Source organism: Allobosea sp. 10N428, from assembly GCF_056394545.1.
On record NZ_JBFTIC010000002.1, the window covers coordinates 57,537 to 113,642 of the forward strand.

Below are 56,106 nucleotides of genomic sequence, written 5' to 3' on the forward strand. Positions count from 1 at the left end.
TTGAGCTTGGCGACCGCCTGGTCGACGCTGACGCGCAGAGTGCCGCCGCGGCGCGGCGTCTGCGCGAAGGCCGGGATGCCGCTCATGGCGAGGCCGCTGAGAGCGGCGGAGGCGGCGAGGAAATCGCGACGATGGATGCTCGGCATGGGACGCTCCTTCAGCTCTGTGATGTCGGCAGATCGGGGTTGATGTCTGGCCTGAAATCGGCGGCGAGATAGGCGAGCACGGCTTTGGCCAGCGCGACGATGTCGGGCACGGTCGTGTACTCACCGGGCGAATGGATGTTGCGGTCGGGCCGGCCGAGCCCGCCGAGCAGGACCTCGCTTCGGCCGGTAGCTCGCTGGACCCAACCGAAATCGGAGCAACTCGCAGCTCCCCATTTGCGGAACTCTCCCGGCGCATAGCCGAAGCCCTCGCCCATGGCCGTCTGCCAGCGCGGCCAATGCGGCCCGGCGGGGTCCGCGGTCGGCATGAGATGGCCCACCAGAGCCGTCTCGACCGTCAGCTCCGGCACAGCGGCAGCGCAACGGCGGATCACGTCCTCGATCTCGGCCTGCGCATCCTCGAAGCGTTCCTCGGGGGCGTAGCGCCGGTTGATGGTCAGTTCGAGCAGCGCGGGAACCTGCCCACCGGCCGTGCCGCCCCGGATCGCGGCGAGGTTGAGCTGGGCGGCAAGCGGCGGCTTGCCCGGCGGCGGCGGCAAGGCCGAGACGCGGGTCGCGACCCTGGCCTTCAGCGCCGCCAGAGCATTGAGCAGCGGCAACGCGGCCTCGATCGCATTGAGGCCGCCACCCCGACGATTACCCTCGCCGGCATGGACGGTCTGGCCGTGAATGCGGACGAGCAGGTTGAACAGGCCGAAGCAGCCGGCCCAGACCCGCGCCTCGGCGCTGCCGTTGAAGTTGAGGATGTGCCCCGGCAGCCGATCCTGTTCGGCGAGATAGCGGATGCCCGGATAGAGGCCACCCTCCTCGTCCGTGCAGAACAGCAGCACTGGATCATAAGCCAGTTCGACCCCGCAGGCTTTGGCCGCCCGCAGAGCCAGCAGGATCGCGGCGATGGAGCCCTTCATATCGGCCGCGCCGAGGCCGATCAGGCGGTCACCGTCGCGTTCCATCCGCAGCGGGTCGGTTTCCCAGCCTGCCGCGGCGGGCACGGTATCGACATGAAAATAGAGGCCGCAGTTCGGGCGCCCGCTCTCGCGCCGGGCGATCAGATTCGTGCGCGGGCCGGCGGCGGGGCCGTGCGGGACATGCCAAAGCGCCTCGGGAACCGCCACGCGCTCGCTCGCAAAGCCGAGCGGAGTGACGAGCTCCTCCAACAGCCCCGCAAAATCGTCATAGCCGAGGCCCGGCGGGAAGGAGGTATCGACTGCGATCATCCGGTCGAGCTCGGCGACCGCGCCGTCGACATGACCGGCAATCCAGCCGCCGGCCTGCGCCAGCACGGTTTCCTGATATCGAGGCGAGGAAGCTTCCGACATCGCTCAGCCCGCAAAGGCCGCGCTTGTCCGGCGCCGGCCCGATCTGCGATGGAGCACTTGAACTGCCGCAACTGGCAACACCATTTGCGGACCTCCTTCTTTCATATAAACTATATAGAAATAGGACAGACTGGCATGCCCCCTGTCAATGCCAAAAAAGCGTCGAGCGCTGCCGCCGGAACAGGCAATGGCGCCGGCGCGTCCGCGCCGGTCCTGCCGAATTTCGGCGCCGGCGAGGCGGCGCCGCTCTATGAGCGCGTGAAGCGGCATATGTCGGAGGCCATCCTGGTTGGCGAGTGGCCGCCCGGCATGGTGCTGCCCAGCGAAACGGCTTTGGCCCAGGGCTTCGGCATCGCCGTCGGCACAGTGCGCCGGGCGATGAGCGATCTCGTCGCGGAGGGCTTGCTCTCCCGCCGCCGCAAGACCGGCACCGTCGTGACCGGGCGGACCCCGCATCACAGCTTGCGCTTCTTCTTCCAGTATTTCCGCTTGCACCGCGCCGATGGCAGCCTGGTGAAATCCACCAGCCAGTTCCTGAGCGTCACGGCGCGACCGGCCACGGCGGAAGAGATCGAGCGCCTGCAGATTACCGCGGGTGGTATCATCGCCATCCATCGCATCAGGCATGCCGACGGCCGCCCCGTCATGCACGACAAGCTGCTGCTCGCCGAGGAAAGGGTGCCGGACCTGCCGCGCGAGCCGGAGGCGCTCCCGGCCCTGCTCTACCTGCATCTCCTGGAGCAATACGGGATTCGGATCTCGGCCGTCCGCGAGCAAATCACGGCCGATCTCGCGAGCGATGAGGACATGGCGCTACTCGACCTGCCTGAGCGTCAGGCCGTCCTCACGATCGACGAGGTCGCGTACGATCAGGCCGGCGTTCCCACAATCCTCGGATGGCACCGTGCGACGACCGCCTCACATGCCTATGTGAATGAAGTCCGGTAAGAACGCGCCAGGTGTGGACGGTTCTCCTTTGGCAAGGGCTATTGAGCGTTCTGTAGGGCTAGTCGGTGCGGCCATGTGTTCGATCTGCGTGGCAGCGGTCGGCTTCGCGGGGCAGCCGCCCTCTGCGGCACGCTACGACGTGGATTTCTAGGCCGAGCGCCTCGCCCGGGCGAAACGCCTCACCTTCGCTCTAGACCGCGGGGACGCATCCATTGAAGCGGCAGCAGGTATCAGCGGTACGGGTTTCGACATCGGAATGACTTAGATGCTCGGTACCCGGCGAAGCCAAACCAAGCCGCCAGCACGTTAGGAATTGCTGTGAATGTTCCCGTAACAGGGCGCTTCGTCTTCAGGCGTGCCGAGCTTTGGGCTGACGGCGTGATCCATGCCCTGGGCGTTACCTTGGGGCTGGCTGCCGTCGCAGCTTTGATCGTTCAGGTCGCGAACAGTGCTCCGTTGTTCGATTTGATCCCCGTATCAATCTACAGTGCGGCCCTTCTGACGGTTCTCATCGTCTCGGCAACCTACAACATGTGGCCGATCTCGCCCCGCAAGTGGTTCATCAGGCGCTTCGACCATTCGGCGATCTACGTCCTCATCGCCGGCACCTACACGCCGTTCCTGATGAAGCTGAGCGGGAGCATTTTCGCCCAGGCTCTCCTGATAATCGTATGGATCGCGGCGGCGACCGGCGTCGTCATCAAGGTGGCTTTGCCGGGTCGGTTTGATCGCCTGTCGATAGCGCTCTATCTCCTGATCGGGTGGAGCGGTCTTCTGATCTGGGAAAGCGTCAGCCTCCTCCCGGCGACTACCGTATGGCTGATCGTTGCAGGCGGTCTTCTGTATTCGATTGGTGTCGTTTTCCACGTCTGGCATAGCCTGCCGTTCCAGAATGCGATCTGGCACGGCTTCGTTCTTATTGCTTCCGGCTGTTTCTATGGGGCTGTGTTTCGGGCGTATGCGATAGCGCCGACGGCGTGAGCCATGGCCGCCATCGGCAACCGCTCGGCCTCACCTCTCCATTTCCACGATTTGGTTGAACTCTTCAGGCGTAAGCTCGCGAGGCCCAGCCTCCAGATAGCCGGGTCGCTTAAACTGCGATGCCGTGATTGGCAGACGAGTGGCGCTGCGGGCCAACACCGCAAGTTGGATCGATGCCGAAAAGCAGTCGTTAGCTGATATCCAGACGGGAGCTCGGCAAGAAGGTCGTGGCGGCTGTCACAGTTGCAGGCCGCCATCCACCGCGATCTCGGCGCCGTTGATATAGCTGCCCTCGGGCGAGCAGAGCAGCAGGGCGATGCCCGCGCAATCCTCGGGGTTGCCGATCCGGCCCAGCGGAATGCGCGCGAGCACCTGCTCCTCCCGCCCGGGCTGGGCGAGGACGGCGCGGTTTCGGTCCGTCAGGATCGCACCGGGCTTGACGATGTTGAAGGTGACGTCCGGTGCCTGCGTCGTCCGGGCGAGGTTCAGGATCATGTTGGTCTGCGCGGCCTTGGTGGCCGCATAATAGAAATGCGTCGGATTGGGGCGCGCCTCCTGCACGCTGCCGATCGCTATTACCCGGCCGAAGCCGCGTGCGAGCATGGCGGGCAGGAAGGCCTGTAGCAGCCGCACCGTGGCGTGGAGATTGATCTCGGTCTGGGCGCTCATCGCCGCTTCCGAGACCGCGTCCCAGGTCTCCAGCATTTCGACGGAGGCACAGAGCACGAGGATGTCGGGCTCGGTCCCCCGCGCCTTCAGCTCATTCGCCATGGCTGGCGGGACTGCGGGCTCCGCAAGGTCGGCAATCAGGGGCGAGGCCAGGAGGTTTCGCGCCTGCAGGTCGGCCACCGCAGCGGCGGCAGCGCCGGCATCCCGGTCATGGATGATCGCATGGGCGCCGGCCTCGGCGAGGCGCGTCGCGATCGCAAGGCCGATGCCGCGTGCCGCGCCGGTGACAAGCGCCACGCGGTCTGAAAGTGCTCCAGCCATCAGCCGAGCAACGGCTTCACGCGCGCGGTGGCATCATCCATCGCCTGCTGCGCCGGCTTGCGGCCGAGCACGGCGGCCTGCGTTTCCTCGATGAAGATGTCGTGGGCGCGGGCCTGCTCGTCGAAGGCTGGCAGATGGATGCGCGAGGCCTTGAGCGCGGCGGCCTCGTCGGCGGCATAGGGCATCGCCGCCTTCAGCTTCTCGTCTGCATAGGTCGAGATGCGCACCGGGCCATTGCCGTTCAGCGCCATGGCGGTCGTGCCGGTTTTCGAGGAGAGCGCGCGAATGAACTCCCAGCTCAGCGGCTTCTGCTTAGCGCTCTTCGGGATCACCAGCGACCAGAACTCGACCGTCGGCGCGTATGCGACCTTGCCGGCGAGGTCGGCGGCCATTGGCGGCAGCAGCGACTTGAAGCGGCCGCCATATTTGCCCTTCGACGGGTCGTTATAGGTGACGAGGCGGGCGAAGGGATTGATCGTCATCGCCGCCCTGCCCTGCTGCATCCAGGTGGTTATCTCTTCGTTGTTCACCGTCGCGAAGTTCCGCGGCAGCACGCCGGCCTTGTAGAAATCGGCGAGCAGGGTGAGCGCCTTCACCATCGGCGGCTCGGTCGCGACGATCTTGCCGTCTGATGTCATGTAATCGCCGCCGAGGCAGCGGGCGAGCGTCAGGAAGTTCGAGGCGAAGACGGCGGTGAAGGCCAAGCCATAGACCTGCGTGCCGTCCTCGCGCTTGAAGGTGAGCTTGCGGGCAAGCTCGGTCAGCTCCTCGAATGTCGTCGGCAGCTTGGTGACGCCGCGCTCTTCCAGCAGGGCCTCGTTATAGATCAGGGCATTGGTCGCGTGGCGGACGGGGATGCCGTGCAGGGCTTCGCCGACCTTGAGCGGGGCGAGCAGGCCCGGAGCGAAATCATCGAAAGCCTCGATCGGCGCCTGCTTCATCAAGCTGTCGAGCGGCTCGAAGAGCTGGAGATTGCGCGGCACAGCGCGTCCGTTGACGAGATAGGCGACGTCGATCGAGGTCTCCGACAGCGAGGCCTCGCGCAGCAGCCGCTCATGCACGGCGTTGACGTCGCCGAAGGTGACCCAGTTCACATCGGCTCCAGCAGCCTTGCGGAAGCTTTCGGTCGCGTCGCCGCCGGGCCCGGTCGTCGCGGCGGTCTGGTGGACGCGGTGGCCGAGCGCCGTCAGCGTCTTCGCCTGGGCGAGGACGCCTTTCGGTATAAGGGCGGCGGTCGCGGCGGCACTGGCAAGCGCACCGAATCTGCGGCGCGAGATGCTGGATGTCATCGATTGTCCTCCCGGATATGTCCCCGGCGGCGCTTTGGTCGCGCCGCTTTCTCGACCGTTCAGGCCGGCAGCAGCGGCTGCACGCGCTTGACCAGCGACCCCATCGCCTCCTCCGGCGTCTTCATGCCGAGCACGGCGGCTTCCGCCTCTTCCTTGAACAGGTCGCCGGCACGCGCCGCCTCGTCGAAGGCCGGCATCGGCACGCGCGCGACCTTCAGCACCTTCAATTCCTCGGCGGCGTAAGGCACTGTTCCCGCAAAACCCTGGTCCGCATAGGTCGAGGCGCGGACCGGGCCGTTGCCATTGAGCGCGGCATTCAGCGTCGCATCCTTGGAGGCCATCGCCTTGATGAAGCTCCAGGCGAGGTCCTTGCGCTTCGCGTTCTTCGGGATGACCATGCCCCAGAACTCGACCTTGGCCGGGGCGGCGTCATACTTGCCGGCCAGTGTCTTCGAAGCGGGAACCGCGATCGTCTTGATCTTGCCGGGGAATTTCGATTTCTGCGGGTCGTTGTAGATGCGATTGCGGCCCATGCTCTGCAGGCTCATCGCAGCGCGGCCCTGCTGCATCCAGACATTGACGTCCTCGGGCGAAAGCGTCGCGAAATTGCGCGGGAAGGCATTGGCCTGGAAGAGCGCGCGCAGCGTATGGATCGCGTTCAGCATCGGCGGTTGGTCGGCGACGCATTTGAAGTCGGGCGTGATGAACTCGCCGTCCCAGGCGCGCGCGAGGTCGATCACGTTGGGATAGGTCACGCCCGGCGTGCACAAGCCCACGACCTGCGTGCCGTCGCTGCGGCGATAGCTACAGGCCTTGGCGATCTCGATCATCTCCTCGATCGTCGCCGGCGGCTTGGAGAAGCCCTTTTCAGCCAGGATTTCCTCATTGTAATGCAGGCCGGAAGAGGCGTGACGGAACGGGATGGCGAGTTGCTTGCCGCCAACCTTCATGCCTTCCATCAGGCCGGGGAAGATGTCGGGGATGTCCTCGACTGGGTCTTTGCCGAGGTAGCCGTCGAGCGGCTCGAACAGCGTCGCGGCGCGCGGCACGACCTGGGTGTTGACCACGAAGCCGACATCGACCGAGGTCTCGCCGAGGCTCGCCTCGCGGAACAGCCGTTCCTGCAGCGGGCCGGTGTCGAAGGTCGTCCACTGGACGGTGACGCCGTTCTTCTGCGCCCAGTCCTTGGTGATGTCGCCGCCCTGCGCGCCGGTCGCCACCGTCTGCATGACGCGGTGGGTGAAGACGTTGAACGGGCCGCTCTGTGCCAGCGCGGCCCCGCCGAGCCCGGCGAAGCTCACCCCAAGGATGCCGGCCCCGAACTGTCTACGATCGAGCGTCGTCCTCTGGCTCATGCTGATCCTCCCTGTGGTTCGCGAGTTCCGCGATGGCGGCTTCTGCCGCTTCGAAATGCTTGTTCATGGCGGCAAAGGCCGCAGCCGGATCGCTCGCCCGGATCGCCTCGACGACGCGGACATGCCGTTCGAAGGTGCGCCGCCAGTCCTCAGGCCCCCTCGCCTCGCGCGAGTTGAAGATCTCCATGACCTCGCGGATCACCGGCCTGAGGCCCCGGATCTGGAAATCGAGCAGGCGGTTGCCGGATGAGGCGGCGACGGCCTCGTGGAAATCGAGATCGGCCTCGATCCAGCGCGGCACATTGCCCAGCGCATCTTCCATCCGGGCGAGAATGAGATCGAGCTTCTCGATATCCTCGGCCGAGCGCCGCTCGGCACTATGGGCCGCGATCGGTGGCTCGAGGATGCGGCGCAATTCGACAGCCTCGGTCAGGCCGTTGGCGCGGCCGCGTACGGCAAAACGATAGAAGCGGTCGAGCGGGGCGGCGTCGAGCGCCTGCACCCGCGTCGGTTTGCCCTGCTGGATATGGACGACGCCCATGGCCGCGAGCTGGCGGATGGCTTCGCGCGCGATCGGCTTGCTGACGCCGAAGGAGGCCGCGATGCGCGCCTCCGATGGCAGGGAGTCCCCGGGCTTCAGGCGCCCCTCATGAATCGCCTGCGTGATGCGCTGGATCACCGCATCGCCAAGGCGCATGGGCACGACATCGCCACCCGCGAACGGGTCGTCTGCATCCAGAACGGAACGGGCGAGATCGCTCATCAATGTCCTCCGGCGGTGATCATTGACAGGTGCCGCGTTCCTTGGCAACTGTTCAACTTATCTGATAAGTGGATGCCGCTCAGCGGCACGTCTCGGGAGGGCCATGCCGCATGTCGGCCAGCCGCATCGCCAGAATTGATGTCCATCCGCTGCGGGCGACCCTGCCCAAGGTCCAGCGGACCTCGCAGGGCGATTATCCGGCGATCGAGATCGTCGTCGTCGAAGTCGAGGCCGAGGATGGAACGATCGGCTTTGGTGAAGGTCTGTGCCGGCGCGGCGCGGCCGGCTATGCGCGCTTCATCGAGGAGGCGCTGGTGCCGCGCCTGATCGGGCGCGATGGTGCCGACCGGCGCGCGCTCTGGAAGGCGATGCGCGCGGCGCTCTCGGGCCGCCCCGGCGGGCAGATCGTCGAGGCGATCGCGGCGGTCGATATCGCGCTCTGGGACATCGCCGGAAAGCAGGCGGGGCTGCCGATTCACAAGCTGCTCGGCGGCATGGGGCGCAAGGAGGTCGCGGCTTACGCCTCCTCGATCAACTGGCTCGACGATGCGACTGTCGAGGCCGAGGTGGCGGCGGCGATGAAGGCCGGCTTCCGCGAGATCAAGGTCAAGCTCGGCCATCCGCTGCGCGATGCGGTGACGCGGGCGAAGCTCGTCCGCCGGCTCGCCGGTGACGACATCGCGCTCTATGTCGATGCGAACTGGGCCTATGACGTCGACGACGCGCTGATCGTCGGGCGGGCGCTGGCCGATCTCGGCTACGGCTTCTTCGAGGAGCCGATCGCGCCGCATGACCGCGAGGGCTATCGGCGCCTGGCGCAGCATCTGCCGATCCGGCTCGCGGCCGGCGAGAGCGACTATGTCGCCGGCGAAGCGCTGATCTCGTTGCAGGATCGCTCGCTCGGGCTGATCCAGCCGGACGTGACGCGCTCCGGCGGCATCACCGAGACCTGGCGCATCGCCGAGCTCGCCGCGAGCTTCAACACGGCCTATGCGCCGCATGTCGGCTGGTCCGGCGCGATCTGCGTTGCCGCCAGTTTGCAGCTCGCCGCGGCGGCGGAGAGCTTCCGCACCTTCGAATGCATGGTCTACGAGAACCCGCTGCGCGACGCCTTCACTAAGCCGCTCGTCGGCGAGGGTTCGCAGCTCGTCGACGGCAAGCTCGCGATCCCGCAAGGGCCGGGGCTGGGCATCGAGATCGACCGCGAGGCGCTGAAGCGCTTCGGGATCGCGTGAGGCGGCGATGGATTCGAGCGCTTCCCTTCCATCCAAGCTCCGCCGTCATCCCGGACAAGCGGCGCAGCCGCGCCGATCCGGGATCCATCGAAAGGTGTCGAACTCTACGATGGATCCCGGGTCTGCGCTTCGCTTGCCCGGGATGACGGAGCGGTTTGGAAGCGCGGGATGGGTGAAATCTGAAGCGCGAGTGCTCTCATGACCACCCGCACGCCCATTTCCGCCATCGCACTGGTCACGCCGGTCCAGCTCATGATCGGCGGGATCATTTTCCTGCCGGCGATCTATGTCTTCTGGCTCAGCCTCCACCAGTCCTCCTTCGGTCAGGCGGCGACATTCGTCGGCCTCGCCAACTACGCGAAGGTGCTGGCCGATCCGTATTTCTGGAAGGCGCTGCTCAACACCGTCATCGTCGTCGCCATCGTCGTGCATGTCGAGTTGCTGATCGGGCTTGGCATGGCGCTGTTCTTCGCCTCGGGCGTGCCGTTTCGCCCTCTCCTGCTCGCCATCGTGCTCGCGCCCTATGCGGTGAGCGAGGTCTCGGCGGTGGTGATGTGGCGCTATTTGTTCGAGCCCGATGTCGGCATGATGAGCCGCTTGCTGGCCACCATCGGCCTGCCGCCGATCGAATGGGCGGTCAATCCGAGCCATGGCCTCGCCATGGTCAGCCTGCTCTCGATCTGGCTGCACCTGCCCTTCTCGTTCATCATTCTCTATGCCGCGCGGCTCTCGATCCCCGGCGATCTTTATGAAGCGGCCTCGATCGACGGCGCCTCGCCCTGGACCTCGTTCCGCCGGATCACGCTGCCGCTGCTGATGCCGGCACTGCTGATTGCCGCGCTGTTCCGCTACATCTTCGCCTTCCGGCTGTTCTCCGAGGTCTGGCTGATGACCGGCGGCGGCCCGGCACGCTCGACCGAGGTGATGGCGGTCTATCTCTATCTCGAAGCCTTCCGCTACAACGCCTTCGGCTCGGCCGCCGCCACCGGCTGGCTCCTGGTGCTCGCCTCGCTCCTGCTCGCGCTGTTCTATCTGCGCCGGCTCTACCGGGAGATGTTCGCGCGTGCCTAAGATTCTGCGCCATCTCCCGAAATTCATCGGCGTGCTCGCGGTCGTCGCCTGGTCGCTCGTGCCGATCGGGTTGATCGCAATGTCGTCCTTCAAGGCCGACCGCGACATCTTCTCGACCACCGGCACCTTCTCCTTCGCGCCGACGCTGGCGAACTACCACGCGCTCTGGAGCCGCTGGGGCGATTTCTTCTTCGGCCTGTGGAACAGCTTCCTCGTCACGGTCGGAGCGACTGTGCTGGCAGTCGGAGTCTCGCTGCTGGCCGGCTTCGCCTATTCGCGCTTCGCCTCGCGCGGCTTGCAGGCCTCGGCCTTCTTCCTGATCTTCATCCGCCTGATCCCGCCGATCGTGATCACGCTCCCGCTCTTCCCGGTGGTGAACTGGCTGGGCTTGAACGACACGCATTTCATCCTGATCGTGCTTTACGCCACCTTCTTCGTTTCGCTGGGCACGGTGGTGATGCGCACCTTCATCGACCAGATCCCGCGCGAGCTCGACGAAGCCGCGATGATGGACGGCGCCTCCCAGTTCCAGATCATCATGCGGATCATCCTGCCGATGGCGGCGCAGGGCATGCTGGCGGTCTCGGTCTTCGTCATCGTCTATGCCTGGAACGAGTTCCTCTTCGCCTTCATCTTCACCACCACCAAGGCCAAGACCGCGCCGCTGGTGATCTCCGAGATGATCGGCGCCGTCGAAGGCGTCGAATGGGGCGTGCTCTTCGCGGCCTCCACCGTGCAGCTCGTGCCCGTGCTCGCCTTCGTCATCCTCATGCAGAAACACCTCGTCGCGGGCCTGACCGCCGGCGCGGTGAAGGGGTAACCGCCATGAACCCATCGGATTCCCGGCTCGACGACATGAGGCGCGCGCTCCGCGAGAGTGACCCGCAACTCAGCCGCTTCGATCCGCTGCCACGCATCATCTGCCTCGACGATTTCGACCGCGGCATGTGCGGCTGGACCCAGCTCGTCGGCAATTACGAGGACACGCTCGACGCGATGCTGCCGGGCTATGCCCAGCACAGCCACGCCATGCTCTCGACGCTGCCGAGCTGGGATTTCGGCTCGCATGGCGGCGTCGACGGCTCCTATGCGCTGAAGATCGCGACACGCCCGAGGAAGGGCGCGCAGAATGTCGCAATCAAGCGCCTGACCTTCCGCAAGGYCGGGCCGATCCGGCTCGAGGCCTATTTCACCTTCAAGCCCGAGGCGACGGAGCTCGCGCTCTCGGAGACCGACATCCGCTCCTTCGGCTTCCTCTACGATCTCCAGATCGGCGATACCTCAGGGCCGGGTGACCGGGTGATGCCGCATCTGCGCTTTCTCAACGCGCAGGACGGGCAGCACATCCAGAAATGGCAGTTCAAGCGCCGGACGACGCCGATCAAGCCGATTGGCACCGCCGGCAAGACGATCACGCACTACCACCTCGCGCCCGAGGACTGGGAGGATCTGCCGGGCGGAGAGCAGCGGCTCTGCTACAACGAGATTCCGACCAAGGTGAACTGGCACTATCTGCGCTTCGATTTCGACCTCGCCGCGATGCAGGCGACGCGCTTCCAGGTCAATGACCGCATCTTCGCCATGGACGGCTTCGACTGCATCCGCATCCCCGCGATGAAGAACCTGTGRTGCATGCTGAACCTCGCCTTCTTCGCTGAGACGGATACCGACAAGCGCGCCTTCGCCTATCTCGACTCCGTCTGCCTGTCGGGGGATTTCTGATGCTGCCCGAAAACCTGACCGCCGTCGTCGCCCGCAACGAAACCTGGACGGGGACCAGTGCGACAGAGCCCTACGAGGCCGGCTGGGCGAAGGAGGCGATCGTCTTCGTCAGAGCGCTGAAGGACCCCGAAGGACCTCTGCCGAAGGCGCGGATCGAGATCTCCGCGGACGGCATGCACTGGTGCCATGAAGGCTCGGAGTTCGCGCTGCCGGCGGCGAAGGATGCCGTTACTTTCCAGCGCCTGTCGCATTTCGGCAATTTCCTGCGCGTCGCAGCAACGCTACCCGATGGCGCCGCAGTGACCGTCCTGGTTACGCTTCATCTTAAAGCTTGACCGCGTGCGCGCCCCAAACGCCACCTCCGGACGTTGGGTGTTCGCCCCAAACCCGACATAGCGCGCCAGCAGTCACGAAATAGCATCGCTCGGCCTCGGTCTGTGTCGCGCTAAAGCTCCTGGCGCGGCTCCACGACCTGCCGAACTGCATCGCGCAATTCGGCGCGCGATTTGTCCCGGGAGTAGAACATATGTCCCCCCTCAAACAGCGATAGCTTAACCCGTCTGGGATCGCCGAGAGCGGGAAGTTGGTCGAGCAGGAGCTTGCTTTCGAGGTACGGCGTGACGAGGTCGGCGTAACCATGGGCGACGAGCACGCGGATATGAGGGTCCAGCGCCAGAAGCTTCCGCAGTTCCGAGATCGACTCCCGATCGCCTCGCCCCGGGCCRTAACTCCAACGATTGCTGACTTCGCTGTTGAGCAGCATGTATCGGCCGTCAGGGCTCCATTTCAGATCGTTGGCATAGTGCATCAGCATCGCGCTCGTCAGCGGTGCGGTCGCCGCCTCCAGGACGGCATCCGGCGCCCGGCTACGAGCGGCATCCGGCTCGGGATCCATCGCGGCAACCGCTCCGTCATAAGGGCTGCCGACGACAAAGTCCTTTCGCCCTGCCTCACGCAAAAAGGTGCCATTATCGATCTTGCCGCCGCGGCGCTCGACAAGATCCCGATCGAGCCCCGTGAATCCCGCGACGCGTTCAACGATGCGAGCGCGAGCCTGGGCGTCGCGCGGCCCCTTCAAGAGATCGATAACGTATTCGCCGGTGGCATAAGCCTCGACCTCCGCGAGCCGCTCGGGCGAGAATTTGCCTCTTGCCTCCAAGTGGGTTGCTGCCAGGGAGGGCAAAGAAACCGCCCATTTCAGCGGCGTGTCGCGCGCGTCCCGCTGGAAGGTGAAGTCCAGAACCGGCGAGATCAGGATCAGGCCGGAAACGCCGATGCCGTCCGAGGTCTGTAATTCGCCGGCGATTTTGGGAGCCCGGAATCCACCGTAGCTCTCGCCAACCAGATAGACGGGCGAGCCGATCCTGTCGTTCGCCCTCAACCAATTGACGATGAAGCGCGAGAGCGAGCGATAGTCACCCTCGACGGACCAGAGCATGCCCCGCGCGTCGTCCGCGCCAGATGAGAACCGGCTGAACCCGGTTCCAACCGGATCGATGAAGACGAGATCGGCGAAACTGAGCCAGGTCTCTCGATTGTCTACCAGGGTTGGCGGAGCAGACGGCGCATCGCCCGGTCGCCCGAACGCAACGCGTTTGGGTCCGAATGCCCCGACATTGAGAAAGGCTGAAGCGGCACCCGGTCCGCCATTGAAGGCGAAGATCACCGGACGGCGACGCTGATCGGCCTTTTCGCCGGCGAGCGAGCGCTGATAGGCAATATACGCGATCTCTCCCAGAACTCGGCCGGAGGCTTCGCGCACCGGAAGTGCGCCCGCAATGGCGGTGTATCGCAGAAGGCCTTCATCCAGAGCGAGTTCATGCTGTGTGATCGACGCGGGCGGCAGACTGGACGCCGTGACCACTCGCCGTTCCGCGACCTCGGCCGAGGGCTTGGCTCCAGCGGCCGGACTGTTGGCCGCCCCCTCCTGTGCGTAAGCAATTGCCGCGCTGAACAGGGCGACAAGCAAAGCGATCGTCGCGGACCAACAACTCGGACGCCCGGCCGTTTTCCTTGGATGCGTCACTCGACCGACCCCTGCTTCAAGATTGCGGCGAATGTGCTCACCGCCCAATGACCATAGCCCGCCCCAAGCTCCGGTCTGCAGGCAAAGGCTTCACAAATCCGGGACCTGCCCCGACCGCCTGCCCCCCGCGTTGCTGAAGCTCGCCGCCCGCGCCGAGCTCTCAGCTCCGATCGCGATCTCGCTCGGATCCGCCCTACCGAGCATCGAGCGATCGAAAATGCATTCCGCGTGCTTCGCTCGTTGCGCGAGCGAGGCCCCCCGAGAAAGCCGGCTTTGCTGGGCGGTGTGTCCTTCGGCCGATGCAACTGGAGGCTGGCTCCCGCTTGGCAGCGAGCATGCGCGGAGCGCCCGGAGTGTCGTCGATCCAAGCGAACTACCCCGTTTGTGCTCGTTGTGGGCTTGGGCATATCAGCCTAATATCGCAACGGGCGCTGGGGTAACTCAGTGGGAGCATGACCATGTCTCACCGCGTGCCATTTACCCCGGGTGATCTGACCGATCATCAATTGGGCGCTGATGACACTCTTGCCGGCGATCCGACCAACACTGTTTTGATTGGCGACGCCGGCGGCAACCTGCGCGATCATTCCCGGGGCGGCAACGACACGTTCAGCGGCGGCGCCCCTGCTAGCTACACCTTCTACGGTGACGCGGTCGGCAACGTGCTCGACCATGCTCAGGGCGGCAACGACTCTTTCAGGGGTGCGCTCAGCTCCACCAACACGGCCTACGGTGACGTGGGTGGCGACATGCTCGACCAAGGCAAGGGCGGCAATGACGCCTTCACGGGTGGAGGCCTCTCCACCAACACTTTTTTCGGCGATGCGGGCGGCCGGATGTCCGGCCAGGCTCAGGGCGGCGATGATCGCTTCGTAGGCGCTGCCCTGTCCAACAACATTTTCATCGGAGATGCGGGCGGCGATATGTCCGGCCATGCTCGGGGCGGCAGCGACAACTTCATCGGCGCCAGCAACCAGGCCAACAACACCTTCTATGGCGACACGGTCGGCAGCATGCTCGACCATGCTCGAGGCGGCAACGACAGCTTCACTGGCGGCGGCCAAGATGCCGACAACAGTTTCTACGGTGATGCGCTCCGCGACATGTCGGATTTCGCCCAAGGCGGCAACGATGATTTCACGGGTGGCGGCGCCTTCAGCAACAACGTTTTCGCCGGCGATGCCGGGCGCAGCATGTCCGGTCATGCGCGGGGCGGCGACGACAGTTTCACAAATAATGGCGCCTTTTCCACCAACTTTTTCTACGGTGACGCGTTCGACATGGTCGACTTTGCCAAGGGCGGCAACGACACCTTCACCAGCGGTCCCGGCTCCAGCAACACTTTCTTCGGTGATGCCGGCCACAACATGTTCGGCCGGGCTCAGGGCGGCGATGACGTCGCGTTCTTTGCCGGCAATGAGGGACTATCCGCGCAGTTCACGAATGCGGCCTATGGCGACGCGCAGACGATGTTCGGCGATGCTGCCGGCGGCAATGACCGCCTGTCGGGCGGCGTCGGTTCCGGGGATGTCGTCAACCAGTTCTATGGCGACGCGCAATCCATGCGCGACGCGGCGAGAGGCGGCAACGATACGCTGACCGGTGGCAGCAACAGCGGCGCAGGCACGGTGACGAACAGCCTCTTCGGTGACGCCGCAACCCTGTCAGGCTTCGCCAGGGGCGGCAATGATACCTTGATCGCCGGGACAGCTGCATCCGGATCCGCGGTCAGCAACGACATGTGGGGCGACGGACAGCTGAGCGACCACGCGCGTGGCGGCGCCGATCTGTTCCTGTTCAAGGATTCTGGGTCAATGACGGTCGGGACCAATAACACCATCGAAGATTTCAGTCAGGCCCAGCATGACAAGATCGGGTTCAGCGGTGTGGCGGGCGTACATTCCTTCGCTGATCTGACTATCGCGCAAAGCGGCTCCGACACCGTCATTACCGCCGGGGCGGACCAGGTTACGCTGCACAATTTCACGCACATGCTGACGCATAGTGATTTTTTGTTCGCCTGAAAGCAAAGCGGGGTTTGCCGCGGCTCGTTCAGCGGAGCGCAGCTGTCGGAAGTTCCGGAAAATCTTGCCTGCCGTTGGCCGAAGGCGGATCTCCGGTGAGATCCGCCGGGGCCATAGGGTGGGCCCTGTCTGACCCGTTCACATCTGCTTAGGGATGGCTGCCTTGCTTCCCAAGCCCTCTTCCAATGCTGCCAGCGAGGCGTTGGCATCCTGCCGCTCCGCCTTCCTGGCGGTCGCGCTGTTCTCTGCCCTGGTCAACGTGCTGATGCTGACCGGGTCGATCTACATGCTGCAGGTCTATGACCGGGTGCTGCCCTCGCGAAGCGTGCCGACGCTGGTCGCGCTCTCGATCATTGTCGCAGCCCTCTACATTCTGCTCGGCCTGTTCGATTGGCTGCGCCAGCGCATCATGATCCGGATCGGGATCGTGCTCGACCGCCAACTCAGCGCGCCGGTGGTCGGCGCAATCCTCGGTACGCACCTGCGCGGCGGGCCGGGCGGCATTCAGCTCTCACGCGACCTCGACAGCGTGCGCGGCTTTTTCTCGGGGCTCGGGCCGACGACGCTGTTCGACCTGCCCTGGATCCCACTCTATGGCGGCCTGTGCTTCCTGCTGCACCCTTCTCTCGGCTGGACCCTGGTCGCCGGCGCGGCGATCCTCATCTTCATCGCCTTGCTGACCGAAGTGCTGACGCGTGGCCCCGCGCGCGAGTCGTCTCGCGCGGGTGCCGAGCGCTCGGCCCTGCTCGAGGCCGCCAGGCGCAATGCCGAAGTGATCGGCGCGCTCGGCATGGAGCGGCGCGTCGCCACTCTGTTCGACCGCATCAACGACCGTTACGTCGTGACCAATCTTGGCTCGTCCGATCTCGTCAGCACGCTCGGCACGATGTCGAAGACCATCCGCTTCATGCTGCAGTCGGCCATGCTCGGCCTCGGCGCCTGGCTGGTGATGAAGAACGAGGCCTCCTCGGGCGTGATGATCGCCGCCTCGATCCTGAGCGGCCGGGCGCTGGCGCCGATCGAACTCGCCATCGGCAGCTGGCGGCCCTTCATCGGTGCCCGCCAGGCCTGGCAGCGGCTGAAGGCGGCGCTGGCGGAGCCGCGCGCCCATCCCTCCATCGCGCCGGACCGGCCGACGCAGCGGCTGGTGCTGGAACATGTCTTCGTCGCGGCACCGGGCGCCCAGAGCCCGATCGTGAAGGATGCAGCCTTTGCGCTGAATGCGGGGCAAGGGCTTGCGATCATCGGCCCCTCCGCCTCCGGCAAGTCGACGCTGGCGCGGGCGGTGGTCGGGGTCTGGCCGCTCATGCGCGGCAGCCTGCGCCTCGACGGCGCGACGCTCGACCAATGGGCCCCGGAGCAGCGCGGCGGAATCATCGGCTACATGCCGCAGGACGTGCAGCTCTTCGCCGGCACGGTGGCGGAGAACATCGCCCGCTTCGACCCGGATATCAGCGAGGAGGCCGTTCTCGCCGCAGCCAAGGCAGCCGGCGCCTACGCCATGATCCTCGGCCTGCCCAGGGGCTTCGAGACGCCGATCGGCGAAGCCGGCAGCCTTCTTTCCGGCGGCCAGCGGCAGCATATCGCGCTCGCCCGGGCGCTCTACCGCGACCCATTCCTGGTTGTGCTCGACGAGCCGAACGCTAGCCTCGATGCAGCGGGCGATGCGGCGCTCACCGCCGCCGTCGGCAGCGTGCGCGAGCGCGGCGGCATCGTGATCGTCATCGCCCACCGCCCCTCGGCGCTCGCTGGCACCGACCTCGTCCTGATCCTGGCCGAGGGCCAAGTCCAGGCGTTCGGGCCGAAGGAGGAGATCCTGCGCAAGAGTCTGGCGGCTGCCCCGGCAGCGGCGGGCGCCGGCTTCCAGGCTTCGAAGAGGATCGTGACAACCGATGCGCACGGCTAACGAGAACGTGGTGGGTGGGCACCTGTCAGGTGCGAGCCGGAAGATCGCGCGCCGCCTCGATCCCCGCCGCGATATCCGCCGGGCGGCTATCGCCGGCCTCGCCACCATCGCCGTGCTCTGCGGCACGGTCGGGCTCTGGGCCGCGACGGCACCGCTGGCGGGCGCGGTCATCGCCTCCGGGAAGATCGTTGTCGAGAGCAATGTCCGCCGCATCCAGCATGCAGCCGGCGGCATCGTAGCGGAGATCCGGGTCAAGGACGGCGACCACGTCAAGGCCGGTGACGTCCTGGTCAGGCTCGACGAGACCCATGCCAGGGCAAGCCTGGCACTGATCGAGATCGAACTGCGCAGGTTCCAGGCCCGCAAGGCCCGCCTCGAGGCCGAGCGCGACGGCAAGGCCGAGGTCGTCGTCCCAACGGAGCTGGCGGAGCGGGCGAGAGCGCCGACGGTGATCCAGGCCCTGGACAGCGAGCAGACCCTGTTCCGCACGCGACGCAGCGCGGCCGAGCTGCAGCGCTCGCAGTTCCGCGAGCGCATCGTCCAGTCGCGCGAGGAGATCAGGGGGATCGCGGCCCAGATCGAGGCGAAGCAGGCGCAGGCCGGCCTGATCAAGCAGGAGCTCGACGCCGTACAGAAGCTCTACGACCAGAACCTCGTCGCGCTGTCGCGGCTGACGGCGCTGCAGCGCGAGGCCTCGCGACTCGCCGGCGAGCAGGGCAGCCTCATTGCCGACACGGCCCGGGTGAAGGGGCGCATCGCCGAGATCGAGCTGCAGATCCTGCAGATCGACGAGGACCTGCGCCGCGAGGTCACGACCGAGCTGCGCGATGTCGACGGCAAGATCGCCGATCTCTCCGAGCGGCGCATCGCAGCGGTCGACCAGCTCGACCGGACCGAGATGCGCGCGCCGCAGGACGGCATCGTTCACCAGAGCACGGTGCACACGATCGGCGGCGTCATTTCGCCGGCGGAGCAGATCATGCTGATCGTGCCCGAGACGGACGGGCTCGTCATCGAGACGCGCATCGAGCCGGCCATGATCGACCGGTTGCGCATCGGCCAGGCTGTCGTATTGCGGTTTCCTGCTTTCGACAGTCGCACGACCCCCGACCTGGAGGGGCGCCTGATCCGGATCTCGGCCGACGCCTCCACCGACGAGAAGACAGGCGTCTCCTTCTACACCGCCCGCATAGGCCTGGGGCTGAACGAAGTGAAGCGGCTCGATGGCAAGGTGCTGCTTCCGGGCATGCCAGTCGAGGCCTTCATCCAGACCGGCCTGCGCACCGCCTTCGTCTATCTCGTGAAGCCGATCGAGGATCAGATCGCGCGATCGTTCCGATACGATTGATGCCGAGTTTGCCTCCGGCCGGCGATCCTGCAAATGGCCCCGGATCAGTGGAATGATGTCGCCGTTCGGGCGCGAGGTCTTGCACCGACGACCGTGAAGTACCGGCCCGTCGCTCCGCCGATCGAGGCACCGCCCGGCGGCGTTCCGCGGCGGCCTGCCCAGCCGGCCGCTCAGAACGGCCGGGCGCGGCGGCGCATGGCGGCGCCGGCAGCGCGGGGCTTTCCCCTGCCGGCGCTGGCACGCATGGCCAGCGGCTTCAGCAGCTCGGCGAGGACGAGATAGAAGGCCGCGATGGCCAGAATGGACAGTAGGATCGGCACCGGCAGCCCTATGAAACCGAGCGGGCGTCCGACCGGCGTCAGCGCCAGGATCAACGCGATCGCCAGCGCGCCCAGCGAGGTTGCGACAAGGAAGCGGTGCGGCCGGCTGCGCCAGCAGGGAGCCGCCGTGCGGATGACGAAGATCACCAGGATCTGTGTCAGGATCGACTCGACGAACCATGCGGTCCTGAACATCTCCACACCGGCGCCGAAAACGCCGAGCAGAACGGCGAATGTCGCGGCGTCGAACAGTGAGGAGAGCGGGCCCATGACGAGCGTGAAACGCAGGACGGCGTTCATGTCCCAGCGTCGCGGTCGCTCGAGGTCGGCGGGATCGGCCTCGTCGAAGGGGATGCCGACCTCGGAGAGGTCGTAGAGGATATTGTTGACCAGGATCTGCAGCGGGTTGAGGGGAAGGAACGGCAGCACCATCGAGGCCAGCGCCATCGACAGCATGTTGCCGAAATTCGAGCTCGTGCCCATACGGACATACTTCATGATGTTCGCATAGGTGCGCCGCCCCTCGGCGATGCCCTGCGCGAGCACGCCGAGATCGGGCGCGAGCAGGACGATCGCGGCCGCCTCGCGCGCGACTTCCGTGCCGCCCTCGACGGACAGGCCGACATCGGCGGCGTGGATGGCCGGCGCATCATTGATGCCGTCACCGATGAAGCCGACCGTGTGCCCTGCCCTGCGCAGCGCCAGCACGATGCGCGCCTTCTGCTCCGGCGCGACCCGGACGAACAAATCGATGTTGCCGATCCGGGCGGCAAGCGCAGCGTCACCCAATGCCGCGATCTCCTCGCCCGTCATCAGGCCGCGCGACGGGAGCGCCAGCGTTTCCGCCAGATGGCGGACGACGGGAGCCGCATCGCCGGAAATCACCTTGACGCGCACGCCGGCCGCCGCGAGCTGGCGAACGGCTGCGCCTGCCGAGGTCTTCGGCGGATCGATGAAGGCGGCGCAGCCGGCAAAGACGAGCCCGGCCTCGTCTTCGCGGACCAGCGCATCGGTTCCCGGCGCCATGGATCGGCGGGCGATGCCGAGCAGGCGCAGCCCCTGCGCGCCCTTGGCATCGATGAGGGCGAGCAGCCGGCTTCTGGCCGCGTCCTCAAGCCTGACGGCATTGCCATCCGCTGCCTCGAACCGGTCGCATAAGGCGAGCAAGGCCTCGGGAGCGCCTTTGACGATCATCTCCCGTTCGTCGCCTCTCGCTACGAGGACCGAGGAGCGGCGCCGCTCGAAATCGAAAGGCAGATCGGCCAGAGGACGCCAGGAGCCGTCATCGTCTTCGGAGCCGGCGAGCAGGGCGGTGTCGAGGTTGTTGCGCAGCCCGCTGCAGAAGCGGCTGTTCACCCTCGCGAGCGCGGTCACGTCGGCATTTTCGATGCCGTCGCAGCCGAAGCTCCCGACATGGGCGATCCGCGCTTCCGTCAGCGTCCCCGTCTTGTCGGTACACAAGACGTCCATCGCCCCGAGATCGTGTATCGCGGAGAGGCGCTTCACCACGACCTTGCGCGCAGCCATCCGCAGGGCGCCGCGCGCGAGCGTCACCGTCATCACCACCGGCAGCAGCTCCGGCGTCAGCCCGACGGCAAGCGCGACGGCGAACAGGAAGCTCTCGATCGACAGACCGTGCCGCACGAGCTGCGTCAGCAGGACGAACAGAACCAGGAAGCCGGTGAGGCGCAGGATCAGCATTCCGAGGCCGTGAACGCCCCGTTCGAAGGCCGTCGGCGGCTCGTTCGCCTGCATGGAGCGGGAGATCGAACCTAGCCGCGTATCAGCACCCGTCGCGACCACGAGCATCCTGGCCTCGCCGGCGACGAGGCTCGTTCCGCCGAAGAGCGCGGTATCGGTTCCGTCGTTGCTTCGGTCGGATGCCGCGGCCAGCTTCTCGACGGGAAAGGGCTCGCCGGTGAGCACCGCCTCGTCGGCCATCGCGTCATGGCTCTCGAGGATCAGCCCGTCGGCCGGGATCAGATCGCCGGCACGGAGCGCGACCACGTCGCCTGCCACCACCTCCCTTACCGGAATCTCGACCGGCCGCCCGCTCCGAACGGCCGTGACTTGAACCGCAACGGTGCGTCGCAAGGCATCGACGGCGTTCTCGGCCTGGGTCTCCTGGAAGACATCGAGGGCGATCGAAGCCAGCACGATGAGGACTATGATGATCAGGCTCTGCCAATCGCCCGTAACGCCCGAGATCAGCGCGGCGATCAGCAGGATCGCGATCAGAGGCTCCACAAGCCGCTTGGCGATCTTGAACGGCAGTCCGCGCCGCAGGCTGGCCACTGCGAGATTGGGTCCGCAGCGGCGCAGACGCTCGGCCGCCTCCGCATCGCTCAAGCCATCCGGGGTCGCCCCGAGGCGCTGCAGCGACGCGCAGCGGCCTTCCCGCCAAAACTCGCCCTCGCCTGCCGCCGCCGCTTTCGCTGGTTCCATGGTCATCCCGGGCTCCCGCTGATGCCCCCATCGATGCGGTGATGATCCTGTCGCGGCGGCGGGCCAGATCCATGCTGTGGGTCACCATCAAAAAGCCGGTCCCGGAGCGCTCATTCTCCTCGCGATTCAGCCCGAACACGCCATCGGCCGATTTGCTGTCGAGGTTGCCCGTCGGTTCGTCGGCCGGGATGAGATCCGGCGGCTGAACCGGCGATGACGTGACGCGCTGGTCCATGGCTCTGCCGCTTACGGCGTGATGGCAACCTTGAGCACGCCGTCACGCTGATGGGAAAAGAGCTCGTAAGCGTCCTTGATGCGCTCCAGCGGGTATCGGTGCGTGACCAGCGGCCCCAGATCGACGCGGCCGGAAGCGACCACCTCGATCAGGCGCCGCATCCGCTCCTTGCCGCCGGGACAGAGCGTGGTGACGATGCGGTGGTCGCCGAGGCCCGCGGCGAAAGCCCCGAGCGGGATCGTCAGGTCGCTGGAATAGACGCCCAGCGACGAGAGCGTTCCGCCCGGCCGCAGCACGCGCAACGCCGCGGCAAAGGTTTCCTGCCGTCCAAGCGCCTCGATCGCGACGTCGACGCCCCTGCCCTCCGTCAGCCGCATGATCTCGTCGACCGGGTCGCTCTTCGAGAAATCGACGATCTCGTCGGCTCCCAGCCTGCGTGCCACGGCCTGCCGCTCGGGGATGCTCTCCACGGCGATGATCCGGGTCGCCCCCATCAGGCGCGCTCCGGCCGTGGCGCATAGCCCGATCGGTCCTTGCGCGAAGATCGCGACGCAGTCGCCGATCCTCACGCCGCCGCTCTCGGCACCGGAGAAGCCGGTCGACATGATGTCGGGACACATCAGCACCTGCTCGTCGGTCAGACCGGAGGGCACATGGGCGAGATTGACCATGGCGTCCGGCACGAGCAGATATTCGGCCTGCGCTCCGTCGATGGTATTGCCGAAGCGCCAGCCACCCATCGCCTTGAAACCGTGGCGCTCGCCGGGGCCATCCTGCGAGGCGCAGCCGCAGAGGCAGGCGGCGCTGTGTCCGGACGGCGTGATCGCACCCGCGATCACGCGCTGACCCTCCCGGAAACCCCTCACCTGAGATCCCAGCTTCTCGATCACGCCGACTGGCTCATGGCCGATGGTGAGGCCGCGTGCGACCGGATACTCGCCTTTGAGGATATGGATGTCGGTGCCGCAGATCGTCGTGGTCGTGATGCGCAGCAGCGCGTCGAGCGGCCCGACATCCGGAATCGGCTTGTCTTCGAGCTCGATGCGGCCTGGCTCTCGGAAGACGGCGGCGCACATCATCTTGGGGCGGCTCGTCCGCCCGGCCCCCGGAGCGGACAATGCGCTGGACTGAAGCATTGGCGGCATGTTCGCTCTCCAAAATCGCCGTTGTGGTTTCGTAGCCCCAGCTTGCCGCGAATCCGCGCCGCTGCATTTGATTCAGCGCAAACGCCGGGAACCCCTGTCTCGTTTTGATGAGAATCAATGCGGCCAGCCTGTTTCCGCTGCTCGATAGGCGCCATGAACAGCGCTATCGATGCGGAGGTTGGCATGAAGGACTTCACTCAATCGTCAGGCGCCTCGGCGAAGGCACGAGCCGCCGGCAACGCTGCCTATCGCGACATCGCGGTTCATCTGGACGGTTCGCCGGAAGATGAGGTCCGCCTGGCTCACGCTGAAGCGCTCGCGGCGCGGCACGCTGCCCGCCTCACCGGGGTCTTTACCAATCTCCTGCCCGACCCTGCCATTTTCGTCGGTGAATTCGGCACCTCCGCCATCGGGCAACTGGTCGATGACGTAACCGAGGAAGGAGATGCCAGCGAGAAGCGGCTGCGCCAGCGATTGACGCGCCTCGACCCTGCGCATGAGTTGCGCCGTGTCGATGCTTTCCCCGGTATCCTCGAACAGGCCGTCGCCACGGAAGCCCGCTGGAACGACCTCTTCATCGCGACCTGCCCGCGCGACGATAGTCAGGCACGCTGGCGCCCCCTGCTCGAGCGCGTCATGTTCGATGGCGGAAGAGGGCTCTACCTCGTGCCGCCCAAGGCCCTGCCGCGTTCCGCGATCCAGACCGTCCTCGTCGGATGGACCGACACGCGGCAAAGCGCCCGCGCCGTCGCCGAGGCTTTGCCTCTGATCGTTCAGGCGACGCAGGTCCATGTCGTCACGGTCCGGGAGGAAGCCCACGGACGGATGGGCGGCGCCGAAGTCCTCGCCGACATCTGCGCCCATCTCGTCCGTCACGGCGTCGAGGCGACGGCGACCGTTCTCGACACCGAAACCTCCGCGGGCGACGCCATCCTGGCCGAAGCCCGCAGGATCTCGGCAGACCTGATCGTCGCCGGAGCCTACGGCCATTCGCGCTTCAGGGAGTGGGTTCTGGGCGGCGTGACTGCGGATCTGCTCGGCAGCGCTCCCGTGCCGCTTTTCCTCGCGCACTAGCGCAGCCGCAGCCGTCTGCCTGCCGGCTTATCCGATCGGCAGCACCCGCGCCTCGGGTGTATGATGGCGCGTAGCCGGAGAGTTATCCATGGCTTCGACCGAACGAGACATGGCTCCGGACAGCGGTGAGGTCGCCATCCGCGTTCGGGACCTCGCAGTCGCGTTCGGCGACAAGACCGTGCTGGACCATCTCGACCTCGACGTCATGCGCGGCGAGGTTCTCGGCGTGATCGGCGCGTCCGGATCCGGCAAGTCGGTCCTGGCACGCACCATTCTGGGCCTTGTGCCCAAGCGAAGCGGCGTCATCGAGCTCTTCGGCAGGAACGTCGATGATCTGCGGGAGAACGAGAGGCGATTGCTCGAACAGCGCTGCGGCGTCATGTTCCAGCAAGGCGCCCTGTTCTCATCGTTGACGATCGCCGAGAATATCCAGCTGCCGATGCGCGAGCTCCTGCATCTGTCGCCGAGCCTGCTCGCCGAGATGGCAATCCTCAAGCTCGATCTGGTCGGATTGCCGCCCGATGCTGCGGAAAAATATCCCGCCGAGCTCTCTGGCGGCATGACCAAGCGGGCGGCCCTGGCACGCGCCCTCGCCCTCGATCCCGAGATCCTGTTTCTCGACGAGCCGACGTCAGGGCTCGATCCGATCGCGGCCGATGCGTTCGATCAGCTTTTGCTGACCCTGAAGGCGAGCTTGAACCTGACTGTGATGATGATCACTCATGACCTGAGCAGCCTTCATACGACCTGCGACAGGGTCGCGGCCATCGCGCACGGCAAAATCATCGCCCTCGGCTCGCTACAGGATCTGCTCAGGCACAATGATCCCTGGCTCAGGCAGTATTTTGCCGGGGAGCGCGGTCGTACGATCTTCGCGGACGAGATCACCGCCTGATGCCGCGCAGGCACCGCTTGGGACGGAGATGCTATCGACCCATATCGTGCAGGTATTTCAACGCCGGCGCCTGTTCGAACGTGCTTCGAAGCACGACGTCGATGTTCTCCTCGGCCGCGATCCTCGTCCATTCCGTCGCCGCGCCATGCCGGGCAATCTGGTCGATCACGACGCCGGGCGTGGCGTCGGAGGGATCGCCACAGCGCGCCGAGACCCGTCGCACCAGCGTCTCTTGCGGCGCCTGCAGCCAGAGGCCGCAGAACGGCATGCCTGCATGGCGAGCCACCTCGCCGATCCGTTCCCGGTCCACGCGCCGATCGAAGACGGCATCCGCGACGGCCGCGTGACCTTGCGCCAGCGTCGCTTCTGCAACCTGCATCATCGCGGCATAGGTCCGGGCGGAAACGTCAGCGCTATAGCCATCCGCCGACAGGCGGGTCTCTGGGGCGACGCCGCACAGCTTCTTCCGAATGCGGTCGCTCGCGGCGATGCGGGCCCCCGGCGGCGGCCCAAGCGATGGCGCGAGCTTCGCCGCAAGCGTCGACTTCCCGGAGCCGGAATAGCCGCCGACAGCGACCAGCACAGGTGACCGCGCCTTCAGAAGGTTGCGGCAGAGCTGGAGATAGGCGCGTGCCTCGGCCAATCGCGAGGCCTTCGGTCTGCCGCTATCCACGGCGGTCACATGCGCGCGCACGGCGGCCCTCACCGCCATGAAGAAGGGTAGCAGGCACAGGCCGGACTCGTCGTCGATGGCATCGAGATAGCGATTGAAGAGAACGTTCGCGAGTGTCTCGAGCTTGCGGTGCCAGAGGTCCATGAGAACGAAGGCGAGATCGTAGAGGATATCCACGGTCGCCAGATCCTCATCGAACTCGAGACAATCGAAGAGCAACGGCTTGCCCTCGAACAGGCAGATGTTGCGCAGATGCAGATCGCCATGCCCGCGCCGAACCATTCCCTGCCGTGCCCGCTGGTTCAGCAAGCTGGCATGGCGCGCGAGCGCTTCGCGGCACCCCGCGATCACCGGTTCGACCTCGCGATGCGGGAGAAGCTCCGCATTGGCGAAAGCTCGCTCATTGACCGACAGCACGCGCTCCATCCGCCTCGCTCCCTCGCCGTCCGGCGAGATGGGCGCCGCGCGATGAAACCGCGCGATCGCACCGGCGAGCTCAGCCATGTCGGGCGCGGTGAGATGCTTTCGCTCTGCCATCCGATCGAACAGGAAATTGTCGTTGAAGCGTTCCATTTCCAGGACGGCATCGACCAATTCGCCCCGGCCGTTCAGCGCAAGATCGCCGTTCTGCTCCCGCGTGATCCGGTGGACCGCGCGATAGAGGTCGGGAGCGGTCCGGCGATTCAGCAGCAGTTCTTGCTCGCACATCGCCAAGCGTCGTTCCGGCGTCGACAGATCGACATAGGGCAGCTTGACGGGTCGTTTCAGCTTGAGGGCCCGGGAGCCGATCAGCAGGACGATCGAGATGTGGGTGGAGACCATCTCCATCCACTCCGCGCCGCCTCCGAAAGCATCGCACGATCCGAGATAGCAGATCGTTTCATTCTGGCTGGCAACCTGCATGACAAGGCTCCCCTCGGACGAGCCACTATTCTTCAGTCCCCAAAAACGACATTGATGCTTGTCAATATCGACGGCCCGACGCCCTTGCAAAGCGGAACGATTTCAGGATGAGCTGGCTGCCAAGCGTCTCGCGTCCTCGATCGGTTTTCGTCCTTGACGCGGATCAAGGACCGGGGGGCGGCGCTGCGATTATCTGAGCTGATTGCACCTTAGGGGGCTGCCATGCCCGAAGCGAGCGCATGTGGCTGGATCGCCAAGGTCGGGCGCTCCTGGCGAAACTGGCGCGACCGTGCCCCGGCAATCGTCAACCAACTCGACGAAAAGCCTGCCTTCTCTTTCTTGCTGCATTTGCGCGCCTTTATCAGCCTCGTTCGCGAGATTATTTCCCGCTGAAGCCGCCCCGGTCATCGCAAGGAGCAACGCCATGAACCTACGGATTCCGCACGACGCATGGGTGATCATCTGCGATGCCCGCAAGGCGATGTTTCTGCGAAACGAAGGCAGCCCGACGCTCCTCAAGCTCGAAGTCGAGCAGATCAAGCAGGCCTCGCCTAACCCGCCGAACGGTCAGCAGGGAGCGGATCGGCCCGGTCGCATGCAAAATGCCGTCGCGCCCACCAGCGCGACCGACGAAACAGACTGGCATGACCTGGCGGAGAAGCAGTTCGCACGCGAAACCGCGGCTGCCCTCAATCTTGCCAGCCAGTCCGGTCGCTCGCGAGGCATCGTATTGGTGGCGCCCCCGCGTATCCTCGCGGTGCTCCGGCAGCACCTCGACGAGCAATCGCGCTCTCGCATCGTCGCAGAGGTCGACAAAGACCTGACCAAGCATCCGATCCACGCGATAGAACGGCTTCTGACCGGCGCCTAGAAGGGAAGCGCGTCTCAATGCGGGCATCGAGGCTGGCAGCCGAGGCGAATTGTCTCGGGATGACGCCGGCTTGCCTTGTCGGCGTTCGAGACGGCCGGTCGCAGGTCTTGTCCGCGAGGACATATGTAGCAGCAAGTTGCGGCAGTTTGTTCATGCCCTATGTGAGCCATGCGGATCTGCCGCCCGCCGTGCGCGGTCATATCCCTGAGCATGCGCAGGATATCGACCGCGCGGCCTTGACGAACGCCGAAACAAGCGCAGCTTCGCGGGGCGAACGCGAATATTGGTGTCGCTTCAGTTGCCCTGTTCATGGGCAGGATGGCGCAACTTCCAATCGCGGACTGCGTCCTTGAGCGCCTCCAACTCCCGGAAACTGGTTCCATCCTGTACGAGGAGCGCTTTGATGCGGTGCCTCGCGAGCGCATAGTCCTGAGCGGTCTCGATCGTGAACCTGGGCGGGTCTGACCTGCAGGATTCCGGCCCGTGCGTGATTGCCGTTTTCATGGGCTACCTCCGCGGACGATGGAGTGCCGATCATACTCCCAACGCGCGAGCCGGCGTTTGCGCCAGATCAAGCCCGGCTCGGCGACCGCTCGGGCCGCACGCCGCTGCATCGCGCCAGCGCAACGCGATCATGACGTCGAGCGGCGGTCAGGCTCGATCGCCTTCGTCGGCCAGCTTTTTCTCGAGGCGATCGAGAAGCTCGGCCTGCGCCTCCAGGATGTGCAGCCGGGCCTCGGGAAGCGAAAACCACGCCGCCCTGTCGATTTCGGGAAAGCGGCGGATATGGCCGCTGCCGCGCGGCCATTCCATCTCGGCCTCGCTGGTGCAGCGACTTTGCTCCGCGGCAAGGTCCCCCCTCAGCGCAAAGGCTTCGACGACCTTCCCCGCCCGTTGCCGAATGCACCCGAGCGGAATGAGAGGCCCGTCGGGCGCCGCCCCCACTTCTTCCGTGAATTCCCGCCGCGCAGTCTCTTGTGCTGTCTCGCCCGGCTGCGGCTCGCCCTTGGGGATAGACCAGGCTCCAAGATCCTTGCGCTGCCAGAACGGGCCGCCCGGATGGACGAGCAGAACCTCTGCGCCCTCTTCCGCCAGGCGATACATCAGGATGCCGGCACTGAAGGAAGCCATCGAAAAACCTCGGCCGCGGTCCGAAATTGCGATGCGTCAAGGACCGGGCGACGCGCCCCGAGGAAACTCCGCACTGCCGCAGCTCAGGCGGCTGAGACAACGCAGGAGGTTCACATGCCTACGATGAAGCCTGTCTCCGAATCCCTTCCCGCCGACAAGAACGGGGCCACCGCCATGATCGATGAAGGCATGCAGCTCGTCAAAGCGCAGTTCGGCTCAGCGACCGTGCTGCCGCAGAAGCTCTGGGAAACGCAGTTCGCCATGGTCTCCGAAGTCCTGGCCTTCATGGGGCGCCGAATGCAGGCCCAGGCCGAATTCTGCGCCAAGCTCGGCCGTTGCAAGGAGATCGCCCAGGCGGTCGACGTTCATCAGGATTTTGCCAGGGGTATCGGAGGCGCCTACGCCGACGAAGCCGAGAAGCTGTCGACGCTCGCCCGCCGGAATATGGATGCCTGGACCGGGATCAGCGCCCAAGACACGTCGAACTGGCCGGGCACCCGGAAGGCCGCGGCCTGAGAGGCTGCCCTTGGAGCCCGTCTGAGCGCCGGCAAGGCAGCTCGGACGGCTCATCCGCCAGCTTTCTGCAGCTGACTGCCGTCAGGCTGCTCCGCCCAGCGCTCTTTGGCAGGATGGCGCGTTCGCATGTCCGGGCACGGCGCCAGGCGGAACGGCCGAGTGGACGGAATTGTCCCGGCACCGGCAGAAACTCTTCGCCAAGATTCGCCTTGAGAGCCGTATAATCCTTGAGCTTGATCAAGGCCGGCTCGGCATCGCGCCGGCATCCTTCCGTTGCGCGTTGGCCGGAGAAGCCGATGAAAGCGATGGTTCTGAAGGTTCCTGGCCAACCGCTTGTCGAGGAGCGGCGCCCCGATCCGATACCGCGCTCCGGGGAATTGCGGATCAGGGTCGAGGCCTGCGCGATCTGCCGCACGGACCTGCATGTCGTCGACGGCGAGTTGCCGGGACTGCAATGCCCGCGCGTGCCCGGTCACGAGATCGTCGGCCGGGTCGATTTGGTCGGGCCGGGCACCGCCGACGCACGTCTGGGAAGGCGTGTCGGTGTCGGCTGGCTCGGGCACACCTGCGGACACTGCCCCTATTGCCGCAGCCTCCGGGAAAACCTCTGCGACTCTCCGGAGTTCACCGGCTATACGCGCGACGGCGGCTTCGCCACTCATGTCGTCGCCGACGCGGCCTACGTCTTTCCGCTGGACGATTTTCCCGATCCCGTCGCCGCCGCGCCGCTGATGTGCGCGGGACTGATCGGATGGAGGAGCCTGCGCAGCGCGGGGGCCGCGCGGCGGATCGGCCTCTACGGCTTCGGGGCGGCCGCTCATATCCTGGCGCAGATTTGCCGTTGGCAGGGCCGCGAGGTCTACGCGTTCACGCGCCCGGGCGACGAGGCGGCGCAGGCCCATGCGCGCGCGCTCGGCGCTCGCTGGGCCGGCAGCTCCGAGGAAAAGCCTCCCGAGCCCCTCGACGCCGCGCTGATCTTCGCGCCCGTCGGAGCGCTCGTGCCGCTGGCCCTGAGTGCCGTGGTCAAGGGTGGGCGCGTCGTCTGCGGCGGCATCCACATGAGCGACATCCCGAGCTTCAGCTACGGCTTGCTGTGGCAGGAGCGCGAGCTGGTCTCCGTCGCCAATCTCACGCGGGCCGATGGCCGCGAATTTCTGTCCATTGCGCGGCAGGCCGGCATTGCAACCAAAACGACGACCTACCCGCTGAACCAGGCAAATGAGGCGCTGTCCGCACTGCGCAGCGGGAAGTTGCAAGGTGCGGCGGTGCTCATTCCATGAAGTTCTCGCATTTTATCGCGGCGATAGCCGAGCCCCCGCCCCCGCATGCGCAGGGCTTCGCCCTGCCCTCCTCGTTCCTGCGCTTCGTCCTCTGCTCGGGGGGCTGGCATCAGGCAGCGGTCTGTGCGCTGTCCGTCGCCGTCTTCCTTCTCAATGCCGCTCCGATCGAAACGCAGCGGCGCATCATCGACGCGGCCGTCCATGCCGGCAGCCTCTCCGCGATCCTGACTCTCGTCGCGCTGCAATTCGCCCTCCTGCTGACGTTCGGGCTGGCGAAGCTGGCCATGAACGTCTACCGCGCCTGGCTTGGCGAATGCGCGACGCGGGATCTGCGCCTCGTGGTGACCCGCAGGCTGGAGGGCCAGGACGCCGAGGACTCCGCCCTCACCAATGGAACCGGCCTCGCCATGATCCTTGGGGAAGCCGACGACATCGGCGCGTTCGTCGGCTCTAGCCTCAGCCTTCCCATCGTCGAGATCGGCTTTCTGGCGAGCGTCTTCATCTATCTCGCCGTGCTCGACCTCAAGATGATGGTCGTCAGCCTTCTGATCCTGATGCCGCAATTCGTGTTCGTGCCGCTGATGCAACGGGCGATCAACCGACGCGTCGCGCAGCGAACCCGCATTCTGCGGCGCTTCGGCGAGGAGATCCTGTCTCCGTCGAGAGCGGAATCGAGCGCGCGTCGACTGGACGAGGTCTTCACGATCAACCTCGGCATGTTCGAGATCAAATTCTCTCTCAACTTCCTGATGAACCTGACCTATTCCCTGGGCAACCTGCTGGTGCTCGGGATCGGCTGCATTCTGGTCATCCAGGGACAGACCGAGATCGCGACCGTCGTCACCTTTCTGTCCGCGACCGCACGGATCGTCGACCCGTGGAATGACGTGGTCGACTGGGCGCGAGGTCTGGCGCTGACGACCGTGAAGTACCGGCTTGTCACCCAGGCGATCGAGGCATCGCCCGGCGGCGTTCCGGACTTGTCCACGGCGGCGCATGGCGGCGCCGACGTTCGTTTGGTGCCGGCTGACGGCTGGAGATCCTCGTCAGCATCCGGGCGCGCGAACGGACCGACGCGCGACCTGCCATCCTGAAGTACGATTTGCAGGTATCGCGTGTCCGCCCGCAGGCGGCTACGCTCCGCCCCATCAGCCCGCCATCATCTTCGGCAAGGCGGTCACGATCTGCGGGAACAAAGTGATCAGCACGAGCAGCAGCATCAGCACGCAGAAATAGGGGATCGCCGCCTTCGTCACCGCCAGGATGTTCTTGCCGGTGATGCTCTGCAGCACGAACAGGTTGAACCCGACCGGCGGGGTGATCTGCGCCGCCTCGATCAGGATCACCACGAAGATGCCGAACCAGAGCAGGTCGATGCCGGCCGCCTGCACCATTGGCAGCATCACCGAGGAAGTCAGCACGATGATCGAGATGCCCTCGAGGAAGCAGCCGAGGATCAACATGAACACGGCGAGCACCGCCAGCAGCGCATAGGGCGAGAGGTGCATGGCCTCGACCCAGCTCGCCAGGGACCGGGGGATGTCGACGAAGGCGACGGCGATCGTCAGGCAGGCGGCGCAGGCGATGATGAAGGAGATCATGCAGGAGGTCCGCATGGCCGCCATCAGCCCTTCCATGAAGTTCTGCCGGGTGAGCCCGCCACCGACCGCTGCGAGGCTGAGCGCTCCGATCACGCCGATGGTCGCGGCCTCGGTCGGGGTGGCGATGCCGCCATAGATCGAGCCGACGACCGAGCCGATCAGAAGCGCCACCGGGATCAGACGCCGCGAGCGGTAGATCTTCTCCAGAAAGGGCACCGGCGGCTCGGCCGGCGGCATCCTGTCGGGGTTCAGCAGACTCCAGATCGCCGTATAGCCCATGAAGAGCGCCATCAGCAGCAGCCCGGGCAGGACGCCGGCGATGAAAAGCCGCGCGATCGAGACCTCGGCCGTCACGCCATAGACGATCATGATGATCGAGGGCGGGATCAGCAGGCCGAGCGTGCCGGAGCCCGCCAGCGTGCCTATGGTCATGTTGAGCGGATAGCCCCGCTTCTCCAGCTCAGGCACGCTGATGCGCCCGATCGTGGCGCAGGTCACCGCCGACGAACCGGCGACCGCCGCCATGATGCCGCAGCCGAGCACGTTGACATGGAGCAGCCGGCCCGGCAGCCGCGACACCCAGGGCGCCAGCCCCTGGAACATGTCCGCCGACAATTTGGAGCGGAACAGGATCTCGCCCATCCAGATGAAGAGCGGGAGCGAGGTCAGCGCCCACCCCCAGCTCGAATCCCAGAGCGTCGAGGCGATCAGCGAGCCCATCGGCGCGCTGGTGAAGAGCCCCATCATCACCATGCCGACTGTGAGCAGCGAGAGCGCGACCCAGACGCCGCCCGCGAGCAGCAGGAGCAGGGAGCCGGCAAGGACCAGCGAAGCAAGAACGGTCGTGTCCATCATCGGCCCCTATGCCACCGGCCTGTCGAGTTCGATCTCGTCGGGTGCCTCGTAGCGAGGCTTGCCGCCGGTCAGGAGCCAGAGGAGTTCGTCGATGAAGGCGATCGCCAGCGCGGTCACGCCCAGGGCGACGCCGGTTTGCGGTATCCAGAACGGCATCGCCAGCAGGCCTGGGCTGACATCGTTGAATTCACGCGATTGCAGCGCCAGCGCGCTGACATGCCAGGCAAGGAACGACACGACCACCGTGCCCAGCAAGCAGTTGAAGAGCTCGACGCCCCGCCGCCAACGCTTCGGCAGACGGTCGACGATCAGATTGATCCGAACGTGGCCGCCGCGCCGGAAGGTGTGGGCGAGGCCGAAGAAGGTCGAGGCCGCCAGGCACAAGCCCGCCGCCTCGGTGGCGTCTATCGTGACGCCCCGCATCCGCCCGACGATCTGGGCGACGATGGCCAGCCCGATGCCGACCATGAAGACGGCGGCGAGATAGCCGCACGCCTCATAGAACCTGTCGAGAACCCCACGTATCACCGGTCACCCCGCTGGCCACTGTTCATGGAATGGATGGCGCGCAGGCGGGCCGTCAGTTGAGGCTCTTCTGATAGGTTTCGTAAACGGCTTTCTCCTCGGCGCTGGCCGTGGCCAGCCAGTCCTGGACCATGCCCTTGCCGGCGGCTGCGATGGCGTCGAGAACGTCTTTCGGCGACTGGGCGATCGTCACGCCATGGCCCTTCAGGACGTTCTCACGCTCCTCGCCGGCCTTCTTCGACATCTCCCAGCCGCGCTTGGTCGCGGCCTCGCCGGCTTCGAGCACCACCTTCTGCGTTGCCGGATCGAGCTGGCGGAACGCGCGCTCATTGACCAGGATCGCGTTCTTGTTGTGCATCGTCCCGGTATAGGTGAAGTGCTTGACGTAATCCCAGATCTGGACGTCGGTCCCGGTCTGGGCGCTGGTCCAGAGCGACTGGATCATGCCGGTCGAGAAGGCCTGCGGCACCTCGGCGAAGGGCAGGATCAGTGCTTCCATGCCGAGCTTCTCGCCCATGATCTGGGTCTGCTTGGAATAGATCCGCAGCTTCTGCCCCTTGAGGTCTGCGAGCCCCTTCAGCGGCTCCTTGGTGTAGAAGCCCTGCCCCGGCCAGGCGACGTAGGAAATGGCGCGCAGCCCGTTCTTCTTGAACATTCCGTCGAAGAACGGAGCCTGGGCCTCCGTCAGCTTGGTGGCCTGGTCGTAGGTCGTCGCAACGCCGGGGATGTTGTCGAGATTGTACATCGCCGCCTCGTTGCCGTAGACGCCGAGGCGGATCTCGCCGATCTGGATCTGGCCGGACTGGACGGCGCGCTTCACCGCATCGAGCTTGATCAGACTGTCGTTGGAGCGCAGATCGATCTTGAGCTTGCCGCCGCTCTTCTCCTCGATCTCCTTGATCATCTGGCGGATGTTCTGGGTGAAGAAGCTGCTTTCCGGATAGCCGGAGGCCATCGTCCAGCTCGTCTGGGCGGTGGCGGGAGCGGCTAGCCCGAGGCTCAACGCAAGGGCGGTGGACGCAATCAAGGCTCTGCGGTTCATGGTTCCCCTCGTTCTTGTCCCGCTGCGGCGAGACCCGCGCGAGTTTCAGGAGCCGGAACCGGGCCGAGGCTCGATCGGCGGCTAAAGGTCAGTCGAGCGCGTTATCGCGATAGCATCCAATTGAAATTATCTGTTGTTGCGATAGATTTTGTTTATCGGCCGATGGTGCGGCCCGAAAATTGCTTGTCTGGAGGCTATGGAGGCGGATGCCGAACTGGACGTTGAAGCAGCTCGAAAGCTTCGTTTGGGTAGCCAAGCTCGGCAGCTTCAGGGCAACGGCGGAACGCCTGAATACGACCCAGCCCAATATCTCGGTGCGCATCTCTCAGCTCGAATCCGTTTTGGGGGTGCGGCTGTTCCATCGCGACTCCGGCTCGGTCGCCTTGACGCCGATCGGCCATTCCCTGCTGGGGCAAGCCGAGCGCGTGCTGCAAGCCTCGGAGGAGTTCTCGCAACAGTCGATCCGCTCCGATCAGCAGATCGGCGTTCTCAGGCTCGGCGTCGCCGAGCTCATTGCCCAGACCTGGCTGCGCGACTACCTGCTCGACCTGCGGCAGGTCTTCCCGAACGTCGATGTCGAGCTGAGGGTCGACCTGACGATCAACCTGCGTGAGGAGCTGGTTTCGCGATCGCTCGACCTGTGCCTGCTGAACGGCCCGATCTCGAACTTCAACATCACCAATGTCGATCTCGGCTCCGTACCCTATCTGTGGGTGGCCTCGCCACGGCTCGGGCTCGTCGGCTCGGATCTGGCGACGATGGCCTCGCATACGATCCTGACCCATGCGCGCAACACGCGCCATTTCGTCGAGCTCTCCGCGCATTTTCGAGACAACTGGGAGAGGCCGGTTCGGATCGTGCCGTCGAGCAGTCTCGCAGCCAGCCTGCAGATGACCATCGACGGCCTCGGCATCGCACCGATGTCGCAGACGCTCGTCGAAAGGCTCCTCGACACGGGGGAACTTGTGGAATTCCCCTATGAATGGAAGCCCAGCGCACTGATCTTCACTGCGTCATACGCTCATACGCCTGCCAGTTTTCTGCTGAAGCGGGCCGCCGAACTCGCCGGCGAAAGGGCTGCGCGGCATCATCAAGGCGATGCGCGACGGCCCGTGGAGGCTGCTGCGTGCTGATTCCAGCAATAAAGTTATCTTATCGAGTTATATAGAAAATAATAATTCGACGGCATCGGCTGCCCATTCCATCTTTCCTCCCTCAGACAACGGAGGCGAGTGAGCCATGTCCATTCTCGGGGCCCGCCTGGGCGTCGATATCGGGGGAACCTTCACGGATGTCGTGCTCGAACAGGGCGGGCAGAGATACTCGACGAAGGTACTGACGACCTATTCAGCGCCCGAGGATGCGATCATCGAGGGGATGCACAGGGTCTGCTCCAAGGCGGGCATCGCGGCTTCCGCCGTCGGGCAGATCATCCATGGCACGACGCTGGCGACCAATGCGCTGATCGAGCGGCGCGGCGCCAAGACGGCGCTCATCACCACGGAAGGATTCCGCGACGTCATCGAGATGCGGACCGAAAGCCGCTTCGAGCAGTACGACCTCAATCTGACGCTGCCGGAGCCTCTGCTGGCGCGCAACCGCCGCTACACCGTTAGGGAGCGCATGGATGCACGCGGCAAGGTCCTGATCCCGCTCGATCGCGCCGCCGTCGAGGCACTGGCCGACGAGCTTCGCGAGGCCGGCTATGAGAGCGTCGCGGTCGGGCTGCTCCATTCCTACGTCAACGATGCCCATGAGCGGCTGATCTACGACGTGCTGGCCGAGCGGCTGCCCGGCGCGATGGTCTCGCTCTCGTCGGAAGTCTCGCCGCAGATGCGCGAATACGAGCGCTTCAACACGACGATCGCCAACGCCTACATCAAGCCGCTGATGAAGAGCTATCTCGTCCGGCTGAAGGGGCGCCTCGCGGCGGAAGGCGCCGTCTGCCCGATCTTCCTGATGCATTCCGGCGGCGGCATCATCTCGCTGGAGAGCGCCTCGGAATTCCCCGTCCGCCTGGTCGAATCCGGCCCGGCGGGCGGCGCCGTCTTCGCTGCCGACATCGCCGCCCGGCATGGCCTGAAGAAGGTGCTGTCCTTCGATATGGGCGGCACCACCGCGAAGATCTGCCTGATCAAGAACTACACGCCGAAGACCGCCCGCGTCTTCGAGGTGGCCCGCACCTATCGCTTCAAGAAGGGCTCAGGCATGCCGATCTCGATCCCGGTGATCGATATGGTCGAGATCGGAGCCGGCGGCGGCAGCCTCGCCCATGTCGATTCGATGAACCAGATCCGGGTCGGCCCGGAAAGCGCGGGCTCGGAGCCCGGCCCCGCCTGCTACGGCCGCGGCGGCACGCGCCCCGCCGTGACCGATGCCGACGTCATCCTCGGCAAGATCGACCCGCAGAACTTCGCGGGCGGCACGATCCCGCTCTTCGCGGATGAATCGGCCAGCGCGCTGAAGGGCGAGATCGGCGGCAGGCTCGGCATGGACGCGGAGGAAAGCGCCTGGGGCGTCGCCGAGGTCGTCGACGAGAACATGGCCAACGCCGCCCGCGTCCATGCCGTCGAGAACGGCGAGGACCTGTCGGAATACACGATGATCGCCTTCGGCGGCGCCGCCCCGCTGCATGCGGGCCGGCTCTGCGAGAAGCTCGGCATCAGCAGTTGCCTCGTACCGCCGGGAGCCGGCGTCGGCTCGGCCATCGGCTTCCTGCGGGCGCCGTTCAGCTTCGAGGCCAACCGCACGCTGTTCATGCGTCTCGCCCAGTTCGACACGGCGCGCGTGGCCAGGCTCTTCGACGAGATGGAGGAGGAAGCGATGCGGGTCGTGCGGTCCTGCGGCTGGGCCGGCGCGATCCAGGCCGAATACAAGGTTTATATGCGCTATGCCGGCCAGGGCTGGGAAATCCCGGTGACGCTGACGCCGGAGGAAGCCCGCGCCGCCGATCCCGCCGTCATCCTGCAGCGCTTCGAGCACGAATACGCCAATCTCTTCGGCCGCACAGTGAAGGGCCTCGCCGCCGAGATCACCGTCTGGTCGGTCAATGCCCATACGCCGCAAGCCGCGATCGCCCCCGTCGCGCCCCTGACGGAAATGCGCGATGCGCCGGCGGACGGCAGCCGTTCCGTGTTCGATGCGGGGCTCGGCCGCCGCGTCACGGCCGATGCCCATAGCCGCACCGCCCTGCCCGCCGGCAGCACGGTCAGCGGCCCCGGCATCATCACGGAAGACGAGACCACCATCGTCCTGCCGTCGAGCCGCATGGGCGTCACGCTGAACGATGGCTGCATCGACATCCGCCTCGCCGAAGCCTTGCCTACCTCCGTCGCCGCGCGGAAGGAGCCCGCCCATGTCTGATATCTCCAAGGTCGCCTATCAGGTCATGTGGAACCGCCTGATCTCGGTCGTCGAGGAACAGGCCCAGGCGCTGATCCGCACCTCCTTCTCGACCTCGGTGCGCGAGGCCGGCGACCTCTCGGCCGGCGTCTACAACGATAAGGGCGAGATGCTGGCGCAGGCGGTGACCGGCACGCCTGGCCACGTCAACGCCATGGCCGATGCGGTCGCGCATTTCATCCGCCGGATCGGGCGCGAGAACATCGCCGAAGGCGATGTCTACATCACCAACAACCCCTGGGAGGGCACCGGCCACCTGCACGACATCACCGTCGTCAGCCCGTCCTTCCACCGCGGCCGCCTCGTCGGCTTTTTCGCCTGCACCGCCCATATCGTCGATATCGGCGGGCGCGGCTTCGGCGCGGACGCCAACTCGGTCTATGAGGAAGGCCTGCATATCCCGATCATGAAGTTCGTCGACCGCGGCACGGTGAACGAGACGCTGGTCACGATCATCCGCGGCAATGTCCGCGAACCCGATCAGCTCGTCGGCGACGTCTACGCGCTGGCGACCTGCAACGAGATCGGCCATCGCCGCCTGATCGACATGATCGTCGAGTTCAGGCTCGCCGACCTCGCCGGCATCTCCGACTTCATCCTGAGCAATTCGCGCCAGGCGACGCTCGACAAGATCGCGGCGCTGCCGCGCGGCCAGGCCGAGGGCCATATGCGGATCGACGGCTACAGCCGGCCGATCGACCTCTGCGTCAAGATTTCCATCGAGGCCGATGGCGTGCTCTGCGATTGGGCAGGCACCTCCGGCGTCGACAAGAACGGCATCAATGTGCCGCTGGTCTATACGAAGGCCTATACCTGCTATGCGCTGAAATGCGCGATCGCGCCGGAAATCCCGAACAACGCGGCCTCGTTGGAGCCTTTCCGCATCACCGCCCCGGAGAATACCATCGTGAACGCGGTCTGGCCGGCGCCGGTGGCGCTGCGCCATATTATCGGCCACATGGTGCCGGACACGATCTATGACGCGCTCGACAAGCTCCTGCCCGGCCTCGTCCCGGCCGAGGGGGCCGGCAGTCTCTGCAACTTCCAGGTCTCGCTGAGGCCGCGCAGCGACGGGCCCCCGCCGGCCGAGCCCGTGCGCGCGGAGGTTCTGACCTTCAACTCCGGCGGCTCCGGCGCGCGGCCGGCGCTGGACGGCATGAACGCCACCGCCTTCCCCTCCGGCGTGATGACCATGCCGGTCGAGGCGACCGAGCAGGTCGGCCCGGTGGTCGTTTGGCGCAAGGAACTCCGGCCCGATTCCGGCGGCAGCGGCCGCCATCGCGGCGGCCTGGGCCAACACATGGAGGTCGGCGCCTGGGAAGGCTACGAATTCGACATCCAGGCGATGTTCGACCGAGTCCATCACCCTGCCCGCGGTCGCCGCGGCGGCGCCGCCGGCGCGCCGACGACGATCGCGCTCGACGACGGCATGGCGATGAAGGGCAAGGGCAAGCAATTCGTGCCGCATGGCCGCAGGGTGGTCATGGCCTTCCCCGGCGGCGCCGGCTATGGCGCGCCGGAAGAGCGGGACCAGCGCAATGTCGAGCGCGACCTGGCCCTCGGATACATCTCCGCCGACGTCGCGCAGGCCGATTACGGCCTGGCCGAGAACCGCGCGGCAGATGTCCTTGCGATATCGCGGCGCGGCGAGTTGCCCCGCTAGAGACCGGCTCGGGGGCAGCCCGGGAGCTGCCTCCCATTTTCGGAATGCTGAACGATGAAAATGCCTTCCAACAAGTTCCTCGCCGCGATCCGCCGCGGGCAGCCGCAGATCGGCCTCTGGCTGAGCCTGGCCAGCGGCTACGCCACCGAGGCCGTCGCTGGCGCCGGCTTCGACTGGCTCCTGATCGACACCGAGCACTCGCCCAACGACCTGGCTTCGGTCATGACGCAATTGCAGATTCTGGCCGCCCATCCCGTGACGCCGATCGTGCGCCCCGACTGGAATGACGCCGTCCTCGTCAAGCGTCTCCTCGATATCGGGGCGCCCGGCCTGCTCTTTCCGATGGTCCAGACGGTCGAAGAGGCCCAGCAGGCCGTCGCGGCGACGCGCTACCCGCCGCGTGGCATCCGGGGCGTCAGCGGCTGCACGCGTGCCAATGGCTTCGCCCGCATGACGGATTATTTCAGCCGGATCGAGGAGGAAACCGCCGTCATCGTTCAGGTCGAGACGCGGGCCGCCATCGAGCAAGCCCTCCAAATCGGCCAGGTCGACGGCGTCGACGGCGTCTTTTTCGGTCCCGCCGACATCGCGGCGGATCTCGGCCTGCTGGGCCGCCCGAACGATCCGGCCGTCTGGGAGGTCATCCGCTCGGCGGCGCGCCGGCTCATCGACGCCGGCGTTCCAGTCGGGACGCTCGTTTTCGATCCCGCCTTCGCGAAAAGTCTGCTGGCTGAAGGTTTTGCGTTCGTCGCCTGCGGGTCCGACGCCGTGCTGTTGGCGCGGGGGGCCGACAGGCTTCTCGGCAGCATGAAGAACTGACCCGCAAGGTCGGGACGCCGCAGGTGGAGGCGCGATTGCTGCACTGAGGCGGAGATTGCGACAGCGCGCCATGTTCGCAGCTGACGTCGGAGCTCAAGCTTGGGGACGTCGCGATCTCGCATCGCGCACCGCTCCCCGGCTGAGATATTCGCGCAGACGGCGCCTTGATCGAGCTGAATGAAAAAACCCGGCAGGCTGAGGCCCGCCGGGATGAAAATTGGGGAGCCCTGGCCCGCCGGCTCAGCCGCGTGGCGCGAAGGCCTTTAGCGTCGCCGCTGCGAGGGCCGACTTCAGGACGGCGCCGAAGATGAAGGGCGTCGCGCCCACGGCGATCGCCTTCGGCAGGCCGATGAGGACGCCGAGCCAGGCCACGCCAATCACCAGGCAGAGCGCATTGCCGGCCAGCATCGCAGCGAAGGCGAGCCCGACGCGGCTGCCGTTCCAGCCGCGCTCGGCGAGCCAGCCCGCGAGAGCCGCGGCGAAGGGGAAAGCCAGCAGGTAGCCCGCCGTCGGGCCGGCGAAATAAGCTGCGCCGCCAGCGGCACCGGCGAGGACCGGCAAGCCAACGAAGCCCTGCAGCAGCCACGCAATCACGGTGACCGCGCCGAGGCGCCAGCCATAGAGCGCGCCGATCAGAGGCACGGCGAAGGTCTGCATCGTCATCGGCACCGGATACATCGGCACCTTGATCTGCGAGGACAGCGCCAGCAGCAGGCTGCCGACGATCACGGCCCCCGCCCGCCAGGCGAGCGAGCGGCTTTCCAACCGCAGCGGGCTGAAGGGACGGCTGAGGGCAAGATCGGTCATGGTCACTCCTTCGTCGCGATCAAAATTATCTATAATTCTGATCTTTGATCTATGAGAGAACCCATATCTCATCGGAAAAGGCAAGCGCACCCTTTGTGCGATGCCTCTGCAAGCCAGGAAATCCTGCGTCCGGACGAAGCGTCATTCTCGGGCGGAGCAGAGCGGAGACCCGAGAAGCTCTTGCCGGAAGAAGCAAGGGGAGCACTCTTCGGCAGGAGATGCTCGGGTCAAGCCCGAGCATGACGGTTATCGCGATGTGCATGTTTACGAAGGCCGAATTCGCAGCTTTGGCGCACCCTCTAACCAACGATCGCGAAGGCCCCGCGCGTCGCGCCCGAGGCGGTGCGGACAGGCCGCTCGCCGATCCACTGGGCATGCCGCGCCAGCGTCGCTGTGGCGGTTTCCAGATCGCCGCTGCGGAGCGCGTTGAGGATGGTGCGATGGTCGTGATCGGTGCGGGCTTCCCATTCCGAGCGCCAGGCCGAGAACAGGAAGCGGGCGCTCGCCGCATGCAGATCGTCGATCGTCGCGAGCAGGCGCTTCATGCCGCAGGGCGCGACCAGCGTGCGGTGAAAACGGCGATTCGCCTCCTCCCAGGCCCGGACGTCGGTCGCGGCGTCGCAGTCGCGGCGCGCCTGCTCGGCCTTGTCGAGAATGGCGGCGGTGAGGTGCGGCGCGGCATGGCGCAGCGCCAGAACCTCGAGCGCCGCGCGCATCGCCGCGACCTCCTTCACCTCCGACAGGTCGAAGGAGGCGACGCGGACGCCGCGCCGCGGCTCGCTGATCGCCAGCCCCTGCGCCTCGAGCCGCCGGAACGCCTCCCGCACCGGGACATGGCTCGTCTCGAACTCCTCCGCGATATGGTCCTGCCGCAGCCGCGCTCCCGGCTCGATCGTTCCGGCGATGATCCGCTCCGCCAAAGCCCTGGCGATGCGGACGGCGATGGTGTCGGCAGGCTTCGTCATATTTTATAGATAATTCAACGGCACGCCGGAGTCGATTGCGATCGGCGCGGTGGTCCCCATATCAGACCCTCGCCGCTCCTGACGCTTTCTGTCAGGACGACGGCAGCAGCCGGGACGGCTGCGTGCTATTCATGCCGGGCAGATCGCAGCGAGGCTGGAAAGGCCCGGCATTTGCCCTATCTCTAGCGCTTCATCGCAACGGACGCCCCGATGGCCCGCAAGACCGATACCGCCGCCGCCCAGGCTGCTGCGCTGGAAGACATGTTCGACCGCAACCGCGTGGCCGATCCGAACAGCCGCGCCATCACCGTGCGCGGCGCGCGCGAGCACAATCTCAAGAATGTCGACCTCGCGATTCCCAGAGACAAGCTCGTGGTGTTCACCGGCCTCTCCGGATCGGGCAAGTCCTCGCTCGCCTTCGACACGATCTATGCCGAGGGCCAGCGCCGCTATGTCGAGTCGCTCTCGGCCTATGCCCGCCAGTTCCTCGAGATGATGCAGAAGCCCGATGTCGACCAGATCGACGGGCTCTCGCCGGCGATCTCGATCGAGCAGAAGACGACCTCGAAGAACCCGCGCTCGACCGTCGGCACGGTCACCGAGATCCACGACTATATGCGCCTGCTCTGGGCGCGCGCCGGCATCCCCTATTCGCCCGCGACCGGCCTGCCGATCGAAAGCCAGACCGTCCAGCAGATGGTCGACCGCCTGGTCGAGCTGCCGGAGAAGACGCGCGGCTACCTGCTCGCGCCGGTGGTGCGTGGCCGCAAGGGCGAGTTCAAGAAGGAGATGGCCGACTGGCTGAAGCGCGGCTTCCAGCGCGTCAAGGTCAATGGCGAGTTCTACGAGATCCCGGACGCCCCGGCGCTGGACAAGAAGTTCAAGCACGATATCGACGTGGTCGTGGACCGCATCGTGATCCGGCCCGATCTCGGCGCCCGTCTCGCCGACTCGCTGGAGCAGGCGCTTGAGCTGACCGACGGCATCGCCGTTTTCGAATATGCCGACGAGAAAGAGGAGAACGGGGAGGCCAGGCGCGTCACCTTCTCCTCGAAATTCGCCTGCCCGGTCTCCGGCTTCACCATCCCGGAGATCGAGCCCCGGCTGTTCTCGTTCAACAACCCGTTCGGCGCCTGCCCGGTCTGCGACGGTCTCGGCCACGAGATGCGGATCGACCCGGACATGATCGTGCCGGATCATGCGCTGACGCTGAAGAAGGGCGCGATCGCGCCCTGGGCCAAGTCGACCTCGCCCTATTACGGCCAGACGCTGGAATCGCTGTCGAAGCATTTCGGCTTCTCGATGACGAAACCCTGGTCGGAGCTGCCGGAGAGCGCGCGCAAGGCGATCCTGTTCGGCACGGGCACGGAAGCCGTGCGCATGGCCTATAACGATGGCCTGCGTTCCTATGAGGTGAAGAAGCCCTTCGAGGGCGTCATCACCAATATGGAGCGGCGCTGGAAGGAGACGGAGTCGGACTGGGCGCGCGAGGAGATCGGCCGCTTCATGTCCGAGACGCCTTGCGCCGCCTGCAACGGCTTCCGCCTGAAGCCCGAGGCGCTGGCGGTGAAGATCGACATGCGCCATATCGGCGAGATCTCGCAGCTCTCGGTCAAGGACGCGCTGGATTGGGTCACCGCCCTGCCCTCGCGCCTGTCGAAGAAGCAGAACGAGATCGCCCCGCGCATCCTCAAGGAGATCCGCGACCGCCTGACCTTCCTGCTCGATGTCGGGCTGGAATACCTGACGCTGGCACGCGGCTCGCGCACGCTCTCGGGCGGCGAGAGCCAGCGTATCCGCTTGGCCTCGCAGATCGGCTCCGGCCTGACCGGCGTGCTCTATGTGCTGGACGAACCCTCGATCGGCCTGCACCAGCGCGACAACGAGCGCCTGCTCGGCACGCTGCGCCGGCTAAGAGACCTCGGCAACACCGTGATCGTGGTCGAGCATGACGAGGACGCGATCCTGACGGCCGATTATGTCGTCGATGTCGGCCCCGGCGCCGGCATCCATGGCGGCGAGATCGTCGCCAAGGGCACGCCGCAGGACATTCTCGACGATCCCAATTCGCTCACCGGCAAATACCTCACCGGCGAGCTGAGCGTCGCGATCCCCGACAAGCGCCGCAAGCCGCAGAAGGGCCGCAGCCTCAAGATCGTCGGCGCGCGCGGCAACAACCTCCGCAATGTCGATGTCGAGATTCCGCTCGGCCTGTTCACCTGCATCACCGGCGTTTCCGGCGGCGGCAAGTCGACGCTGGTGATCGACACGCTCTACAAGGCGGTGGCGCGCAAGCTGAACGGCTCGATCGAGCACCCGGCCCCGCATGACCGCATCGAGGGCATCGAGCATCTCGACAAGGTCATCGACATCGACCAGTCGCCGATCGGCCGCACGCCGCGCTCGAACCCGGCGACCTATACCGGCGCCTTCACGCCGATCCGCGAATGGTTCGCCGGCCTGCCGGAGGCGAAGGCGCGCGGCTATCAAGCAGGCAGGTTCAGCTTCAACGTGAAAGGTGGACGCTGCGAGGCCTGCCAGGGCGACGGCGTCATCAAGATCGAGATGCACTTCCTGCCGGATGTCTACGTCACCTGCGACGTCTGCAAGGGCAAGCGCTACGACCGCGAAACCCTCGAGGTGAAGTACCGCGAAAAATCGATCGCCGACGTGCTCGACATGTCGGTCGAGGAGGCCAAGATCCTGTTCAAGGCGGTGCCCTCGATCCGCGACAAGATGGAGACGCTGCACCGCGTCGGGCTCGATTACGTCAAGGTCGGCCAGCAGGCGACGACGCTTTCGGGCGGCGAGGCGCAGCGCGTCAAGCTCTCCAAGGAACTGTCGAAGCGCGCCACCGGCCGCACGCTCTACATCCTGGACGAGCCGACGACCGGCCTGCACTTCCACGACGTCGCCAAGCTCATGGAGGTGCTGCACGAGCTGGTCGACCAGGGCAATTCGGTGGTGGTGATCGAGCACAATCTCGAGGTGGTGAAGACCGCCGACTGGGTGATCGACATGGGCCCCGAAGGCGGCGACGGCGGCGGCCAGGTGGTGGCCGAGGGCACGCCGGAGGACATCGTCCGCATCGGCAAGGGCCACACCGCGCGCTTCCTCAAGGAAGTGCTGGACCGCCGGCCGATCAAGAAGGGGAAAGTGCAGCGGCAGGCGGCGGAGTAGAGGAGAATACCGCGCTTGCTCCTGCCTGGACGATCAGATGTCCCTATAATAGCTACATTTTACAGAGCAGCCGATAAAGCTAAAATCTGCGATTGAAATACGAAATAAATATTGATTATGGTGGGAATAATGACAAAAGAAATCAATCGTGATATTTTCATAAAAGACGATAATCTTCTACGACCCCGCCTAACATTTGAGACGATCACATTTTCGGACGGCACACAGCTAACACTTGAAGAAGATGACATTGTCGTCTTCGTAGGCCCAAACAATGCGGGCAAAAGCGCTACCTTGCGCGAGCTCGAATCGTGGGTTTCAAGGTCGATCCCCGGCGTTGTGGTAAAAAGCGCCAATATGCGTAAATCAGGTACGCAAGAAGACCTGCGCGCTTATCTCAATGTGAAATCACAAAAAACTGGTGATAGAGCAAATTTATATTATGGCGGTATCGGTTATAGTATTCACCACACCCATATCAGCTATTTCGATCAACCGTCTGACCGACATCCGGTCGCACCATTTTTTGCCAAGCGCCTGACCACAGAGAGCCGAATACAAGATTCAAATGCGGCACCCGCTCTCGCGCTGTTCCAGTCACCTCCAACGCATCCAATTCACATATTGCTGATGGACCCGGAGTTATCCAAGGACATCAGCGATAAATTTCAGCATGCTTTTGGCAAGGACCTTACGCTGTTCAGGGGGGGCGGTAGCAGCTTCCCCCTTTACGTCGGTCAAAAGCCGGAAATACCGGCCGGCAAGGACGAATTATCGAAGGAATTTATCGAATCATTGCAAAGCTCAAATGTCATACTTGAAACTCAGGGCGATGGCATGCGCAGCTTTGCTGCAGTTATACTCCACGTCTTAGCAGCACAAACTCACTCAATCCAGTTCCTCGATGAGCCAGAAGCTTTTTTACATCCACCACAAGCTCGCTTGCTTGGACGTTACATTGCAGAGAACAGATCAGGTAAGTCGCAACTGTTTATAGCTACTCATAGCACAGATGTCTTGGATGGCTTAATTGAAGGTGGATCCGACAAAGTACGCATCGTTCGCCTACGCCGCGAGGGCGACGTTAATCGCGTCAAAGAGCTAGGCAAGGATCAAACAAAGGCTGTCGCCAAAGATACTTTAGCTCGGTTCTCACGTGTGTTCGATGGGATTTTTTTCGAGCATGTTATAATATGCGAATCTGATGCCGATTGCATGTTCTACCAATCTATTTTGAACCTTTCTTCGATATCAGGTGATCGTCGGCCTGACGTTCTTTTCGTTCATAGCGCAGGTAAGCACCGCATGGCAAAGCTTGCCGACACACTGAGATCCTTAGACGTCCCCGTGTCAGTAATTGCTGATATAGATTTGCTCAATGATGAGGCAACTTTTAGAAATCTTTTTGAGAAACTTGGTGGCGATTGGTCAGAGGTAATTGCGCACTGGAAGGTTGTTTCAGAGGCGGTTCTAAAGCAGCGTCCTCCGCTAAATGCAGAGCAAGTTGCGAATCTCATTCAAACGCAACTTGAAGGTATTTCAGGGACGGGAGAATTCCCTGTCACAAAGGAACGCGCGATTAAGGAGGTGTTTAAAACGATATCTCCTTGGAGTGCGATGAAGCGGAGTGGACGCAGTGCGCTTCCAGCAGGGGAGCCAATCAAACATTTCGATTCTCTAAGTGAGAATAGCAGTAAAAAAGGACTTTGGATCGTACCCGTTGGAGAAATCGAGGGATTTTGTCGTAGCGTTGGCTCTCATGGGCCGGGATTTGTTGAAAAGATACTCGAAGAACGTAACTTAGAAACAGATCCTGAGTTGAAAGAAGCCCGAGAATTCATCAAGAAAATCTGGTTAACCGCCAAGCCCGTATCGACCGATAGACCCGCCACCGTTAATTGAGTTTACTTTCCTAAAGGAACAGTGCTGCCCAATCGTCTTTTATCACCGCACTCAAACCTGCCTCTACGCACACGAAGACACCCTCATCCGTAACACAGGGCATATTGCGGCACTCAGTGCCCTTCTCCCATCCGGGAAAAAGGGAGAGAGCGTCCCGGCTCCAGCACCAAACTTATCCCCGCCCCTCGTCACCCGCCCTATCCTGCCCTCGCCCATCACCCAAACGGGGCGGCCGTCCGGAGGTATGCTGGAGGCTGGGTCGGCGCCTGCGGGCGGGGGTTACGCCCTGCTCCCGGGAGGCTTCGGGGCACCGCCCTTCGACGAGAGGCGCGGGGAACCCCTCTCCCGGATGGGAGAGGGGCAGGGGTGAGGGCCCGCCGCTGATCACCTAAGCGCAACGGCGCCGCCCCGCCCTCTCTTGCAACGGCACACCCTCATCCGGCGCTCCGCGCCACCTTCTCCCCTCCGGGAGAAGGACAAAGGCGTCGCGGTTCCTCGCCTTCCGTCTTGGCGGAAGCGCCTTCCATGGGTTAGGAGAGCGCCCCCACAGAACGCGATGGAGGGTGCCATGACCAGGAACAAGCACGACTTCACCGACCAGCCGTCCTTTTAAGGTCACGAGCAAGCGTCGGAAGTCCTACCCGTCCGAAACCCGCGTGAAGCGCGGCGTCCGCATCGTCCATGGCGATGTCGAACTGCAGGAAAAGCTCGGCCGCAACGATCTCTGTGTCTGCGGCTCCGGGCGCAGATTTCAAGAAATGCTGCATGCCGAGCGGCCGTTTCGACGGCTCCGTCCGGGATGACTACTTTCAGGGAGTGACAAAGCAGCCTCGCCTCGCCGTCATGCTCGGGCTTGTCCCGAGCATCCGCGTCTTGAGACGCTGATGGCGGGCGATGGCCAGCGATGAAGGCGTGCCCCGGTCGCTCCTGCGCGAAGACGTGGATGGTCGCCACAAGGGCGACCATGACGGCGGAGGGCGATCGCGACGCCGAGAGCCACCGCCTCGATCAGGCCAGTTCCTCGTAAAGGTCGTTCCACTCGGGGTTTCCGGCCATGATCGTGCGGGTCTTATAGGCGCGGTACCAGCGCTTCATCGAGGTCTCGCGCTGGATCGCGGCCTCGATCTCGTCGTGCCATTCGTACCAGACAAGGCGCTTCAATCCGTATTGCCGCGTGAAGCCGGCGATCAGCCCCTCGCGATGTTCGTGAATGCGTCGGCCGAGATCGCTCGTCACGCCGATATAGAGCGTGCCGTTGGGTCGGTTCGTCACGATGTAAACCCAGCCGCCCTTCTGCTTCATGGCTTCAGGATGCGATTGCGCGGGGGCGGCGGCAAGGGCTCCGCCGTCATGGTCGGGCTTGTCCCGACCATCCACGTCTTGCGCCGATGGCGGGGGCCGGCCAACCACGAGGCGCGCGGCGAGTCGTTCCCGCGTGAAGACGTGGATGGTCGCCACCAGGGCGACCATGACGGCGGCGGGCGACCATGACGGGAAGAGCTTCCGGCAGCAAACTTATCCCCGCCCCTCCTCACCCGCCCTATCCTGCCCTCGCCCATCACCCAAACGGGGCGGCCATCCGGAGGTGTGCCAGTGGCTGGGTGAGGGTCGGCGCCTGCGGCTGGTCTCACAAGCCAGGCTCGGGAGGCTTCGGGGCACCGCCCTGGGGACACTACGGTCCCTGTGCGAGGAGCTCGCTGGAAGGCTCGGCCGGTGACGGTGAGGCAAAGGCAGGACGCGACGACCCGATGAGGGGAACTGGCGTCGAAAACCCGCCCATCCTGAACCGCCCTGCCCGATAAGCGCGGCCCGAGGCCCAAAATCGCCGAAGGCGGAGCGCCACGGGGCGTGCGACGGGTGGCTCAATCCCGCCGCGCCGCAGCCTGGCTCAACGGTTGCGGATGTCCCACGCGCCTCGCGGCGCTCCGCCAGCCCTGTCTCGTCACCCTTGCGACCCCGCCGCGCGTCAGCGCGGGCGGATGATCCTGCGTGCCTCACCCGACCGGAGCCCCGCCATGCCGAAACGCCAAAACCTCTTCGCCGATATCCCGCCGATCACCGATTTCGAAAGCTGCCAGAGGGCGCGGCCGCTGATCCTGCAGCGTCTCGGCGATATCATCGGCGTCTGGGAAGCCTGCGAGAACAAGAGCTGCATCCGGGCGCGGAGCTGCCAGCGCAGCGACGGGGCCTGCCTTACCGCCTTCATGCAGGCGGTGCCGGACGAGGAGCGTCGGGAGTTTCGCTACGCGCTGGAGAACCGCAGCAAGGGGCTCGACGCCGACGAGGCAATCGCGCGGGCACAGGCGCGCGTCGCGGAGGAGAGTGCGCGGCAGGGCGAGTAAAACCGCCGCCCTTACAGAAATACGCGCGGGAACCCCTCTCCCGGATGGGAGAGGGGCAGGGGTGAGGGCCTGCCGCCAATAGTATAAACGCGACGGCGCCGCCTCGCCTTCACTAGCGACGGCAGGCCCTCATCCGGCCCTCCGGGCCACCTTCTCCCATCCGGGAGAAGGAAAGAGGTGTCGCGGTTCCCTCGCAGACAAGGCGTCGCGGTTCCCCCTCGCCCTCCCCTCAGAACCGGTCGATGATCGTCACGCCCGTGCCCTCGAAGCGGTCCATCGCCATCAGCGCGGGGATCGATTCGGCGAGGTCGATGCGGCGGCCGACGAGCTGCTGCGGGGTGAGCTTGCCGGCGCTGATCATGTCGAGCATCGCGCCATAGCGATGCGCCTGCATGCCGTGGCTGCCGAGGATTTCCAGCTCGTGGGCGATGACCTGCGCCATCGGGATCGGCGGCGTCGCCTGCTCCGCCAGCAGGAGCCCGACCTGGATATGCTTGCCGCGCTTGCGCAAATTCGCGACCGAGTTGAAGCAGGTCTGGGGGTGGCCGAGCGCATCGAGCGAGACATGGGCGCCCCCGCCGGTCGCGTCGCGCACGGCGGCGACGACGTCGGGCTGGGTCTTGGCGTTGATCGTCACCGCAGCACCGACCTCGCGGGCGAGGCGCAGTTTGTCGTCGGAGATGTCGACGGCGACGACATTCGCGCCGAGCGCATTGGCGATCATGATCGCGGAGAGGCCGACGCCGCCGCAGCCATGGACGGCGACCCATTGCCCGCCCGAGACCTTGCCCTGGTCGACCACGGCGCGGAACGAGGTCACGAAGCGGCAGCCGAGGCTGGCGGCCGTGGCGAAGTCGATCTCCTCGGGCAGGCGCACGAGGTTGAAGTCGGCCCGGTCGATGCGGACATATTCCGCGAACGAGCCCCAATGGGTGAAGCCGGGCTGGAACTGGTCGTCGCAGACCTGCTGGTTGCCGGAATGGCATTGCGGGCAGGAGCCGCAGCCCGCGACGAAGGGCACGGTGACGCGGTCGCCCTCGCGGAAGCGCACGACGCTGCGGCCGACCGCGGCGATGACGCCGGCAAGCTCATGGCCGGGCACATGCGGCAGGCGGATATCGGGGTCGTGGCCGACCCAGCCATGCCAGTCGCTGCGGCACAGGCCGGTTGCCTCGACCTTGATGATGACGCTGTGCGGCTCCGGGGTCGGGTCCGGCAGGATGCGCAGTTCGGGGGCCTGCCCGAAGGCTTCGTAGACGACGGCTTTCATAGGGCGGGCCTCCTTGGGTCGATCGCCCGTGTCATGCGGCACCGCCGGCGGAATCGTCAATTGCGACGGATCGCCGTTCCTCGCCCGCGCGTCTTCCGCCGGCAAGCGCGGGCGCTGTCCTCGGTCGTTCAGGCTCCGCCGGCCTTCAGCGCATCGATCGGGAATTTCAGGTAGCGCCGCCCGTTGGCTTCAGGCTCCGGCAGGCGGCCGCCGTTGATGTTGACCTGCAGGGCATGGAGGATCAGGCGCGGCATCGGCAGCGTCCGGTCGCGGGCCTCGCGCAGGGCTACGAACGCGGCCTCGCTCCGGCATTGGACGATGTGGGTATTGCCGGCCTTCTGCTCGGCGACCGTGCTCTCCCAGCGGGCCGGCCGGCCTTCCGGCCTGTAGTCATGGCCGGTGAACAGCCGCGTCCGGTCCGGCAGGGCGAGGATGGCCTGGATCGAGCGCCAGAGCCGGCCGGCATCGCCGCCGGGAAAATCGGCCCGCGCCGTCCCGCTGTCGGGCATGAACAGCGTGTCGTGGATGAAGGCTGCGTCGCCGATGAGATAGGCGATCGAAGCGAGCGTGTGGCCGGGCGTGAACAGGACCCGGACGGGCAGCTCGCCGATCCGGAACTCCTCGCCATCGGCGAAGACGCGGTCCCATTGGGAGCCATCAGCCGGAAAGTCCGGCCAATTGTAGATGGTCTTCCAGAGCTTCTGGACGTCGACGATGCGCTCGCCGATCGCGGTCGGCGCGCCGGTCCGGCTCTTCAGATAATGCGCGGCCGAAAAATGGTCGGCATGCGGGTGGGTGTCGAGGATCCACTGGAGGGCGAGGCCCTCGGCATCGAGGTAGGCGAGCAGGGCATCGGCGTTTTCGGTGCCGACAGCCCCGGATTTCTCGTCGAAATCGAGAACCGGGTCGATGATCGCGCACTGCCGCGTGGCCGGGTCGGCGACGACGTACTGGATCGAGCCGGTCGGCGGGTCGTAAAAGCCCCGCACCGACGGCCTGAGCTGCGTGATGTCCACTTCGACGCTCCCCTGCCTGCGCCAACGCTGGATGCGGCCGCGGCAACGGCAACTGCCGCCGGGCCGGTCGGCACCCGCCACATCCGTGCGGGTGCCGGAGCCTTCTCAGGCCGTAGGTTGCTTCGTCTTGCGGAGATAGGGCAGGACGCGCTCGAACAGGCCGAAGCGCTTGGTCGCGTCCTCGTCGGAGACCGAGCCGGCGATGACGACATCCTCGCCCGGCTTCCAGTCCGCGGGGGTCGCCACAGGGAACTTCGCCGTCAGCTGGATCGAGTCGATCGCGCGCAGGATCTCCTGGAAGTTCCGGCCCGTCGTCATCGGATAGGTGAGCGTCAGCTTGACCTTCTTGTCCGGGCCGATGAGGAAGACCGAACGCACGGTCTGGTTGTCGGCCGGCGTGCGGCCTTCGGAGGTGTCGCCCGCCGAGGCAGGCAGCATATCGTAGAGCTTGGCGACCTTGAGCTCGCTGTCGCCGATCATCGGATAGGTGACGTTGTGGCCGGTCGCGGTCTGGATGTCGGCCTTCCATTTATGGTGGCTCTCCACCGGATCCACGGAGATGCCGATGATCTTGACGTTTCGCTTGTCGAACTCGCCCTTGATGCCGGCCATCATGCCGAGCTCGGTGGTGCAGATCGGGGTGAAGTTCTTCGGATGGGAAAACAGCACCGCCCAGCTGTCGCCGATCCAGTCATGGAACTGGATCGGTCCCTCCGTCGTATCGGCCGCAAAATCCGGAGCCGTATCGTTGATCCGCAGGGTCATGGCTTCCTCCAGCTCTTCTTTCGTCATGGAGACGGCTCGCAAGCTCGGCCGCATCACCGAGCGGCTGTCGCCAGGTCACGTCATAAGAGCGCGTCCTTGGCAACGGGCGTCCGGCCTTGTCAGCGCGCGACGCAATTCTCGCACGAATGCCGGCCGCTCTGCGAGCCCCTATGCGCGAGGAAATGGCCGTCCGTATGCCTTAGCCAAGCCGGCGCGTGACGCCACCCTTGATCACCGGCGGGGCCGGCGGGCCCAGATAATAGGCGCCGCCCAGGCCAAGGCCGGCCCCAAGGGCAGGCCAGCCCGGATCGGCATAGGCGTTCAGCTCCCAGCAGCGCAGCCTCTGGCGCTCCGCCTCGGTGGTGGCGTCGTTGCAGCGGGAGACTTGCGAACGCTGCCAGAAGGCCGCGGCCGGCAGCGTCGCAGCCGGCAAAGTGCCGCCGGCCAGCAGCGCCAGGAGGAACAACCTGTTCATCGCCTCTTCCCGTCCAGTCTCAGAACCCTATGATGACCGACTGCCCTTGCCGAACGCTTAAGCAGGGACTTCGAACCGAAGCGCGCCGACGAGCGCAGGATCGCCGCGTACGCCGCGAGGCGGTACGGCGAGCCGGACGAGCAAAGGAGATCGCAACGTGAAACTGCCCATCGTCATCCATAGCGACGAGGACTACGATCGCGCCCAGCAGCGGGTGAAGGAATTGAACGCGATGCCGGACACTCCCGACAAGGAGAAGGAGTTGCACGCCATCGCCGAAGCCATGCTCTCCTTCGAGCTTCGCCGCGACGACGCCGACGATTGAAGCCGACGCTCGACGGAAATCGTTTCGCGCGGCGCCCCCAAACATGATCTCACGAAGCGGATGGCGCCGCTTGGCAGCGCGGAAATGCCCTAGGAGTCGTTGCTGGCGTTGAGCTCTTCGGGGCGCAGCCCCTCATCGGGCGGACCGGCCTGCGCGCCTTGGGCCGCGGCCCATTGCGAGACGATCTCGGCGATCAGCTCGGCCTGCGTGCGGGGCGGATTCTGCATCGTGATGTGGTGATCGAGCGCTGCCAGAACCTCCCGGCTCAGCGAAACCGTAACCATAGCCGGCGACATCACAGTTTCCTCCTCGGATGGAACAGGGCCGCGCTCGCGGCGTTCTTCCTCCGCAGCATACGAGCACGGCCTCGTTTTGCGAGAAAATTATTTCAGAACCGAATCGAAGCCAACTGTCTTCGCGCGGATGTTGCTGTCGAAACGGTTCGATTAATACTCGATAACACGTAATTTGAAACAAATCTGCCTCGCGGTTGTTATTGAAGCGACCCGCATCATCGCGGAAATATTAAGGAGGAAAACATGATCAGACATGTTGTGTTCGCTTCTGTCGCAGCGAGCCTGCTCGCGGCCAGTGCGCTTGCGCAGACCAACGCTCCCTCGCCGCCGTCCTCGGCACCGTCCGCCTCGACCTCGGCAGCGAAGAGCACCCCGGCGCCAACCAATCTCGCCGGCCAGGGCAAATGGCGCACCACCAAGCTGATCGGTGTGGATATCTACGGGCCCGACGACAAGAAGGTCGGCGACGTCACGGAAGTGATCATGGACAAGACCGGCAAGGTCGAGATGGTGACCGTCGGCGTCGGTGGGTTCCTCGGCATCGGCACGAAGGATGTCGCGATCCCCTTCGATCAGGTGAGCTGGAGTGACCAGCCCATGGCTTCCCCCGCGCCCGCGCCTGCTTCGGGTGGCGGCGCGGCCGGAACCGGTGGAGCGATGCCGGCAACCCCTCCTGCCGCAGCGGCGCCCAAGGCGCCCGCGATGTACCCGGACCACGGCAAGATCACGATGACGAAGGATCAGCTCCACGCGGCGCCTGCCGTCACCTATTCGGGCACCTGAGCGCCCGCCCCACGCGCGGGAAACCAGACGAAGCTCGCCCCGCAAGGGCGGGCTTCTCTATTGGGCCATGGGTGTCAAGCTGCCCGACGTGACGATTGTCTCAGTTGGGTCGGAAGCGACCCCGCTCATGGGTGCCCGATGCCCGATAAAACTGCGCTGACCAAGCAGAAAACCCCAGCCAATACAGCGGCAATGGCGAGAGCAGGAACCAAGGAAGCGAAACTACCTGCGCCGAAGCTGGATGGATAACGGCGGGCGAAATAGCCAACGGCAACGAGCATCATGATCGCGCCACCGATCAAGCTTGCGCCAGCAATATTGTATGCGTGGGCAGTCATAGCCTCAGTTGTAGCCGTGCCTCTTGGCATCCTGACGTGACACTATCGTTGCCGGACGGAGCTTCGCAACGGGTCGTGAGCTAACAGTCCCGCCAGGTCTCTGGCTTCTCTCCGAAGTCGGCGCTTTGGCCGCTTCATGGTTGGGTTCGACGAGTGGTGGATCACGCTTTTTCGCGGAGTGACCTTGCGGTCCCCAACCCGCCCTCGATCTCACCGCCCTTCGGTCCCTGGGGGACATCGCTCCGCCCTGCGACGGATCTCGAAACGCAGTTGATGAGGTCAGGCTTGGGCCGGCTCGGACGTCCAACGGAACGGCACGCGGTCGATCCACATCCGGTGGAGGATGATGGAGAGCCGTCGCGCGACTGCGATCATCGCCTTGGCCATGCCGCGCCGCTTGGCGACACGCAACCCCCATGCCTTGAGTGCCGAGGATTTCGCCTGCGGTCGCAAGAGGACCATAGCCGCCTCGAACAAGGCTGATCGTAGTGTCTCGTCACCGTTCTTGGTGATCCTGCCACGCCTGTCGATCTCGCCGGATTGATGCGTTCGCGGGGCCAACCCGAAATGGGCGCCGACAGAGCGGGAGCGCTGGAAGCGGGCGGGTTCGTCGATGGCAGCGCGATAGGTTAGGGCGACGAGCGGGCCGACGCCTGGCGCGCTCATCAGAAGGGAGCAATCGACATCGGCGCGCGCCAGAGCCAACATCTTCTTGTGCAGGCCGACATACTGCTCACGAACGACCCGGCGCACCGCCAGCATCGGCCCGATGATCGCCTGCAGCGACGGCACATCCTCGATCAGCTCCAAGATGCGCGCTTCATAGCGAGCCCGTGTCACCATACCGACCTTGAGACCGAAGTTGCGCAGCAGTCCGCGAATGCTGTTCTCGACATCGAGCAGCTTGGCCTGAAGGAAGCGCCGGCCGCTTAGGAGCGCTCGGATCTTCTGGCTCGCCAGCGTCTTGACGTGGACCGGCCGGTAGAGCCCGACCCGCATCATCTGGGCAATGCCGCGCGCATCGTTACGGTCGGTCTTGTTCGGCCGGGCGCTCAACACCGCCTGAACATGGCGCGTCTCGATGCAGATCACCGGGAAGCCAGCCT

52 protein-coding genes and 1 pseudogene (2 of these 53 running past the window's edge) are annotated in these 56,106 nt (G+C 65.3%); 27 read left to right on the plus strand and 26 right to left on the minus strand.

Features of this window, described 5'->3' with window-relative positions; genetic code table 11:
- Together AC1DDA_RS06750 and AC1DDA_RS06755 are read right to left on the minus strand one after the other, a co-directional pair.
- Positions 1-146: the 5' portion of an ABC transporter substrate-binding protein gene (locus tag AC1DDA_RS06750; protein ID WP_476795177.1), read on the minus strand. The gene continues 1,408 nt to the left of window position 1, outside the view; 146 of the gene's 1,554 nt are visible here — the first part of the coding sequence; it begins with the start codon at positions 144-146; the stop codon falls past the left edge of the window.
- Positions 147-157: 11 nt separating this feature from the next.
- The gene (locus tag AC1DDA_RS06755) at positions 158-1,483 is read right to left on the minus strand and encodes a M20 family metallopeptidase (protein WP_476795178.1); all 1,326 of its coding nucleotides are present in this window, start codon (positions 1,481-1,483) and stop codon (positions 158-160) included.
- A gap of 135 nt (positions 1,484-1,618) precedes the next feature.
- On the opposite strand from AC1DDA_RS06755, the gene AC1DDA_RS06760 reads away from it, so the two are divergent.
- Together AC1DDA_RS06760 and trhA are read left to right on the plus strand one after the other, a co-directional pair.
- The gene (locus tag AC1DDA_RS06760) at positions 1,619-2,431 is read left to right on the plus strand and encodes a GntR family transcriptional regulator (RefSeq protein WP_476795179.1); all 813 of its coding nucleotides are present in this window, start codon (positions 1,619-1,621) and stop codon (positions 2,429-2,431) included.
- A gap of 312 nt (positions 2,432-2,743) precedes the next feature.
- A complete protein-coding gene (gene trhA / locus AC1DDA_RS06765) occupies positions 2,744-3,412 on the plus strand; it encodes a PAQR family membrane homeostasis protein TrhA (protein ID WP_476795645.1) in 669 nt (222 codons plus the stop codon).
- A 237-nt stretch (positions 3,413-3,649) separates the two neighbouring features.
- On the opposite strand, the gene AC1DDA_RS06770 is transcribed toward trhA, so the two are convergent.
- Genes AC1DDA_RS06770 through AC1DDA_RS06785 form a run of 4 tightly spaced genes read right to left on the minus strand, consistent with a single transcriptional unit; the run spans position 3,650 to position 7,809 of the window.
- Complete coding sequence (locus AC1DDA_RS06770; RefSeq protein ID WP_476795180.1) at positions 3,650-4,378, minus strand: SDR family NAD(P)-dependent oxidoreductase; 729 nt, start codon at positions 4,376-4,378, stop codon at positions 3,650-3,652.
- A gap of 23 nt (positions 4,379-4,401) precedes the next feature.
- Entirely contained in the window at positions 4,402-5,691 is a 1,290-nt protein-coding gene (locus tag AC1DDA_RS06775) for an ABC transporter substrate-binding protein (protein WP_476795181.1), read from the minus strand.
- A gap of 59 nt (positions 5,692-5,750) precedes the next feature.
- Positions 5,751-7,046 carry an ABC transporter substrate-binding protein gene (locus tag AC1DDA_RS06780; protein WP_476795182.1) on the minus strand — a complete coding sequence of 432 codons (1,296 nt, stop codon included), beginning with the start codon at positions 7,044-7,046 and terminating at the stop codon, positions 5,751-5,753.
- Positions 7,018-7,809, minus strand: a complete 792-nt coding sequence (locus AC1DDA_RS06785; RefSeq protein ID WP_476795183.1) for a FadR/GntR family transcriptional regulator — start codon at positions 7,807-7,809, stop codon at positions 7,018-7,020. Before AC1DDA_RS06785 ends, AC1DDA_RS06780 begins: the two co-directional genes overlap by 29 nt.
- Positions 7,810-7,919: 110 nt before the next feature.
- On the opposite strand from AC1DDA_RS06785, the gene AC1DDA_RS06790 reads away from it, so the two are divergent.
- From AC1DDA_RS06790 to AC1DDA_RS06810, 5 genes are all read left to right on the plus strand, one after another.
- On the plus strand, positions 7,920-9,044 hold the full coding sequence (locus AC1DDA_RS06790) for a mandelate racemase/muconate lactonizing enzyme family protein (protein WP_476795184.1): 1,125 nt from the start codon (positions 7,920-7,922) through the stop codon (positions 9,042-9,044).
- A gap of 198 nt (positions 9,045-9,242) precedes the next feature.
- Positions 9,243-10,115 (plus strand): carbohydrate ABC transporter permease, encoded by an 873-nt coding sequence (locus tag AC1DDA_RS06795; RefSeq protein WP_476795185.1) that lies wholly within the window; start codon positions 9,243-9,245, stop codon positions 10,113-10,115.
- Entirely contained in the window at positions 10,108-10,935 is an 828-nt protein-coding gene (locus AC1DDA_RS06800) for a carbohydrate ABC transporter permease (protein ID WP_476795186.1), read from the plus strand. The genes AC1DDA_RS06795 and AC1DDA_RS06800 overlap by 8 nt, the downstream gene beginning before the upstream one ends.
- A 5-nt stretch (positions 10,936-10,940) precedes the next feature.
- Positions 10,941-11,837 (plus strand): DUF6772 family protein, encoded by an 897-nt coding sequence (locus AC1DDA_RS06805; protein ID WP_476795187.1) that lies wholly within the window; start codon positions 10,941-10,943, stop codon positions 11,835-11,837.
- A complete protein-coding gene (locus AC1DDA_RS06810) occupies positions 11,837-12,172 on the plus strand; it encodes a hypothetical protein (protein ID WP_476778245.1) in 336 nt (111 codons plus the stop codon). The genes AC1DDA_RS06805 and AC1DDA_RS06810 overlap by 1 nt, the downstream gene beginning before the upstream one ends.
- A 110-nt stretch (positions 12,173-12,282) precedes the next feature.
- Here the strand turns inward: AC1DDA_RS06810 and AC1DDA_RS06815 are convergent, their stop codons facing one another.
- Positions 12,283-13,806 carry a S10 family peptidase gene (locus AC1DDA_RS06815; RefSeq protein WP_476795188.1) on the minus strand — a complete coding sequence of 508 codons (1,524 nt, stop codon included), beginning with the start codon at positions 13,804-13,806 and terminating at the stop codon, positions 12,283-12,285.
- A gap of 515 nt (positions 13,807-14,321) precedes the next feature.
- On the opposite strand from AC1DDA_RS06815, the gene AC1DDA_RS06820 reads away from it, so the two are divergent.
- The 3 genes from AC1DDA_RS06820 to AC1DDA_RS06830 all read left to right on the plus strand — a co-directional run bounded on the left by AC1DDA_RS06820 (position 14,322) and on the right by AC1DDA_RS06830 (position 19,141).
- Complete coding sequence (locus AC1DDA_RS06820; RefSeq protein WP_476795189.1) at positions 14,322-15,887, plus strand: hypothetical protein; 1,566 nt, start codon at positions 14,322-14,324, stop codon at positions 15,885-15,887.
- Between the two features lie 154 nt (positions 15,888-16,041).
- Positions 16,042-17,793, plus strand: coding sequence for a type I secretion system permease/ATPase (locus AC1DDA_RS06825; RefSeq protein ID WP_476795190.1), 1,752 nt, complete (start codon positions 16,042-16,044; stop codon positions 17,791-17,793).
- Positions 17,780-19,141 (plus strand): HlyD family type I secretion periplasmic adaptor subunit, encoded by a 1,362-nt coding sequence (locus AC1DDA_RS06830; protein ID WP_476795191.1) that lies wholly within the window; start codon positions 17,780-17,782, stop codon positions 19,139-19,141. The genes AC1DDA_RS06825 and AC1DDA_RS06830 overlap by 14 nt, the downstream gene beginning before the upstream one ends.
- A gap of 170 nt (positions 19,142-19,311) precedes the next feature.
- On the opposite strand, the gene mgtA is transcribed toward AC1DDA_RS06830, so the two are convergent.
- From mgtA to AC1DDA_RS06845, 3 genes and pseudogenes are all read right to left on the minus strand, one after another.
- Positions 19,312-21,912: a magnesium-translocating P-type ATPase gene (gene mgtA, locus AC1DDA_RS06835; RefSeq protein ID WP_476795192.1), complete on the minus strand. Its 2,601-nt coding sequence runs from the start codon at positions 21,910-21,912 to the stop codon at positions 19,312-19,314.
- A 34-nt stretch (positions 21,913-21,946) separates the two neighbouring features.
- Positions 21,947-22,105 (minus strand): annotated as a pseudogene (locus AC1DDA_RS06840) (ABC transporter ATP-binding protein); the annotation flags it as partial.
- 47 nt (positions 22,106-22,152) lie between these two features.
- Positions 22,153-23,277, minus strand: coding sequence for an NAD(P)-dependent alcohol dehydrogenase (locus AC1DDA_RS06845; RefSeq protein WP_476795646.1), 1,125 nt, complete (start codon positions 23,275-23,277; stop codon positions 22,153-22,155).
- Positions 23,278-23,469: 192 nt separating this feature from the next.
- Between AC1DDA_RS06845 and AC1DDA_RS06850 the strand changes: the two genes are divergently transcribed.
- Both AC1DDA_RS06850 and AC1DDA_RS06855 read left to right on the plus strand, forming a co-directional pair.
- On the plus strand, positions 23,470-24,360 hold the full coding sequence (locus AC1DDA_RS06850; RefSeq protein WP_476795193.1) for a universal stress protein: 891 nt from the start codon (positions 23,470-23,472) through the stop codon (positions 24,358-24,360).
- A gap of 88 nt (positions 24,361-24,448) precedes the next feature.
- The gene (locus AC1DDA_RS06855) at positions 24,449-25,255 is read left to right on the plus strand and encodes an ABC transporter ATP-binding protein (RefSeq protein ID WP_476795194.1); all 807 of its coding nucleotides are present in this window, start codon (positions 24,449-24,451) and stop codon (positions 25,253-25,255) included.
- Positions 25,256-25,286: 31 nt separating this feature from the next.
- Here the strand turns inward: AC1DDA_RS06855 and AC1DDA_RS06860 are convergent, their stop codons facing one another.
- The gene (locus AC1DDA_RS06860) at positions 25,287-26,831 is read right to left on the minus strand and encodes a bifunctional aminoglycoside phosphotransferase/ATP-binding protein (RefSeq protein ID WP_476795195.1); all 1,545 of its coding nucleotides are present in this window, start codon (positions 26,829-26,831) and stop codon (positions 25,287-25,289) included.
- 222 nt (positions 26,832-27,053) lie between these two features.
- Here AC1DDA_RS06860 and AC1DDA_RS06865 point away from each other — a divergent pair, with 222 nt between their 5' ends.
- Both AC1DDA_RS06865 and AC1DDA_RS06870 read left to right on the plus strand, forming a co-directional pair.
- Positions 27,054-27,224: a hypothetical protein gene (locus AC1DDA_RS06865; RefSeq protein ID WP_441513396.1), complete on the plus strand. Its 171-nt coding sequence runs from the start codon at positions 27,054-27,056 to the stop codon at positions 27,222-27,224.
- A 31-nt stretch (positions 27,225-27,255) separates the two neighbouring features.
- Positions 27,256-27,702 (plus strand): host attachment protein, encoded by a 447-nt coding sequence (locus AC1DDA_RS06870; RefSeq protein WP_476778235.1) that lies wholly within the window; start codon positions 27,256-27,258, stop codon positions 27,700-27,702.
- Positions 27,703-27,996: 294 nt separating this feature from the next.
- Here AC1DDA_RS06870 and AC1DDA_RS06875 read toward each other — a convergent pair whose 3' ends face one another.
- Positions 27,997-28,206: a hypothetical protein gene (locus AC1DDA_RS06875; protein ID WP_476778234.1), complete on the minus strand. Its 210-nt coding sequence runs from the start codon at positions 28,204-28,206 to the stop codon at positions 27,997-27,999.
- A gap of 147 nt (positions 28,207-28,353) precedes the next feature.
- Entirely contained in the window at positions 28,354-28,806 is a 453-nt protein-coding gene (locus AC1DDA_RS06880) for an NUDIX hydrolase (RefSeq protein WP_476795196.1), read from the minus strand.
- A 141-nt stretch (positions 28,807-28,947) separates the two neighbouring features.
- Between AC1DDA_RS06880 and AC1DDA_RS06885 the strand changes: the two genes are divergently transcribed.
- The 3 genes from AC1DDA_RS06885 to AC1DDA_RS06895 all read left to right on the plus strand — a co-directional run bounded on the left by AC1DDA_RS06885 (position 28,948) and on the right by AC1DDA_RS06895 (position 31,723).
- Positions 28,948-29,349, plus strand: a complete 402-nt coding sequence (locus AC1DDA_RS06885) for a phasin family protein (RefSeq protein ID WP_476795197.1) — start codon at positions 28,948-28,950, stop codon at positions 29,347-29,349.
- Between the two features lie 296 nt (positions 29,350-29,645).
- Positions 29,646-30,629, plus strand: a complete 984-nt coding sequence (locus AC1DDA_RS06890; protein WP_476795198.1) for a zinc-dependent alcohol dehydrogenase family protein — start codon at positions 29,646-29,648, stop codon at positions 30,627-30,629.
- Positions 30,626-31,723 carry an ABC transporter ATP-binding protein gene (locus AC1DDA_RS06895; RefSeq protein ID WP_476795199.1) on the plus strand — a complete coding sequence of 366 codons (1,098 nt, stop codon included), beginning with the start codon at positions 30,626-30,628 and terminating at the stop codon, positions 31,721-31,723. The genes AC1DDA_RS06890 and AC1DDA_RS06895 overlap by 4 nt, the downstream gene beginning before the upstream one ends.
- Positions 31,724-31,777: 54 nt before the next feature.
- On the opposite strand, the gene AC1DDA_RS06900 is transcribed toward AC1DDA_RS06895, so the two are convergent.
- From AC1DDA_RS06900 to AC1DDA_RS06910, 3 genes are read right to left on the minus strand one after another with little or no spacing between them, the layout of a single operon-like run.
- Positions 31,778-33,082 (minus strand): TRAP transporter large permease, encoded by a 1,305-nt coding sequence (locus AC1DDA_RS06900; protein WP_476795200.1) that lies wholly within the window; start codon positions 33,080-33,082, stop codon positions 31,778-31,780.
- A gap of 9 nt (positions 33,083-33,091) precedes the next feature.
- Complete coding sequence (locus AC1DDA_RS06905; RefSeq protein ID WP_441513403.1) at positions 33,092-33,613, minus strand: TRAP transporter small permease; 522 nt, start codon at positions 33,611-33,613, stop codon at positions 33,092-33,094.
- A 52-nt stretch (positions 33,614-33,665) separates the two neighbouring features.
- Positions 33,666-34,652, minus strand: a complete 987-nt coding sequence (locus AC1DDA_RS06910) for a TRAP transporter substrate-binding protein (protein WP_476795201.1) — start codon at positions 34,650-34,652, stop codon at positions 33,666-33,668.
- 206 nt (positions 34,653-34,858) lie between these two features.
- Between AC1DDA_RS06910 and AC1DDA_RS06915 the strand changes: the two genes are divergently transcribed.
- The 4 genes from AC1DDA_RS06915 to AC1DDA_RS06930 all read left to right on the plus strand — a co-directional run bounded on the left by AC1DDA_RS06915 (position 34,859) and on the right by AC1DDA_RS06930 (position 40,536).
- Positions 34,859-35,785 carry a LysR family transcriptional regulator gene (locus tag AC1DDA_RS06915; protein WP_476795202.1) on the plus strand — a complete coding sequence of 309 codons (927 nt, stop codon included), beginning with the start codon at positions 34,859-34,861 and terminating at the stop codon, positions 35,783-35,785.
- Between the two features lie 106 nt (positions 35,786-35,891).
- A complete protein-coding gene (locus AC1DDA_RS06920) occupies positions 35,892-38,015 on the plus strand; it encodes a hydantoinase/oxoprolinase family protein (protein WP_476795203.1) in 2,124 nt (707 codons plus the stop codon).
- Positions 38,008-39,717, plus strand: a complete 1,710-nt coding sequence (locus AC1DDA_RS06925) for a hydantoinase B/oxoprolinase family protein (RefSeq protein WP_476795204.1) — start codon at positions 38,008-38,010, stop codon at positions 39,715-39,717. Before AC1DDA_RS06920 ends, AC1DDA_RS06925 begins: the two co-directional genes overlap by 8 nt.
- A 54-nt stretch (positions 39,718-39,771) precedes the next feature.
- Positions 39,772-40,536, plus strand: a complete 765-nt coding sequence (locus AC1DDA_RS06930) for an HpcH/HpaI aldolase family protein (protein ID WP_476795205.1) — start codon at positions 39,772-39,774, stop codon at positions 40,534-40,536.
- 240 nt (positions 40,537-40,776) lie between these two features.
- Here AC1DDA_RS06930 and AC1DDA_RS06935 read toward each other — a convergent pair whose 3' ends face one another.
- A complete protein-coding gene (locus tag AC1DDA_RS06935; protein WP_476795206.1) occupies positions 40,777-41,343 on the minus strand; it encodes a biotin transporter BioY in 567 nt (188 codons plus the stop codon).
- 299 nt (positions 41,344-41,642) lie between these two features.
- The gene (locus AC1DDA_RS06940) at positions 41,643-42,308 is read right to left on the minus strand and encodes a GntR family transcriptional regulator (protein WP_476795207.1); all 666 of its coding nucleotides are present in this window, start codon (positions 42,306-42,308) and stop codon (positions 41,643-41,645) included.
- 261 nt (positions 42,309-42,569) lie between these two features.
- Here AC1DDA_RS06940 and uvrA point away from each other — a divergent pair, with 261 nt between their 5' ends.
- The 3 genes from uvrA to AC1DDA_RS06955 all read left to right on the plus strand — a co-directional run bounded on the left by uvrA (position 42,570) and on the right by AC1DDA_RS06955 (position 48,193).
- Positions 42,570-45,488: an excinuclease ABC subunit UvrA gene (uvrA, locus tag AC1DDA_RS06945; RefSeq protein WP_476795647.1), complete on the plus strand. Its 2,919-nt coding sequence runs from the start codon at positions 42,570-42,572 to the stop codon at positions 45,486-45,488.
- A 129-nt stretch (positions 45,489-45,617) separates the two neighbouring features.
- Positions 45,618-47,390 carry an ATP-dependent nuclease gene (locus tag AC1DDA_RS06950; protein ID WP_476795208.1) on the plus strand — a complete coding sequence of 591 codons (1,773 nt, stop codon included), beginning with the start codon at positions 45,618-45,620 and terminating at the stop codon, positions 47,388-47,390.
- A 656-nt stretch (positions 47,391-48,046) separates the two neighbouring features.
- On the plus strand, positions 48,047-48,193 hold the full coding sequence (locus AC1DDA_RS06955) for an SEC-C metal-binding domain-containing protein (RefSeq protein WP_476795209.1): 147 nt from the start codon (positions 48,047-48,049) through the stop codon (positions 48,191-48,193).
- Between the two features lie 205 nt (positions 48,194-48,398).
- On the opposite strand, the gene AC1DDA_RS06960 is transcribed toward AC1DDA_RS06955, so the two are convergent.
- Complete coding sequence (locus AC1DDA_RS06960; protein ID WP_441513521.1) at positions 48,399-48,692, minus strand: GIY-YIG nuclease family protein; 294 nt, start codon at positions 48,690-48,692, stop codon at positions 48,399-48,401.
- Between the two features lie 713 nt (positions 48,693-49,405).
- On the opposite strand from AC1DDA_RS06960, the gene AC1DDA_RS06965 reads away from it, so the two are divergent.
- On the plus strand, positions 49,406-49,732 hold the full coding sequence (locus AC1DDA_RS06965) for a hypothetical protein (protein WP_476795210.1): 327 nt from the start codon (positions 49,406-49,408) through the stop codon (positions 49,730-49,732).
- A gap of 229 nt (positions 49,733-49,961) precedes the next feature.
- Here AC1DDA_RS06965 and AC1DDA_RS06970 read toward each other — a convergent pair whose 3' ends face one another.
- The 4 genes from AC1DDA_RS06970 to AC1DDA_RS06985 all read right to left on the minus strand — a co-directional run bounded on the left by AC1DDA_RS06970 (position 49,962) and on the right by AC1DDA_RS06985 (position 53,258).
- Positions 49,962-51,002, minus strand: a complete 1,041-nt coding sequence (locus tag AC1DDA_RS06970; RefSeq protein WP_476795211.1) for a zinc-dependent alcohol dehydrogenase family protein — start codon at positions 51,000-51,002, stop codon at positions 49,962-49,964.
- 128 nt (positions 51,003-51,130) lie between these two features.
- Positions 51,131-52,018: an MBL fold metallo-hydrolase gene (locus AC1DDA_RS06975; RefSeq protein ID WP_476795212.1), complete on the minus strand. Its 888-nt coding sequence runs from the start codon at positions 52,016-52,018 to the stop codon at positions 51,131-51,133.
- Positions 52,019-52,123: 105 nt separating this feature from the next.
- Positions 52,124-52,783, minus strand: a complete 660-nt coding sequence (locus tag AC1DDA_RS06980) for a peroxiredoxin (RefSeq protein ID WP_476778758.1) — start codon at positions 52,781-52,783, stop codon at positions 52,124-52,126.
- A 199-nt stretch (positions 52,784-52,982) separates the two neighbouring features.
- Positions 52,983-53,258 (minus strand): hypothetical protein, encoded by a 276-nt coding sequence (locus AC1DDA_RS06985; RefSeq protein WP_476795213.1) that lies wholly within the window; start codon positions 53,256-53,258, stop codon positions 52,983-52,985.
- A gap of 157 nt (positions 53,259-53,415) precedes the next feature.
- Here AC1DDA_RS06985 and AC1DDA_RS06990 point away from each other — a divergent pair, with 157 nt between their 5' ends.
- Complete coding sequence (locus tag AC1DDA_RS06990; protein ID WP_441513420.1) at positions 53,416-53,583, plus strand: hypothetical protein; 168 nt, start codon at positions 53,416-53,418, stop codon at positions 53,581-53,583.
- A gap of 89 nt (positions 53,584-53,672) precedes the next feature.
- Here AC1DDA_RS06990 and AC1DDA_RS06995 read toward each other — a convergent pair whose 3' ends face one another.
- Positions 53,673-53,879, minus strand: coding sequence for a hypothetical protein (locus AC1DDA_RS06995; RefSeq protein WP_476795214.1), 207 nt, complete (start codon positions 53,877-53,879; stop codon positions 53,673-53,675).
- Between the two features lie 243 nt (positions 53,880-54,122).
- Here AC1DDA_RS06995 and AC1DDA_RS07000 point away from each other — a divergent pair, with 243 nt between their 5' ends.
- A complete protein-coding gene (locus AC1DDA_RS07000; RefSeq protein WP_476778217.1) occupies positions 54,123-54,662 on the plus strand; it encodes a PRC-barrel domain-containing protein in 540 nt (179 codons plus the stop codon).
- A gap of 125 nt (positions 54,663-54,787) precedes the next feature.
- Here the strand turns inward: AC1DDA_RS07000 and AC1DDA_RS07005 are convergent, their stop codons facing one another.
- Both AC1DDA_RS07005 and AC1DDA_RS07010 read right to left on the minus strand, forming a co-directional pair.
- The gene (locus AC1DDA_RS07005; RefSeq protein WP_476795215.1) at positions 54,788-55,000 is read right to left on the minus strand and encodes a hypothetical protein; all 213 of its coding nucleotides are present in this window, start codon (positions 54,998-55,000) and stop codon (positions 54,788-54,790) included.
- A gap of 279 nt (positions 55,001-55,279) precedes the next feature.
- Positions 55,280-56,106, minus strand: partial view of an IS110 family RNA-guided transposase gene (locus AC1DDA_RS07010; RefSeq protein ID WP_476795216.1) — the 3' portion only. Its footprint extends 205 nt past the window's final position; 827 of the gene's 1,032 nt are visible here — the last part of the coding sequence; the start codon falls outside the window, past its right edge; the stop codon is at positions 55,280-55,282.

Coding starts and splice junctions, on each gene's coding strand:
- AC1DDA_RS06755 (WP_476795178.1), bottom strand. CDS start 1,483: ATGTCGGAAGCTTCCTCGCCTCGATATCAGGAAACCGTGCTGGCGCAG.
- AC1DDA_RS06760 (WP_476795179.1), top strand. CDS start 1,619: ATGCCCCCTGTCAATGCCAAAAAAGCGTCGAGCGCTGCCGCCGGAACA.
- AC1DDA_RS06775 (WP_476795181.1), bottom strand. CDS start 5,691: ATGACATCCAGCATCTCGCGCCGCAGATTCGGTGCGCTTGCCAGTGCC.
- AC1DDA_RS06780 (WP_476795182.1), bottom strand. CDS start 7,046: ATGAGCCAGAGGACGACGCTCGATCGTAGACAGTTCGGGGCCGGCATC.
- AC1DDA_RS06785 (WP_476795183.1), bottom strand. CDS start 7,809: ATGAGCGATCTCGCCCGTTCCGTTCTGGATGCAGACGACCCGTTCGCG.
- AC1DDA_RS06790 (WP_476795184.1), top strand. CDS start 7,920: ATGTCGGCCAGCCGCATCGCCAGAATTGATGTCCATCCGCTGCGGGCG.
- AC1DDA_RS06795 (WP_476795185.1), top strand. CDS start 9,243: ATGACCACCCGCACGCCCATTTCCGCCATCGCACTGGTCACGCCGGTC.
- AC1DDA_RS06810 (WP_476778245.1), top strand. CDS start 11,837: ATGCTGCCCGAAAACCTGACCGCCGTCGTCGCCCGCAACGAAACCTGG.
- AC1DDA_RS06820 (WP_476795189.1), top strand. CDS start 14,322: ATGTCTCACCGCGTGCCATTTACCCCGGGTGATCTGACCGATCATCAA.
- AC1DDA_RS06825 (WP_476795190.1), top strand. CDS start 16,042: ATGGCTGCCTTGCTTCCCAAGCCCTCTTCCAATGCTGCCAGCGAGGCG.
- AC1DDA_RS06830 (WP_476795191.1), top strand. CDS start 17,780: ATGCGCACGGCTAACGAGAACGTGGTGGGTGGGCACCTGTCAGGTGCG.
- mgtA (WP_476795192.1), bottom strand. CDS start 21,912: ATGACCATGGAACCAGCGAAAGCGGCGGCGGCAGGCGAGGGCGAGTTT.
- AC1DDA_RS06845 (WP_476795646.1), bottom strand. CDS start 23,277: ATGCTTCAGTCCAGCGCATTGTCCGCTCCGGGGGCCGGGCGGACGAGC.
- AC1DDA_RS06850 (WP_476795193.1), top strand. CDS start 23,470: ATGAAGGACTTCACTCAATCGTCAGGCGCCTCGGCGAAGGCACGAGCC.
- AC1DDA_RS06855 (WP_476795194.1), top strand. CDS start 24,449: ATGGCTTCGACCGAACGAGACATGGCTCCGGACAGCGGTGAGGTCGCC.
- AC1DDA_RS06860 (WP_476795195.1), bottom strand. CDS start 26,831: ATGCAGGTTGCCAGCCAGAATGAAACGATCTGCTATCTCGGATCGTGC.
- AC1DDA_RS06865 (WP_441513396.1), top strand. CDS start 27,054: ATGCCCGAAGCGAGCGCATGTGGCTGGATCGCCAAGGTCGGGCGCTCC.
- AC1DDA_RS06870 (WP_476778235.1), top strand. CDS start 27,256: ATGAACCTACGGATTCCGCACGACGCATGGGTGATCATCTGCGATGCC.
- AC1DDA_RS06875 (WP_476778234.1), bottom strand. CDS start 28,206: ATGAAAACGGCAATCACGCACGGGCCGGAATCCTGCAGGTCAGACCCG.
- AC1DDA_RS06880 (WP_476795196.1), bottom strand. CDS start 28,806: ATGTATCGCCTGGCGGAAGAGGGCGCAGAGGTTCTGCTCGTCCATCCG.
- AC1DDA_RS06885 (WP_476795197.1), top strand. CDS start 28,948: ATGCCTACGATGAAGCCTGTCTCCGAATCCCTTCCCGCCGACAAGAAC.
- AC1DDA_RS06890 (WP_476795198.1), top strand. CDS start 29,646: ATGAAAGCGATGGTTCTGAAGGTTCCTGGCCAACCGCTTGTCGAGGAG.
- AC1DDA_RS06895 (WP_476795199.1), top strand. CDS start 30,626: ATGAAGTTCTCGCATTTTATCGCGGCGATAGCCGAGCCCCCGCCCCCG.
- AC1DDA_RS06900 (WP_476795200.1), bottom strand. CDS start 33,082: ATGGACACGACCGTTCTTGCTTCGCTGGTCCTTGCCGGCTCCCTGCTC.
- AC1DDA_RS06910 (WP_476795201.1), bottom strand. CDS start 34,652: ATGAACCGCAGAGCCTTGATTGCGTCCACCGCCCTTGCGTTGAGCCTC.
- AC1DDA_RS06915 (WP_476795202.1), top strand. CDS start 34,859: ATGCCGAACTGGACGTTGAAGCAGCTCGAAAGCTTCGTTTGGGTAGCC.
- AC1DDA_RS06920 (WP_476795203.1), top strand. CDS start 35,892: ATGTCCATTCTCGGGGCCCGCCTGGGCGTCGATATCGGGGGAACCTTC.
- AC1DDA_RS06925 (WP_476795204.1), top strand. CDS start 38,008: ATGTCTGATATCTCCAAGGTCGCCTATCAGGTCATGTGGAACCGCCTG.
- AC1DDA_RS06930 (WP_476795205.1), top strand. CDS start 39,772: ATGAAAATGCCTTCCAACAAGTTCCTCGCCGCGATCCGCCGCGGGCAG.
- AC1DDA_RS06935 (WP_476795206.1), bottom strand. CDS start 41,343: ATGACCGATCTTGCCCTCAGCCGTCCCTTCAGCCCGCTGCGGTTGGAA.
- AC1DDA_RS06940 (WP_476795207.1), bottom strand. CDS start 42,308: ATGACGAAGCCTGCCGACACCATCGCCGTCCGCATCGCCAGGGCTTTG.
- uvrA (WP_476795647.1), top strand. CDS start 42,570: ATGTTCGACCGCAACCGCGTGGCCGATCCGAACAGCCGCGCCATCACC.
- AC1DDA_RS06950 (WP_476795208.1), top strand. CDS start 45,618: ATGACAAAAGAAATCAATCGTGATATTTTCATAAAAGACGATAATCTT.
- AC1DDA_RS06960 (WP_441513521.1), bottom strand. CDS start 48,692: ATGAAGCAGAAGGGCGGCTGGGTTTACATCGTGACGAACCGACCCAAC.
- AC1DDA_RS06965 (WP_476795210.1), top strand. CDS start 49,406: ATGCCGAAACGCCAAAACCTCTTCGCCGATATCCCGCCGATCACCGAT.
- AC1DDA_RS06970 (WP_476795211.1), bottom strand. CDS start 51,002: ATGAAAGCCGTCGTCTACGAAGCCTTCGGGCAGGCCCCCGAACTGCGC.
- AC1DDA_RS06980 (WP_476778758.1), bottom strand. CDS start 52,783: ATGACCCTGCGGATCAACGATACGGCTCCGGATTTTGCGGCCGATACG.
- AC1DDA_RS06985 (WP_476795213.1), bottom strand. CDS start 53,258: ATGAACAGGTTGTTCCTCCTGGCGCTGCTGGCCGGCGGCACTTTGCCG.
- AC1DDA_RS06995 (WP_476795214.1), bottom strand. CDS start 53,879: ATGTCGCCGGCTATGGTTACGGTTTCGCTGAGCCGGGAGGTTCTGGCA.
- AC1DDA_RS07000 (WP_476778217.1), top strand. CDS start 54,123: ATGATCAGACATGTTGTGTTCGCTTCTGTCGCAGCGAGCCTGCTCGCG.
- AC1DDA_RS07005 (WP_476795215.1), bottom strand. CDS start 55,000: ATGACTGCCCACGCATACAATATTGCTGGCGCAAGCTTGATCGGTGGC.